The following is a 41,713-nucleotide window of genomic DNA, read 5'->3' as shown; positions in this document are numbered from 1 at the left end:
GGTGCGCCTCGCACTCCCCAGGTGTGATCCACGTTTGTCCGCGGGTCAGGCGGTGGGCACGGTGACGGATCGAGCACCGATGCGAGTGTCGTCGTGGGGTATCGGAAAATCGCGATACCTTTCCGTTATCGTGAGTTCGCGATACTCTGGGTCTATCGTGAAATCACGATAGAGGGAGCGTGTGAGATGAGCCGTGCGCGATTGCGGGCACCAGCCGACTTCGGGCTGGCGATTCAGCAGGCGAGGCTGGCCAACGGCATGACGCAGACGGAGCTGGCCGCTGCGGTCGGCGTGCCGCAGAGCACCGTCAGTGACGTCGAGTCGGGCAAGTCGACGATCTACGTGCGCCGCCTGCTCGACATGATGCGCACCACCGGAGTCGAGCTGACCGCCACCTGGGAGGACGAGCGCGATGCGTCTCGCGGTTGAGCTCTACGGGACCATCGTGGGTGGGCTGACCGGCCAGCCTGCGACGTACGACTTCGTCCCGAGTGCCGAAGGTATCGATCGCTTCGGCGCGAACAGCCTGATCCTGTCGGTCGTTGCACCGCTGGTCGGCGTCTCGCGCAAGCATCAGGCCGCTCGGCGCCGCAACTGGTTCGCTGAACTGCTCCCGGAGGGCGACCAGTACGACTACATGCTGCGGCAGGCCGGGTTGCGACGCGGGGACACGCTCGGATTCCTCGCCCGCTACGGCCGCGATGTCGCCGGTGCGCTGCAGGTCTGGGATCTCGACGACCCGACCGAGCCGAAGACGCCATCGCGTCGACCGGTCGATGACGCGGGGATCAGGCGTCTGCTCGAGGACCCCGTGGGGTCACCGCTCGCCAACGAGTCGTTGCTCGGCAAGTCCTCGTTGGCGGGTGTGCAGCCGAAGGTGGTTCTCGTGCGCGACGATGCTGGGTGGGCGCAATCGCTGGGTGGATACCCGACCACCCACATCATCAAGCCGATGCTGGAGCGGCGTCCGAGTGTCGTCTTCGATGAGGAGTACGGTGCCCGAGTCTCGCGGGCCCTGAGCCTCGCCGAGCACAATGCATGGATCGACGACTTCGACGGTCTGTCGGCACTCGTCATCGAACGCTTCGACCGTGCTGCGGGAGCACGGGTCCATCAGGAGGACTTCAGCCAGGCGCTCGGTGCCTCGGGTGACCAGAAGTATCAGGAGTACGGCGGCCTCGTGAGCCTGCGACGGATCGCCGACACCCTGCAGCGGACCACTCGATCCTCCGACCTGGTCCGCTTGGCGCGGATGGTCGTCCTCGCGGTCGCGATCGGCAACCTCGACATGCACGCCAAGAACCTCGGCATCCTGCACCCGCTTGATGACGAACCTCGGCTCGCACCGGCCTACGACGTCGTTCCGCAGTCTCACCTGTCGGGGATCGACGGGAAGATGGCGCTCGCCGTGAACGGAAGCTATCGGCACGCCGGCCTAGCGGCCTCGGACATCAAGGCCGAGATCGCGAAGTGGGGCGTACGTCGTGCCGACCGAATCGTCGATGACTGCCTTGCCGAGATCGCTGAGGTGGTCGCGAAGGAGACTCCGTTGCCCGGTGCCCACCCCGCCCTTCAGGAGGACATCGCAACCTTCACAGAGAACCTGCGGGAGGGAAGGCTGGCCGGGCGACCCGGGAGTTCTGAGGTCACTGGGTGACTCCACGGCTCCCACGTTGGGCGAGCGTGACAGAGTCGTCCCGTGAGCACTGAACCTTCTTCTTCGCGGATCGATCTGCCGCTGGCCGGGTTGGCCGCATTGTTCCTCGGGTCGGGGGCCCTGCACCTGGTGAGGCCGCAGGTCTTCGAGCCGATCGTCCCGCCGCAGCTGCCGGAGCCGCGCAAGATCGTGGAGATCTCCGGGGTCGCGGAGATCGTGTGCGGGCTGGGGCTGCTGCACCCGCGGACCCGCAGGATCGCGGGGCTCGCGAGCGCGGCGATCCTGGCGGGCGTGTTTCCCGCCAACGTGCAGATGAGCATCGACGCGGGGAAGCGGGCGAACCGCAAGCGCACCGCCAAGTCGGCGGGGTTCTTCGCCGGCACGGTCGCCCGGCTGCCGCTGCAGTGGCCGATGATCAAGGTGGCGCTGCGCGCAGGGAAAGGGACCGGCGCATGACGTACGTCCCTGCGGAGTCCCGCTACGACGCGATGGAGTATCGGCGGACCGGCCACAGCGGCCTGGACCTGCCGGCGGTCAGCCTCGGCCTGTGGCACAACTTCGGTGACGACCTGCCGTTCGAGCGGCAGCAGGCGATCCTGCGTACGGCCTTCGACGCCGGCATCACCCACTTCGACCTGGCCAACAACTACGGCCCGCCCTACGGCTCGGCGGAGGAGAATTTCGGCCGTCACCTGCGCGGCGACTTCGCCGGCCTGCGTGACGAGCTGGTGATCTCGACCAAGGCCGGCTGGGACATGTGGCCGGGGCCGTACGGCAAGATCGGCGGCTCGCGGAAATACCTGATCTCCAGCCTCGACCAGTCGCTGCAGCGGATGGGCCTCGACTACGTCGACATCTACTACCACCACCGCCCGGACCCCAGCACTCCGCTGGAGGAGACGATGGGTGCGCTCGACCAGATCGTGCGGTCCGGCAAGGCGCTCTACGTCGGGCTGAGCTCATACTCCGCGGCGCTGACGCGTGAGGCGGTGGCGATCCTGAACGAGCTGGGTACGCCGCTGCTGATCCACCAGCCGTCCTACTCCATCCTCAACCGCTGGCTGGAGACGGACTCGCTGCTGGACACCCTCGACGAGGTCGGCGCCGGTGCCATCTCGTTCTCGCCGCTCGCTCAGGGCATGCTGACCAACAAGTATCTCGGCGGCGTCCCCGACGGCTCCCGGGCGAGCCAGGAGAAGTCGCTGGCTGCCTCGACCATCACCCCCGAGGTGCTGAGTGCCATCGAGTCGCTCAACGATCTCGCCGCCGATCGTGGCCAGACCCTCGCCCAGATGGCGCTTGCCTGGGCGCTGCGGGACCCGCGGATGACCTCGGTCGTCATCGGTGCCTCTCGCCCGGAGCAGGTCACCGACTGTGTCGGCGCCCTCGCGGGACCGTCGTTCACCGACGAGGAGCTGACCAGGATCGACGAGTACGCCGCAGGCACCGGAGACGCGATCGACCTGTGGAAGCGCGCCCGGGTCGAGGGTGACCACCGCGACATCTTCAACTGATCCACGGGCAGCAACCTCGACCTGATGCAGGTCAGACGTACATCGCGACCCGCGGTTCGTCGACGGCAGCGTCCTCGGCCGGTCGACGGATCGCCTGAATCGCCCCGCTCGGGAGGGGCGGACTTGCTACCGTCGCGGGGCCTTCGTTGTTGCAGGCGACCCCACGCTCCGACTCGGTAGGAGAGCCGCATGTCCGCAACCACCGAACCGAACGCATCGACGCGAGGCGACCGGCTGCTCGCCTGGGTCGAGAGGACCGGCAACAGGCTGCCGGACCCGTTCATCCTGTTCCTGATCCTGTTCCTGGTCGTCGGGGTGATCTCGACGATCCTGGCCGCGATGCACGCCCAGGTGACCCTGCCCGGTGCCGACGAGCCGCTCGTGATCAACGGACTCTTCACCGCCGAGGGACTGACCTGGCTCACGGTCAACCTCGGCGCGAACTTCATCGGGTTCCCGCCGCTGCTGACCGTCGTGACGATCCTGCTCGCCGTGACGGTCGCGGAGCGCACGGGGCTGCTGGCGGCGGTGATCCGGCTTACCCTGGCCTCCGCGCCGCGCTGGCTGCTGCCGTACGCCCTCGGGGTCGTCGGCGTCACCGCGAGCGTGATGGCGGACGCGTCGATGATCGTCATCCCGCCGCTGGCGGCCGCGGTGTTCAAGGCCGCCGGGAGGCATCCGATGGCCGGGCTCGTCGGCGGGTTCGCGGCGACCGGCGCCGGCTACTCGACCAGTCTCGCGGTGACCAGCCTGGACGCGCTCTTCTCCGGGATCACCAACTCCGTGACCGCGACGCTCCCGAACCCGGGCGCGGCGGTGACGCCGGTCTCCAACTACTACTTCAACGCCGCCTCGGCGATCGTGCTCGCGCTGGTCGCGGGCTTCATCATCGACCGGATCCTCGAGCCGAGGATGGTCCGCCAGAACGTACCGACCGACGAGGTCGAAGCTGACCCGGACGACCGCTTCGAGAGCAACGACGAAGAGGTCGCCACGGCCCTGAGGAGCCACCGCCAGCCGCTGGACGCCGAGCTCACGCCAAAGGAGCGCAAGGCGCTGTGGGTGGCGATCGCGACAGGCACGGTCCTGGCGCTCGCGATGGTCCTGGCGGTGGTGCCGCCGGGCTCACCCTGGCGCAACGACGACGGCGGCTTCCTGCCCGAGTCCGCGCTGATGGACTCGATCGTCTTCATCACCTTCGTGCTCTTCCTCGCCCCGGGCATCGTCTACGGCTTCGTCGCCGGCACCCTCAAGACGGCCGCGGACGTGCCGAGAGTCATGGGGGAGGGGATCAAGGAGATGGCGCCGTTCCTGGTGCTCGCGTTCATGCTCGGGCAGTTCATCGCGCTGTTCAACTGGTCCAACGTCGGTCCCGCGCTCGCGAAGGTCGGCGCCGACGGGCTGCAGGGCACCGGACTGACCGGCTTCCCGGTGATCATCGGCTTCATCATCCTGTGCTCGGTCCTGAACCTGTTCATCATCAGCGGATCGTCGATGTACACGATCATGGGCGCCGTCTTCGTGCCGATGTTCGCGCTGATCGGCTTCGAGCCCGGCTTCACCCAGGCCGCCTTCCGCATCGGCGACAGCGCGACCCAGGTGATCACGCCGATGAACCCCTACATGTTCGTCGTGCTGATGATGATCAGGAAGTACGAGCCGGCAGCAGGCCTCGGCACCCTGATCTCCCGCACCCTCCCGTTCGTGATCCCGTTCTGGGTCGCCTGGCTCCTGGTCCTGGTGGTCTTCTACTTCGGCGGGCTAGACGTCGGTCCCGGGGTCAGCCCGCGGATGGACTGACGGGACTCACACCTGGGCGCTAGCCTGCGCCCATGCGGGTCGATGAGTATCTGACGTACGACGCCACCGGGCTGGCGCAGCTGGTCGCTGCCAAGGAGGTGACCGCCGCCGAGGTCCTGGCCGCGGCGCGGGAGCGGGCCGAGGCGGTGAACCCGCGGATCAACGCGATCGTCGCCGACATCCCGGAGGCCGACGAACAGGTCGCCGACGACGGTCTGAGCGGCCCGTACGCCGGGGTCCCGTTCCTGCTGAAGGACCTGGCGCAGGAGTATCGCGGGCACCCGACGACCTGCGGCTCGCGGGCGCTCGTCGACGACGTCGCCGAGGAGCACTCCTACTTCACCCAGAGCGCCCTGGACGCCGGTCTGGTGATCTTCGGGAAGACCAACACCCCGGAGCTCGGATCGAAGGGGATCACCGAGCCGGAGCTGTTCGGACCCTCGCGCAACCCGTGGAACACCGACCACACACCCGGCGGCTCCTCGGGTGGCTCCGGCGCCGCGGTGGCCGCCGGGATCGTCCCGGCCGCCGGGGCCAACGACGGCGGTGGATCCATCCGGATCCCGGCGGCCTGCAACGGCCTGGTGGGGCTGAAGACCACCCGCGGGCTGCTGCCGCTGGGCCCGCAGAGCCTGGACGCCTCCAACGGCTTCGTCGTCCAGGGCGTGTTGACCCGCACGGTCCGCGACGCCGCCGGCCTCTATGACGCGCTCGTCGACGACCAGCCGATGTCGATGTTCCAGGCCCCGCCGCCTCGGGTGGCGTTCTCCGCGGCCGTCGCGACCCCTCCGGGCAGGCTCCGCATCGGGTTCACCTCTGTCTCCTCGATCACCGCGCCCGACCCGGAGGCGATCGCGGCCGTCGAGGACGCGGCCAAGACGCTGGAGGCCCTCGGCCACCAGGTCGAGGAGGTCGAGGCGCCCTACGACGCCGCCGACCTCGGTCGCGACTTCCTGACCATCTGGTTCGCCTCGGCGGCCGCGAAGGTCGCCGAGGCCAAGCTCCGTCACGGTGCCAAGGACGCCGCCTTCGAGGCCGACACGCTGGCGGTTGCCGAGCTCGGCCGTGCCGGGGGAGTCATCGCTCTCGAGCTGGCGCACATCAACCGCCGCGACCACGTACGCCGCCTGAGCGAGTTCCACGCCACGTACGACCTGCTGCTCACCCCGACGCTGGCGAAGCCGCCGCTGAAGGTCGGGCAGCTGGCCACGCCCAAGGCTCTCCAGACCGCGGCACGGCTGCTCCACAAGGCGCACGGCGGGCGGGTGATGCGGGCGACCGGGATGATCGACCAGCTGGTCGCCGAGAACCTCGGCTGGGTGCCCTACACCCAGCTCGCCAACCTCACCGGCCGCCCGGCGGTCTCGGTGCCGACCCACCGGACCGCCGCCGGTCTGCCGCTGGGCGTGCAGCTCTCCGGCCGGCTCGGTGACGATGGTCTCCTGCTGCAGGTCGCTGCACAGCTCGAGCAGGCGGTGCCGTGGGCGGAGCACTGGCCGACGTTCTGAGAGAAGTTCTTCCTTTCCGTCGCGCGAGCGGCTCCGGAGGAGCAGTATCGGAGGTATGACGCCCCCACGGCCGGACCTGCTCACGTCCTCTCAGCTCATGTCCTCGCGGCGCAGCCTTCTCGGTGGCACCCTCGGCGGCATCACGATGGCGCTGTTCGGCGGCACCGCGGTCGCCTCGACGCCGGAGGACCCGACGAAGGCGGCCGCCAGGTCGCTCTCCTCGCTGGCCGGGCAGCCGCCGACGATCACGCCGGAGGAGCTCAGGTTCACGCCGCGCACCGTGCTCCGCCCCGGCCATCCCCGCCAGGTCGGTCTCGACCCGCAGCAGATCGCGACCATCCGCAGCGAGCTGACCCGCTTCCTCGAGCCGACCCCGGAGAACCCCGAACACCCCCTGTACGCAGGGGCCACCGCGATCGCGGTCAAGGACGGCGTCATCGTGGCCCACGAGAGTGTCGGCAAGGCGCTGCGATACGGCCTCGACGGCACCACCGTCGTCGAGCTGCCCGCGGACCAGCAGGTCGACGCCGGCCTGGACACGATGTGGGACATCGCCTCGATGTCGAAGCTCTTCACCACGACCGCGATTCTCCAGCTGATGGAGCAGGGCAGGCTCGGCCTCGAGGAGCCGGTGGTGACCTACCTGCCCGAGTTCGCGCCGCACGGCAAGGACGCGATCCTCGTGCGCCACCTCCTCACCCATGTCTCCGGACTGCTCGCGGGCCCGTCGCCTTCGCTGTGGGCGGGCTACGACACCTATGAGGAGCGGGTCGCGGCGATCATGGACACGAAGCCGACGCACGCGCCCGAGCAGATCTACCGCTACTCAGACATCAACCTGATCACCCTCGGGCTGATGGTCGAGCGGCTCGCGGGGAAGAAGCTCGACGTCTACGTCCGCGACCACATCACCGAGCCGCTCGGGATGGGCGACACCATGTACAACCCACCGGCCGACCGTCTCGACCGCGTCGCCGCCACCGAATATCAGCCCTGGGCCGGCCGCCCGATGATCCGCGGCGAGGTGCACGACGAGAACGCCTGGGCGCTCGGCGGCGTCGCCGGCCACGCGGGCGTCTTCTCGACCGCGGCCGACATGGCGAGGTTCGGCCAGATGTTCCTCAACGGCGGCGTCTACCGCGGCACGCGGATCCTGACCGAGGACACCGTCAGGCTGACCCTGCGCGACTACACCGGTGCCCAGTTCCCGGGCAGCAGCCGCGGCCTCGGCTGGGAGCTCGCCACCACCTGGTATCACGGTCCGATCTGGTCCCCGGTCTCCTTCGGGCACACCGGCTACACCGGCACCAGCATCGTGATGGACCCGATCGGCCATCAGCTCGTCGTGCTGATGACCAACCGCGTCCACCCCAGCCGCGACTGGGGCAGCAACAACCCCTCTCGTCGCGCCGTCTCCGACGCCTTGGGCATGGCCTCGGCGGTCCGGCCCGCGAGCGGACGTACGTCGTGGTTCTCGGGACGCGCCGACTCGAAGAAGGCGACGCTCGACGTGCCGCTGCGGCCCACCGGGGGAGCGAAGCTCACCTTCGACTACTACTTCGACACCGAGCCGCGCTACGACTACGGCCGGCTGCACTGCTCCACCGACGGCACGACCTTCAGCCCGCTGCCGTGGACGCTCGAAGGCGGCGACTGGCACTGGGAGACCAGCGAGGCGGTCGACGGCTACGGTGGCCGGCGCTGGCTGCGCGGCAGCGCCGAGCTGCCCGCGGGAACGACGACGATCAGGTGGGTCTACGAGACCGACTCGAGCTCCCAGGGCCGGGGGATCTACCTCGACGACATCGTGGTCCGCCAGGGCCGGCGTACGTTGTTCGACTCCTCCCGACGCGCCGACGCGGCCAAGATCCTGACCGACGGCTGGGCCCTCAGCGACCGCTGAAGCAAGCCCCGGATAGCCTCTGCGGAATGAGCGAGCCGCAGCGGACCAACCCCTTCCTGCTCAACCAGCTTCGCGACGAGGCTGACGCCAAGGCGCTCATCACCAGAGCGGTCGAGTCGAGCTCGGCGGGGGCACCGAAGGGGATCCTGGACGCGATCCGCGACAAGCTCAAAGACCTCGGGCCCGAGCTGGTCGCGGTCTCCCACGACCTCGCCGAGCACCCGGAGACCAGCTTCGAGGAGCATCGCAGCGCAGCCGGGCTGGCCGAGTTCGTCGAGGCTCACGGCATCGAGGTCGCGCGCGGTGCCTACGGCCTCCCGACGGCGCTCTCTGCCACGGCGGGCGGCGCGAAGGAGGGCCCGACGATCGCGGTGCTCTCCGAGTACGACGCGCTCCCCGGCATCGGGCACGGCTGCGGTCACAACCTGATCGCCACCGTCGGCGTGGGCGCGTTCCTAGCCATCGCGAGCGTGATCGACCGCATCGGCGGCCGCGTCATCTGGCTCGGCACCCCGGCCGAGGAAGGTGGCGGCGGCAAGGAGCTGATGGCGCAGCAGGGCGCCTTCGAGGGCGTCGACGCGGCGATCATGGTCCACCCGTTCACCTACGACAGCTCCGAGCCGGTCTTCCTGGGCCGGCGCCAGCTGAAGGTGACGTACGTCGGGGTGCCGGCGCACGCCTCGATCCAGCCGTTCATGGGGCGCAACGCCCTGGACGCGGCCAACCTGCTCTATACCGGCGTCGCGCTCAACCGGCAGCAGATGCCGCCGACCGACCGGGTGCACGCGATCATCACCGACGGCGGCCTGCGGCCCAACGTGATCCCGGAGCACGCCTCGATCGAGTTCTACGTACGCTCCGCCTACCCCGAGACGCTCAAGATCCTCTCCCAGCGGCTCGAGGAGATGGCGATGGGCGCGGCGCTGATGACGGGTTGTGGCGTCGAGTTCAGCTGGGACGAGTCGCCGGTCTACCTGCCGATCCGCAACAACAGCGGGCTCGCGCAGGCGTGGAACCGTCGCTACCAGGAGCGCAACCACACCGTCCTGGCGCCGGGCGTCGTGCCGGACCTGCTCGCCGGGTCCACCGACTTCGGCAACGTCTCCTTCCGCATCCCCGGACTGCACGCGATGGTCAAGATCGCCGAGCCCGACGTCTCTCTGCACAGCCGCGAGTTCGCCGCTGCCGCGGTGACGCCGTACGCCGACGAGGTGCTCGTCGACGCCGCCTACGGCCTGGCCGGGGTGGCCGCCGACTATCTCTCCGACCCGAAGCTGCGCGAGACGGTCCGCGACGAGTTCGAGGAGGCCGGCGGAACGGTCGACGTTACCGAATTTTTCGGGTGATTGACGGTTGATGACGATTCAGCAGCGGTAACGCGATTACCTCTTCCCAAGGGGAACCTGAAGGGGCATTGTTCCCTTCGTCGATCACTCAGATGGGGAGCACAGCAATGCCTCGTAACATCCGAAGACTCCGTCCCGCTGTGGCCGTTGCCGCCGTCGCCCTCGCGGCCGCCGCAGTCGCCACCCCGGTCGCGACCTCCGCCTCGGCCAAGGCCGGACCCGATCACGGGAAGCATCTGGTCGATGTCCAGCTGCTCTCGTTCAACGACTTCCACGGCAACCTCGAGGCGCCGTCGGGTTCGAGCGGGCGGCTGGTCACCGGCCACCACATCGACCCGGCCACCGGCGCGCCGGTCGACGAGACCGTCGACGTGGGCGGTGTGGAGTATCTCGCCTCCCACCTCGCCGACGCCCGCAAGGGAAACAAGCGTTCGCTGACCGTCGCCGCCGGCGACCTGATCGGCGCCTCGCCGCTGCTCTCGGCGGCGTTCCACGACGAGCCGTCCATCGAGGCGCTCAACAAGCTCGGCCTGGACGTGACCGCGGTCGGCAACCACGAGTTCGACGAGGGCTACAAGGAGCTGCAGCGCATCGACGCCGGCGGCTGCATCGACGATGGCGACGGCAAGGACAACCAGAACTCCTGCGCCGCCCACGAGTACGAGGGTGCGGACTTCGACATCCTCGCCTCCAACGTGGTCGAGGACGCGAGCGGCGAGACCATCCTGCCGTCGTACGCGATCAAGAAGGTCAAGGGCGTCAAGATCGGCTTCATCGGCATGACCTTGGAGGGCACCCCGGACATCGTCACCGCCGAGGGGGTCAAGGGCCTCACCTTCAAGGACGAGGTCGAGACCGCGAACGCGCTCGTGCCCGAGCTGAAGAAGAAGGGCGTCAAGGCGATCGTCACCCTGATCCACGAGGGTGCCAACCTGCCGAAGGAGAAGTGGACCGACCCCGCGACCGGGACCGTCCATGAGGTCAACGCCTCCTACGACTACACCTGCGAGGGCGGCGGCGAGCTGATCGCCGACTCACCCATCGTGCCGATCGCCGAGAACCTCGATCCCGAGATCGACATGGTCGTCACCGGCCACACCCACAACCCCTACGTCTGCGACGTACCCGACCCGAAGGGCAAGTCCCGCCTGGTCACCTCGGCGTCGTCCTTCGGGCGTCTCTACACCGAGACGAACCTGAAGTACGACCTCAAGAAGCGCGACATCGTCCGCTCCTCGGTCAAGGGGTCGAACCTCCTCGTCACCCGCGATGTCGCCAAGGCCGCGGACCAGACCGAGCTGATCAACACCTACAAGGAGCTGGTCACGCCGATCGCCTCCCGGGTCCTCGGGTCGATCTCCGGCGACGTCACCCGCACCGAGAGCCCGGCCGGTGAGAGCGCCCTCGGTGACCTGATCGCCGATGCCCAGCTCGCCGACCAGTCGACGGTCGTCAACGGGCAGGTGCCGGTGATCGCGTTCATGAACCCCGGCGGCATCCGTGCCGACCTGACCGCGGCCAACTCGCCCTACGGCGAGCCCGTCGGCGACGTCACCTATGACGAGGCGTTCACCGTCCAGCCGTTCAACAACTTCATGGTCTCGCTGACCATGACCGGCCAGGACATCTACGACCTGCTCACCCAGCAGGTCACCGGCGCCAACGCGGCAAGGCACAAGATCCTGCAGGTCTCGGAGGGCTTCTCCTACGAGATCAGCCCCTCGGGTCCCGTCGACGGCTCCGTCACGCTCGACGGCGAGCCGATCGACAAGGCCGCGTCCTACCGGGTCGTGACCAACAACTTCCTGCAGGGCGGCGGCGACGCCTTCGAGGCCTTCACCCGGGGCACCGACCCCTACTACGGCGGCCTCGACATCGACGCCTTCGCCAGCTACCTGGAGGCCAGCTCGCCCTACACCCCGGGCGCGCTCGACCGCATCACCGGAACTCACTGAACGAATCCCACTTAACGAAACAGCGTTCGTACGCAGCGGCCCGACCCAGCTCAGAGCTGGTCGGGCCGCTGTCACATCTGCGCGCTGACGAGTCAGTGCGATCCGACGAGCACCGCTTCGTCGGCGCTGTCGGTGGCCACGTCGCGCCCCGGACGAGGGATGAGGAGCGTGATCAGCGCACCGATGCCCGCCGCCGCGGCGCCGATGACGAAGCAGAGCTGGAACGCTCCGGCGGTCGGGATCTCGGGGGCGCCCGGCGCGAGGATCGTGGTGCGGCTGGTCAGCACGATGGCCATGACCGCGCCTGCGACCGTGGTGCCCATCGAGCGCATCAGGCTGTTCAGGCCGACGCTCGCAGCGGCTTCGGCGGCGGGGACGTTGCTGAGGATGAGCGTGGGCATGGCGGCGTACCCGATCCCGACCCCCGCGGAGGCGACGCACGAGGCGAGCATGAGCTGCCAGGGGGCGTCCATCAGGAAGACCGCGACCACGTAGCCCGCAGCCAGCACGACCGCGCCGATCGCCATCGTGCCGCGCCCGCCGAGACGGGTCAGCAGGCGTGAGGAGACCGGGGTGAAGAGCATCATCATCAGCCCTGCCGGCGCCATCCACATGCCGGCCTGGAAGATCGTCTGACCCAGGCCGTAGCCGGTGGCCTCGGGCATCTGCAACAGCTGAGGGACGACGATCGACTGGGCCATCATGCCGAAGCCGATGAGGACGGCGGCGATGTTGGTGAAGAGCACGGGCTTGCGGGCGGTGGTGCGCAGGTCGACGAGCGGGTCCTCGTGGCGCAGCTCGTACCAGCCCCAGAGCAGCAGGGCCGCGACGCCGCCGATGATCATGCCGAGCGTCTCCGGCCGGCCCCAGCCCCAGTCGTTGCCCTTGGAGACGCCGACCAGGACACCGACGAGGCCGGCGGCGAGCCCGAGCGCTCCGACGACGTCGAGGCGGCCGGGGTGGGCGTCGCGTACGTGCGGGACGATGATCGCGGTCGATGCCGTGACGATCGCGGCGAGAGCGGCGGAGACCCAGAAGAGCATGTGCCAGTCGAAGTCCTGGGCGATCCAGGCGGCCAGCGGCAGGCCGAGCGCGCCACCGACCCCGAGGGTGGCGCTGACGCCCGCGACGGCGGTGTTGCGCAGGTGCTCGGGAGCGACCTCACGGACGAGGCTGATCGCGACCGGGATGTAGCCCATCGCCATGCCCTGGAGGACGCGCCCGACGAGGACCGGGCCGACGGCGTCGGAGAGCGCGACGACGACTGAGCCGATCACCAGCACGATGCCGGAGATCACCAGCACCGGCTTCTTTCCGTACAGGTCCGCCAGGCGGCCGGTGACGGGCATGGTCACGCCCGCGCCGAGCAGGGTGGCGGTGACCACCCAGGAGGCGGTGCTGGCCGTGGTGGAGAGCAGGCCGGGGAGCTCGCTCTGGATCGGGATGACCAGCGACTGCATCAGGGCGGCGCAGAGGCTGCCGAAGCAGAGCACCACGATGACGGCCACGGCGCCACCGGTCGAGCGCGTTGCGGGCTCGCCGGCGGAGGTCGGGGAGGAACTCAAGGAACACCTCGGATGTGTAATCTACATATTGACGTATGTATGCTACACATCATGAGGTTCGAGCCACAATGCCTGGAGATGTGATGCCGTCCACAACGCCGTCGTCGACTGACCCGCTCTTTGCGCAGGTCAGTCCCGACCTGTCCGCGGACCGCCGCCTTGCCTCTCTGGTCGGGCGGCTCGAGGTGCACCGGCGCCTCGCGGAGGACCGCAGCGCGCTCAGCCACGCGGACGGGCGACTCCTCTGGTTCCTCTCCGACGGTCGGCCGCGCACCCTCCGCGAGATCGCGGACGGCCTCAACCTCGAGCAGTCGACCGTGAACCGCCAGGTGAACGCCGCGCTCTCGGCCGGTCGCCTGCGTCGGTTCGCCGAGCCGACGCAGGCGGCGCGGCTGATCGAGCCGACCGAGGAGGGGCTTGCCCTCTATGAGGCGGCCTCGGCGCGGGCGCTGGGTGCGTACGCCGACGGGCTCGCAGCCCTTGACGATGAGTCCGACAGGTTTCTCGAGCTGCTCGAGACGTTCGTGGCCGCCTATGGCGAGGCCGTCCGGGAGTAAGAGATCGCGCGATCTCTATGGCATGTCGGGCAGCCTCCCGACGAGCCTCGCCGCGGACGTGGCGGCAGTGGCGATCCGGTCGTCGGAGATTCCGCAGGCCCGCAGGCACGTCGAGGCGATGGCGTCGGCCGTTGCGTGGTCGATGGTGACGCCGATGCCGCGCAGGCTGGTCACGACCTCCACCAGGTGCATGAGCATCTCGCCGAGGTGTCTCGGCTCGGGCCCGTCGGCGATGCCGGGGCCGGCCACCTGCGCGGCGAGGCGCCCGTAGGCATCCGCGAGCTCGGCGCGGGTGCTTCGAAAGGCGTCGTACGCCCCGCTGCTGGTCACGTCGGGAAGGGTGGCGAGCACGCCGATGTTGTGTGGTGCCTCGGCCAAGGTGTGGACATCGACCGATGCCAGCACGTAGAGCGCGGTCTCGTGGGTCTCGGACGCCGCCAACCGTTCGATCTGCTCGACCTTGTCGACCGTGGGTCGCACCGACCGTTGGAGCAGCTCGGCGAGGATCTCGTCCTTGCCGGCGAAGTGGTAGTAGAGCGAAGCCTGGCGGATCCCGACCTTCTCCGCGATCTCCCGTGTCGAGGTCGCTGCGAAGCCCTTGGTCACGAACAGTCGCGCCGCGGCGTGAAGCACCTGGTCGTGGGGCGTGGCAGTCGTGGTCGCCGGCACGAGGCGCGGTCGTCCGGGGTGTGCTCGCTGGGTGTTCATCGAGGGCCCTACCTTCCTGTCGGCGTCGACCCCGAACCATTAGAGCATAATATTCTACTCACGCCAATCATGATGCGCATCTGGACGCGAGGCATGTGCATGAGCCACGATGGTGCTCCAGCCGGATCCCGACCAAGGAGGCCGCCTCGTGCCCCATCCGACTCGCCGTGCCGGTGCTGCGCTGACCGAGGCACTCCGGGAGGCGCGTCGCTCGGCCGGCCTCACCGGTGCCGGTCTCGCCGACGCGCTCGGCAGCGGCTGGGCGCAGCCGAAGATCTCCAAGATCGAGTCCGGGCGGCAGCCTCCGACGGGGTCCGAGATCCGCGCCTGGGCAGCCGCGACCGGTGCCGATGCCGAGAAGCTGATCGCGCTCCACGAACGTGCCCGCCATGAGTTCTCGGCGTTTCGAGACGCTCATCGGGCGGCGGGTGATGCCGCGCAGCACCAGGAGACGTACGCCGTCGCCGAGGCGGCCGCACGGGTCCTGGTCAGCTTCCAGCCGTCTTTCGTCCCCGGCCTCCTGCAGACGCCGGACTATGCCCGGGCCCTGCTGGCTCTGGCCGGCCCAGGGAACGATGGCGCCGGCCCCGAGGAGGTCTCCAGCGTGATCGCGGCACGCCTCCGCCGCTCGGCGATCCTCTTCGAGCCCGGACGGTCGATCACGGTCCTGGTCGGTGAGGCCGCTCTGCGTCACCTGGTCGGCTCGCCGGACATCATGCGCGCCCAGATCGAGCACATCGCCAGGCTGGCGACGACCACTCGCGCCACCATCGGGATCATTCCGTTCGAGAGCGTTCCCCTCCTGATCCAGCACGGGTGGGACCAGCGCGACCGGATCGTCACCGTCGAGACCACCGCCGGCGACCTCGAGGTCGCCGACCCCGTCGCGGTCGATCGATACGAGCAATGGACCCAGCTCCTGCTCGAGCATGCGCTGACCGGCCCGGCCGCTGCCGACCGATGCGCCCAGATCATCGGACGTCGCAAGGGCGGGCACGGGCCCAGGTGAACGGGACCAGGTGAACGGGATCAGGTGAACGGGATCAGGTGAACGCGCCCACATGAACGGCACAGCCGGACCGCTTTGGCGTCGGGGCCGCCACGTACGGCAGACTGTCCCCGGGCCGTTAGCTCAGTTGGTAGAGCAGTGGACTTTTAATCCATGGGTCGTCGGTTCGAGCCCGACACGGCCTACCGCTCGCACGGGCCGGAACCTCCACCCGAGGAACATCGGTTGGAGGTTCCGGGCCTCCCGCGAGAGATCATGGTCGTCACCTTCAGGCGATAGGTGCGGATGAGATGAACGACGAGCGCTACGTCCCCGCAGCCGGCATCGAGTCACTGACCAGGTTCTACGACCTCGGCGTGCGGCTCACGATGCGGGAGCGCCGATGGCGCCCGCGCCTGATCCAGCGGATCCTCGACGAAGAGCCACGCGTCGTCGTCGACGTGGGCTGCGGCACCGGCACGCTGACGATCCCGCTCGCCGAGGAGACCGGCGCGCGAGTTGTGGGCGTCGACGGTGACCGGAAGATCCTGGACCATGCCCAGCGAAAGTCCGGCGCTGCCCGGGTCGAGTGGCACGAGGGTCTCGCCGACGAGCTGCCCCTGGGCGACGCCGAGGCCGATGTCGTGGTGTCGAGTCTGGTGTTCCACCACCTTCCCCGACGCGTCAAGCGCGCGGCACTGGCGGAAGCGCACCGTGTGCTTCGCCCGGGCGGCCTGCTGCTCGTCGCCGACTGGGGGCCGCCGCACGGCCCCGGGATGCGTGCGGCCTTCTTCGCTCTGCAGTGTCTCGACGGTTTCGAGAACACCGAGGACAACAGGCGTGGGCTGCTTCCTCGGCTCATCGAGGAGGCCGGGTTCGAGCCGCCCGAACGTACGCAGCGGCTCCGCACCGTCGTCGGCACATTCGAGGTTCTGGCCAGCCGGCCGGCTCGGCAATAACCCGCTCGTCCTCGGCTCGCCGATGGGGCCCTGGGTTCGAGTGGCGGGGCGGTGGCCTCGGGCGTTCACTCGAGGTCGCGTCGTACGCAACTCGACGTAGAGAGATCGCGCCGCTCGCCGTATGCGTCTTCGTGCCGTACGGCGAAGGCTGGTGACCATGACCGCACGAAAGCTCCTCTGTGCCCTTTTCGCCGGCCTCGCGGTCGTCGCTGTCGTCCCTGCCGCCGTCGTCGGACTTCCGAGCCCACCCGCCACTGCCGACACCTCGAGCCTGGTGCGGGTGGACTCGGGCTGGGTCCGCGGACAGGTCGGCGATGACCACACGGCCTTCGCCGGGATCCCGTACGCAGCACCGCCGGTCGGCGATCGGCGCTGGCGTCCGCCCGCGGCGCCTGAGCGGTGGAGAGGTGTCCGCGACGCGACCGATCGGTCGACTCCGTGCCCGCAGCTCAGGTATGTCGGGAGCAGCGAGGAGGTGGTGGGCAGCGAGGACTGCCTCACCGTCGATGTCGTCCGTCCGCTGCGCATCCGCGATCAGCGCCCGCTTCCCGTCATCGTGTGGCTGCACGGCGGCGAGCTGACGAAGGGCGCCGCGTCGGAGTACGACGGGTCGAGACTCGCGGCGGACGGAGAGGCCGTCGTGGTGACGGTGAACTACCGGCTCGGTGCGCTCGGCTTTCTCTCCAGCACCGCACTCGACGCCGAGGGCACGGTCTCCGGCAACTACGGACTGCTCGACCAGGCCGCGGCGCTGCGCTGGGTGAGACGCAACATCTCCGGCTTCGGCGGCGACCCGCACAACGTGACGCTGGCCGGACAGTCCGCGGGCGCGCGCAGCGTCTGCACCCACCTCGCATCACCCGGTTCGCGTGGCCTGTTCCATCGTGCGATCACTCAGAGCGGCGCCTGCACGACCGAGGTCAAGACGAAGGCGAACGCCGACGCGAACGGCGCCCGGGCGACCGAGGAGCTCGGCTGCGCCGATGCCGGCACCCACCGCGAGATCAGGGCGTGCCTGCGTGAGGCTCCGGTCGAGGGGCTGCTCGCCGTCCTCGACGACGTGGGCCACCAGCTCGGCGACCGTCGTGACGCCGCCTGGGGGCCTGTTGCCGGGACCCCCTATCTACCGTGGCAGCCCGCCACGGCTCTCCGCCGCGGTCTCACGGCCGACGTCCCGCTGCTGCTCGGGAGCAACCGGCACGAGGCTCGCGGGCCGGTGCTCGGTGGGCTCGCCGACCTGACCGTGGAGGGTTACGCGTCCATGCTGGATTCGTTGCTCGGAGCGGACTCCGACGCGGTCCTGGCTGAATACCCCGCCGCTGCCTTCGACAGTCCGGCGCTCGCGCTGGCCGCGGTTCTCACCGATCGCAACTACGCGTGCCCGACCCTCGACACCGCCCGAGCGGCTCGTCGGCACAACCCCGTGTACGCCTACGAGTTCCGCGAGGAAGCATCGCCCATCGGCGGACGGCCATTCGGCGCCTTCCACGGTTGGGAGCTGCAGTTCCTGTTCGACACCTCGATCGCCAACAGTCAGTACCCTCCGCTGACCGAGGCACAGCAGCGGCTGAGCGAGACGATGGTCAGCTACTGGTCCGCCTTCGCCCATGCCGGCAGCCCGGACGGCCCCGGTCGCCCGGCATGGCCGGCCTTCGGGCCCCGTGGTCCGGTCATCGGTATCTCGGCAGATGACATCCGGCCCACGGCGTACGCCGCCGAGCATCGCTGCGGCTTCTGGGCCGCCCGGTGAGTCAGCCGGCCGACCAGCGGTCTCGATCGAGTCGGGACGTACGCCTGGCCGTAGATCTCGGCCCGAGGACCCTTTATCAGAGCGGAAGACGGAAAGCCAGCAATTCGCTCGTTTCACCCCTCCGTTGCTGAACCTTCACGGCGCCTCGTACAAAACCATCGCCCAAGGGGGTTCGCACAGGCTCACGAGTTGCTAATGTCACTCCCGCAACAGGTGCAAGTTCCAGAGGTCTGACGCCTGCGGAGTTTGTGATCCAACGGCGTTTCTGCTCTGTGCCCGCCGGGCCCCGGCCCGGGAACACAGGTCGGAGCGACGTGTCACCCGCATCTGATGTGGGGCCGCCGAACCTGGCGGTCTCTCGCCCCGACTAAGGAGTAACGAGCACATGGCTCAGGGCACCGTTAAGTGGTTCAACGCCGAGAAGGGCTTCGGCTTCATTGCGCAGGAGGACGGCGGCGACGACGTCTTCGTGCACTACTCTGCGATTCAGACCAACGGCTACAAGTCGCTGGACGAGAACCAGAAGGTCGAGTTCGACGTCACCCAGGGCCCGAAGGGTCCGCAGGCGGAGAACGTTCGCCCTCTCTGAAACACGGCTCTATGAGTAGCTAAGACGATCTCGGGTTCGACACCTGTCGACACTGATCATCTGCGACGAGGCCCCAGCCGAACGGCTGGGGCCTCGTTGTCTGATTGGGGCCCTCTCAGGCTTCTGTGTCACGCTTGATGTGACAACTTTTGATGGTTCTTCGCCGATCAGCGCGCGGATCCACCAAGACTGGGCGATGATGTGAAGACGACCTTTCAAGGTGACGTGAGGAGGCGACGAGCGTGGCTGACCAGTTCGATGTGACGCTGGAGGATCCAGAGCTGCTCCTCGAGGTGGAGCTCACCACCAACCTCATCGTCGCCGCCAGCGAGTCCGAGGATCATCTCTCCCAGGACGAGATCGACCGGATCCTCGGCATCGTCCCCTGAGCGGGACCCTCAGCCGGACGGAACGGGTCAGCAGGTCGCGAAGAGCAGCGGACCGTTCGCCAGGTCGGAGAGCACGGCCGAGTCGTTCTTCGGCTGCAGCTGCATGGTGACCACCTCGTCATCGGCCGCCACCTTGCCGAGCTTGAACCGTTCGTCGAACGTGCCGCCCTGTCCCGGAGCGGGGCCGACGGCGAGCTTGGCCCGGGTGTCGGCATTCGTACGTGCCTGGTCGTGGTCCTCGAACGACATCGCGACACGTACGCCACCACTCGGCTCGGCGGCGATGGCGAAACCCGCGACCGGGTTGATGTCGCCCGCGGCGTCCACGAGGCCGTCGGCCTGGTCCTGGTCGGCGCTCGAGGCGCCTCCGAGCCCGATCTCGCTGCACGTGAAGTCGCCGTCGTAGACGAACGCCGAGAGCGGGTCGTCGAGCCTGTCGGCCGCGGCAGTCATCGGCTCGTGCAGGTCGTCCTCGCCGAGGGCCTCGACCTGGTCGCTGAGGTAGCGCCGGCCGTCGGAGGCCAGGATCAGGTCGCGCTCGGGAAGGAACGCGATGTAGGTGATCTGCGGGGTGATCTGCGAGTCGACGCCGGAGTCGGTGAACGATCCGAACGGGACCAGGGTGCCGTCCCAGACGCCACCGTCGGCGGGGTCGTCCTCAGGAGCCGCGAAACCCATCGAGGTGAGCTGCTCGACGAGGTGGTCGGCGTCCATGTCCTCGAGGTGCGCCATCGTCAGGGCACCCTCGGTCGACTGGGTGTAGAGCTCCCAGTCCAAGGTCGCCGGTGACCAGCCGAAGTGCTGCTGCAGCAGCCCGGAGGCGTCGGGCAGCACCGAGGTGGCGGTGAGGTCGTTCGTGTAGGCCTCGTCGATCATCTCGTGGACCTCCTCCGGCGAGGAGTCGGCGTCGAGGTCGGCACCGACGCTCTCGCGGATGCCCTCCCAGTCGGTGAACGAGACCCTCGTCGCCTCGGCCGGAGCCAGCCGCAGCGCCTCGTCCAGGTCGCCGCCACGGGTCACCCATGCTCGGGCCAGGAGGACGACGAGCGTAACCACGACCACGCCCACCACCACTGTCACCAGGGGATGGGCGCGTACGACTCGGGATGTGCGACCGGCCCACGTTCTGGGGCGGTCGAGAAACTGAGGGGTGCGGAGCATCCCGACGAACCTTAGACGAAACCGCTCGCCGCCTGACATACCCGAGCCAGACCCTGGTGCCGTCCCGGTCGGCAGACACTTTCCATTCACCCGGTCCCCATACTCTGTCGTCATGCCCGAGATCCCGGCCGCCGGCGTAGTGGTCTTTCGCGAGCACCACGACCTGACCGAGGTGGCACTGGTCCACCGACCCAAGTACGACGACTGGTCCTTCCCCAAGGGCAAGGTCGACCCTGGTGAGCCCGTGCCGGTGGCCGCGATCCGCGAGGTGCGCGAGGAGACTGGCCTGCGGGTCGCTCTCGGGCGCCCGCTCGGTCCGCAGCGCTACCCGGTCGATGCCGGTCAGAAGGTGGTCCACTACTGGGTGGGCCGGACCGCGGCCGGTGCCGAGGACGATGTCGACGGCTACCCGGTCAACGACGAGATCGACGACGTCGAATGGCTGCCGCTGGACGAGGCGCGCCAGCGGCTCACCTACCCGCACGACCGTGCGACGCTGCGGGAGGCCGAGGACGTACGCCATCCCAGCACGCCGCTCGTCGTCCTCCGTCACGCGTCGGCCGTGGGCCGTTCGGCCTGGACCCGTGACGACCAGGAGAGGCCGCTCGACGACACCGGGCGCGCGCAGTCGGTCACCCTGGCCGGGCTGCTGATGGCGTACGACATCCGTCGGGTCGTCACCTCGACGAGCGTTCGCTGCACGCAGACGGTCGCCCCGTACGCGGGTCTCGCCGGCCTCGAGCCGGAGCAGGTGAGACGGCTGAGCGAGGACGGCGGAGAGGAAGGTAGCGTGTCCGCCCTGGCCGCGGAGACGCTGCGTGAGCTGACTGTTCCGACGGTCGTCTGCACTCACCGTCCGGTGCTGCCCAGGGTCTTCGCCGGCCTGGATGTGCGCGACCCGAAGCTGGACAAAGGTGAGCTGATGGTGCTGCATGTGCATGAAGGTGAAGTGCAAGCTGTTGAAGCATTTCAGGCCTGACAGAGGCTTGAGGACGACCTGTTCATCTCCTGTGCCCGGAACTGACACTGATCTGCCATCGACATTGTTTTCCTCGTTCAGCCTGTGTTCACCTACGCCGAGTTTCCCGTCCACTTCGGCTCCTTACCGTCGTCGCGACAACTCCGAATCGACTGCATCATCAGGAGACTTGCGTGAACACCACCTCGCTGCGCCGGGCATTCGTCCCGGCCATCACGGCTGCGACCCTTGCTCTCGCGATCAGCGCCTGCGGCGCTGCTAACGAGCCCACGGGCAGCGGCAGCGAAGGGGAAGGCCTCTCGGGCACCATCAAGGGTGGCGGCGCCTCCTCGCAGGAAAAGGGCCAGGCGGCATGGGTCGCCGGCATCCAGGACGCGAACCCCGACCTCAGCGTCGTCTACGAGCCGGTCGGCTCGGGCTCGGGCCGTGAGGGCTTCGTCACCGGCGGCTACCTCTTCGCCGGCACCGACTCCGCTCTCAACGACGACGAGGGCGAGCTGACCAAGGCCAAGGAGCAGTGCGGCGCCGACCCGATCCAGGTCCCCGGCTACGTCTCGCCGATCGCGGTCGTCTTCAACGTCGAGGGTGTTGACGAGCTCAACCTCGACGGCAAGACGCTCGCCGGCATCTTCTCGGGCAAGATCACCAAGTGGAACGACCCGGCGATCGTCGCGACCAACCCGGACGCGAAGCTTCCGGACACCGCGATCACCCCGGTCCACCGCTCCGACGACTCGGGCACCCAGGAGAACTTCACCGAGTACCTCGCCGCAGCCGGTGGCTGGGCCGAGGAGCCGTCCGGTGAGTGGCCCGCCTCGATCAAGGGCGGCGAGGGCGGCGACGGCACCTCCGGTGTCGTGACCGCCATGCAGGGAGCCGGCTACATCGGCTTCATGGACGAGTCCGCGGCGCGTGAGAACGACCTCACCACCGTCAAGGTCAAGGTCGGCGAGGACTTCGTCGCGCCGAGCGCCGAGGCCGCCTCGAAGATCCTGGCCGCCTCGAAGTCGGTGGGCACCAGCGACAACGACATGGCCGTCGAGGTCGCCCGTACGACCACCGAGGCCGGCGTCTACCCGGTCGTGCTGGTCTCCTACCTGCTGGCCTGCCCGACCTACGAGAACGCCGAGGACGCGGCCAACGTGAAGGGCTTCCTGGAGTACATCCTCTCCGAGGAGGGCCAGGAGGCCGCCTCGGAGGAGGCCGGCTCCGCGCCGCTCGACCGCAAGATCGCCGACAAGGCGCTCGAGCTCGTCGGCGGCATCAAGTAAGTGCCGGCACGTCTGATCTGATCGCCGTTCGGGCGGTGGCTGCGGCCGCCGCCCGTACGGCTGTCTTGAGAACCGAAACTAGAAAGTCGAGGAATGCCTTGTGACTGTCGCCGCTGACCCCGGCGCCGACCCTGGCGTTGACCCGAAGACGGACCTGACCGGCCGTGGCTCGGGGGGCGATGTCGCCTTCCGTGGGCTCGCCGTAACCGCCGCCTCCCTGATCCTGGTGGCACTGGCAGCCGTCTTCATCTTCCTGGGTATCGAGGGCATCCCGGGCTTCAACGTGGACGCGACGCACTACGCCGGCCAGGGCTCGTTCCTGGGCCTGGTCGTGCCGTTGCTGTACGCGACGATGTACGCCGCCATCCTGGCGCTGATCATCGCAGTGCCCTTCTCCGTGGCGATCGCGCTCTTCATCAGCCACTACGCTCCCCGCCGGATCGCGACCCCCGTGGCGTACGTCATCGACCTGCTCGCCGCGGTGCCGTCGGTCGTCTTCGGCCTGTGGGGCGCGGTGGCGCTCGGCCCGTACCTGGTGCCGGCGCACTCCTGGCTCGCGACCAACCTCGGCTGGCTGCCGTTCTTCAGCGGCCAGCCCTCCGGCAACGGCCGTACGCTCTTCACCGCCTCGATCGTGCTGGCCGTGATGATCCTGCCGATCATCACCTCGATCTGCCGTGAGGTCTTCGCACAGACTCCGCGGCTGCACGAGGAGGCGGCGTTGGCGCTGGGTGCGACCCGCTGGGAGATGATCCGCTACGCGGTCTTCCCGTACGCCCGCTCCGGCATGGTCTCCGCGGTCATGCTCGGCCTCGGTCGTGCTCTGGGCGAGACGATGGCGATCGCGATGATCGCCTCGCCGAAGGTCGTCATCTCGCTGTTCATCGTCGGCACCAACAACCCGCAGACCATCGCGGCGCACATCGCTCAGGGCTACAAGGAGAGCACGCCCGACCGGCTCGCCGTGCTGATCGCGACCGGCCTCGTGCTGTTCGCCTTCACCTTCGTGGTCAACGCGCTCGCCCGCTGGATCGTCGCCCGAGGGAGGGCCAAGTGAGCACCAACGACCCTGTCAAGGATCCGATCCAGCAGGAGAACAAGCTGTCCCACGCCACGCTTCCGCGCGGTGCGCAGTGGCTGGTCGGCGTCGCCGCCGTCGCCCTCGGCGGCCTGGCCCTGGTGCTCGGCGTGAGCCTCGTCGGAGCCGTCGTCATCGGCCTGCTCGGGTTCCTCATCGGCTATCCGCTGTGGGCGCTGCTCGTGGAGAACAAGCGATCGGCGACCGACAAGCTCGTCACCGGGCTGGTGTGGTCCGCCGTCGGGATCGCGGTCATCCCGCTGATCTGGCTGATCTACATGGTCATCGTCCGCGGCGCCGCGACCATCAGCCCGGAGTTCCTCACCTACTCGATGCGCTCGGTCGTCGGCGACGACCAGGGCGGTCTCTACCATGCGCTGATCGGCACCTTGATCGTCACCGGCATCGCCGCGGTGATCTCGATCCCGATCGGCATCATGACCGCGATCTACCTGATCGAGTACGGCAAGGGCAACCGCCTCGCCAAGTCGATCACGTTCCTGGTCGACGTCATGACCGGCATCCCGTCGATCGTGGCCGGCCTGTTCGCCTTCGCGCTGTTCACGCTGATCATCGGCCCGGGCACGCGCTTCGGCTTCGGCGGTGGTGTCGCGCTCTCGCTGCTGATGATCCCGACCGTCGTCCGCTCGACCGAGGAGATGCTGAAGCTGGTCCCCGACGACCTGCGGGAAGCGGCGTACGCCCTCGGGGTGCCGAAGTGGCGCACCATCACCCGGATGGTGCTCCCGACCGCCATCGGCGGCATCGTCACCGGCGTCGTGCTCGCGATCTCGCGAGTGATCGGCGAGACGGCGCCGCTGCTGGTCGCCTCGGGATTCAACCCGAACATGAACGGCAACGCCTTCGACGACAGCCCGATGATGACCGTGCCGGTCTTCATCTACACCCAGCTGTCCGAGGCCACCGCGAAGGGCGTCGAGTACGCCTGGGGTGGAGCACTGGTGCTCTTCATCCTCGTCATGGTCCTCAACCTCATCGCCCGTATCGTCGGCACGATCTTCGCCCCCAAGACCGGGCGCTAGGAGAAACACATGTCCATTCACGTCAAGGACGCCAGCATCTTCTACGGCGACTTCAAGGCCGTCGAGGACGTCACCATGTCCGTCAAGCCGAAGTCGGTGACCGCCTTCATCGGGCCCTCCGGCTGCGGCAAGTCGACCTTCCTGCGCACCCTCAACCGGATGCACGAGGTCATCCCCGGCGCCTACGTCGAGGGGAAGATCTCGATCGCCGGCCAGGACATCTACGGGCCGAACGTCGACCCCGTGGCCGTACGCCGCAAGGTCGGCATGGTCTTCCAGCGGCCCAACCCGTTCCCGACGATGTCGATCTACGACAACGTGCTCGCCGGCAACAAGCTCAACTCCAAGCGGATCAAGAAGTCCGAGGCCGACTCGATCGTGGAGGGCGCGCTGCGCGGCGCCAACCTGTGGAACGAGGTCAAGGACCGGCTCAGCAAGCCCGGCATGGGCCTCTCCGGTGGTCAGCAGCAGCGGCTCTGCATCGCCCGAGCGATCGCGGTCCAGCCCGAGGTGCTCCTCATGGACGAGCCGTGCTCGGCCCTGGACCCGATCTCCACGGCCGCGATCGAGGACCTCATCCACGAGCTGAAGTCCGACTACACGATCGTGATCGTCACCCACAACATGCAGCAGGCCGCCCGTGTCTCCGACGACACCGGCTTCTTCAACCTGAAGGCCGCCGGCCAGCCGGGTCACCTGGTGGAGTTCAACCCCACCAAGCAGATGTTCACCAAGCCCGACAACGCCGACACCGAGGCGTACATCTCCGGCCGCTTCGGCTAAATCTGGTGAAGCCGAGTCGGCGCATCTGACCCCGTGCCTCGCGAAGCGAGCGAGCGAGAGGGGTCGGATGCGCCGACTCGGCGTGTTGTCCTCTACGGCAGCTGGAAGACGAAGTGGCAGAGCAGGTAGGTCAGGGCTGCGACACCACCGGCCGCGGGGAAGGTGACAACCCAGGCCACGAGGATCGACTTCGCGACACCCCAGCGGACAGCGGAGAAACGCTTGGTCGCGCCGACGCCCATGATCGCCGAGGTGATCGTGTGGGTGGTGGAGATCGGGGCCTCCCAGATGTACGCCGTGGAGTAGAGCACCGAGGCGGCGACCGACTCGGCGGCGAAGCCGCGGGACGGGTCCAGGTGGATGATGCGGCGGCCGAGGGTGCGCATGATGCGCCAGCCGCCGGACATGGTGCCGAGGGAGATCGCGGTCGCGGCTGCGGCGATCACCCAGAACGGGAGATCGGCGTCGGCCGAGAGGAAACCACCGGTGACCAGGGCGAGGAAGATGACGCCCATCGTCTTCTGGGCGTCCTGCAGGCCGTGACCGAGAGCCATGGCGGCGGCCGAGATCGTCTGGGCGATCCGGAAGCCCCGCTGGGCCCGGTGCTGGTTGGTGCGGCGGAAGATCCACATGATCGCGAGCATCACGCCGAAGCCGAGGCCGAAGGCGACCAGCGGGGAGATGAACATCGGGATGACGACCTTCTCCAGCACCGTCCACCAGTTGACGAAGGCGCCGGCGGCGATGGCCGAGCCGGCCAGGCCGCCGATGAGGGCATGCGACGAGGACGACGGAAGGCCGAAGTACCAGGTGATCAGGTTCCAGGCGATCGCACCGAGCAGACCGGCCATCACGACCGTCAGACCATGTGCACCCGATGGTGGAGTGATGGTGTCGGAGACGGTGTGGGCGACTTTCTGGCCCAGGAAGGCGCCCACGAAGTTCATCACCGCTGCGAGCAGCAGGGCGATCCGCGGCGTGAGCGCGCGTGTGGACACGGAGGTCGCGATGGCGTTGGCGGCGTCGTGGAAGCCGTTGGTGTAGTCGAAGACGAGAGCGACAACGACCACCGCGATGACGATGGCTAGTTCCACGGTGTCAGGATTCCTTGACGGCGATCTGCTCGACGGTGTTCGCGACCTTCTCGAACCCGTCGATCGCATCCTCGAGGGACTCGACGACATCCTTCAGCTTGAGGACCTCCATCGCGTCGTACTCACCTGAGAAGAGCTTGGCGAGGATGCGCCGGTGGTTCTTGTCGCCCTGGTTCTCGAGACGGTTGATCTCGATCCAGTATTCGGAGAGCTCCTTCATGGAGCGCAGGTTGGGCATCGCCGCGGCGGTGAGCTCGGCACAGCGCTGGAGCACGGTGACCTGGTCGGAGAGCTCGGGGGGCAGCACGTTGACCCCGTAGACGAAGATCTGGTCGACGACCTCGTCCATCGAGTCCATCACGTCGTCGAGACCGGAGCCGAGGGCATAGATGTCCTCGCGGTCGAACGGCGTGACGAAGGTCGAGTTGACCTTCTTGACGATCTCGTGGGTCGACTCATCGGCGGCGTGCTCCGCGTCGCGCATCCGCCGCGCGACGTCCTCGCGATCAGCGGATTCACTCAGCATCTCGGCCAACAGCGAGACGCCGTTGACGAGGTGGTTGGCGGACTGGGCGAACAGGTCGTAGAACGACGTGTCGACCGGTCGGATACGGAAACGCACGGGGGCTCCTGGGCATCACTAGGCAGACTGCCGCCCTATGGTAGGCGAGTCTGCTTGACACGGCGAAAGTCAGGGGCGTGTTCAGTTCGTCGAGGCGCGCCTGCGCTGCCGCTGTCGGGCGATCAACGCGGACTGAAGGTGGTTGGGTGCGTGGTTGCGCGTCCAGGTCCCGTCGGGTCCGAGCACCCAGGCGTCGGTGGTCGGCTCGAACGCGAGGTCGAACAGCGCCCCGGCATCGGCCACCAGCTCGGGAGTGGGGAGACGTACGAGGGCCTCGACCCTCCGGTCCAGGTTGCGGTGCATCATGTCGGCCGACCCGATCCAGGCCGCCGGGCCGTCGCCGTCATCGGGTGCCCCGTTCTCGAACCAGAAGATCCGCGAGTGCTCGAGGAAACGGCCGAGGATCGAGCGCACCTCGATGGTCTCGCTGAGACCCGGTACGCCGGGCCGGAGCGCGCAGATGCCGCGGACCAGGAGCTGCACGGGCACGCCGGCCTGGGAGGCCAGGTAGAGCGCGTCGATGATCGCCTCGTCGACGACGGAGTTGGCCTTCAGCCGGATCCGGGCCGGACTTCCCGCCAGGTGGTGGGCGATCTCGGCGTGGATCTGTTCGATCAGCCCGCGGCGTACGTTGCCGGGGGCGACGAGCAGCTGTTCGTAGGTCGCCTCGCGGCTCCAGCCGGAGAGGTTGTTGAACAGGTGGGCGACGTCCTCGCCGATGCCCTCGTTGGTCGTGATCAGCCCCATGTCCTCGTACAGCCGGGAGGTCTTGGGGTTGTAGTTGCCGGTGCCGATGTGGGTGTAGCGGCGGATCGACCCGTCGGGCTCCTCGCGGACCACCATCGCCAGCTTGCAGTGGGTCTTGAGGCCGACCAGGCCGTAGACCACGTGGCAGCCGGCCTGCTCCAGCTTGCGGGCCCAGCGGATGTTGGCCTGCTCGTCGAAGCGCGCCTTGATCTCGACCAGCACCAGGACCTGCTTGCCCGCCTCGGCGGCGTCGATCAGGGCATCGATGATGGGGGAGTCGCCCGAGGTGCGGTAGAGGGTCTGCTTGATCGCCAGCACGCGCGGGTCGGCGGCAGCCTGCTCGATGAAGCGCTGCACGCTGGTCGCGAACGAGTCGTAGGGGTGCTGGAGGAGGATGTCGCCGCGCCGGGCGGCCTTGAAGACGTCGACGGGCGCGGCCGACTCGACCGGCGCGAGAGCCGGGTGGGTGCTCGGGACGAAGGCGGGGTACTTCAGCTGCTCGCGGTCGATGTCGGCGATGCCGTGCAGGCCGCGCAGGTCGAGCGGGCCGGGCAGCCGGAAGACCTCCTTGTCGGAGATGCCGAGCTCGGAGACCAGCAGGTCGAGCGTCGAGTCGGTCATCGACTCCTGCACCTCGAGGCGTACGGGCGGGCCGAACCGCCTCCTGAGGAGCTCCTTCTCCAGGGCGGTGAGGAGGTTCTCGGTGTCGTCCTCCTCGACCTCGAGGTCCTCGTTGCGGGTGACCCGGAAGGTGTGCACCTCGATGATCTCCATGCCCGGGAAGAGCTTGTGCAGCCGCTCGGCCATGACCTCCTCGAGCGGCAGGAAGCGGTCGTTGCCCAGCGGCACGAACCGGCTGAAGATCGGCGGGACCTTCACCCGGGCGAAGTGCTTCTTCTTGGTCTTCGGGTCTCTGAGGCGGACGGCGAGGTTGAGCGAGAGGCCGGAGATGTAGGGGAACGGGTGGGCCGGATCCACCGCGAGCGGGGTGAGCACCGGGTAGACCCGCTCCTTGAAGAGCTTCTTGCAGGCCTTGATCTCCTCGGGGGAGAGATCCTCCCAGTGCAGCAGCTGGATGCCCTGCTCGACGAGCGCCGGCTTGATCTGGTCGCGGAAGATCTGGGCGTGCCGCTCGGAGAGCTCGCGGGTCGTACGCCAGAGCACCTCGAGGACCTCGCGAGGCATCAGCCCCGACGCCGCTCGCACCGCAACGCCCGCCGCGATCCTCCGCTTCAGGCCGGCGACCCGAACCATGAAGAACTCGTCCAGGTTGGAGGTGAAGATCGCCAGGAAGCGTACGCGCTCCAGCAGGGGGAGCGTCTCGTCCTCGGCCAGCTCCAGCACCCGCTCGTTGAACCGCAGCCAGGACAGCTCGCGGTCCAGGAAGCGGTCCTCGTACTTCTCGACCTCGGCCAGCGCCTCGTGATCGGGGATGTACTCGGGCTCGACGTCGAAGGGCTGGTCGGGGACCGCGGTCAGGCTGACCGTGTCCTCCGTCGAGCGCGTGGGGGCCTGCGGGTCGAGACTCATGAGGCTAGTGTGACGCAACCATGTGTCCATGGGGGAGACCTGATCCGAACAGCGGAGTGCTCCTCGCCACGCTCGTCTGGTGAACTACCTGTTACACGATGTCTCTGGTAACGGGTAGTTTGAGCGCATGTCGATTCTCGCTCGCGCCTCGTCCCTGATCGATCCGATGCTGCTCCCGGTGAAGAGGACCGCGTTCACGACGGCGCTGAACCTCCCGGCCGCGGTGCAGCGGCGGATCGTCGGGAAGCCGGTGACGTACGACGGGCAGACGCTCGCGGTGGACACCCAGCTCATGCTCGCGCTGATGAAGGTGTCCGGCGAACCGGACCCGTCGACGCTGCCGATCCCGAAGGGGCGGGTGGCGTTGCTGCGGCAGTCGCAGCTCGGTGGCGGGCGCCAGGAGATCGGGTCGGTGCGCGAGCTCTGGGTCGCGGGTCTCAAGGCGCGGCTCTACAGCCCGGAGGGGTCCTCGGGCGACGCTCCGCTGCTGGTCTTCGTGCACGGCGGCGGCTTCATCTTCGGCGACCTGGACAGCCACGACGCTCCCTGCCGGCTGCTGGCCGGCGAGTCGGGGGTCAAGGTGCTCTCGATCGACTATCGGCTGGCTCCTGAGGCACCGTTCCCGGCGGCGTACGACGACTCGATCGCGGCGTTCCGGTGGGCGGTCGAGCACGCGGCCGAGCTCGGTGCGGACCCGTCCCGGATCGGCGTCGGCGGTGACTCGGCCGGCGGCAACCTGGCCGCCGAGGTCGCGCTCGCGGTCGGCGAGGCCTGCGCCTTTCAGCTGCTCATCTACCCCGTCACGCAGTCGGACGCATCGACCCGCAGCCGCGAAGATCTCAGCGAGGGCTTCTACCTGACCTCGAGCTTCATCGCCGCCGCCACCGACAACTACCTGCCCGCGGGCATCGACAGGCGCGACCCGCGCCACGCCCCGCTGCACGCCGAGATCCCGACGACCGGGATCGCGCCCGCGTACGTCGCGACCGCGGGGTTCGACCCGCTGCGCGATGAGGGCGAGGCGTACGCCGCCAAGCTCGAGGCGGCCGGGGTGAAGGTCACCCACAAGCGCTACGAGGACCAGATCCACGGGTTCCTGAACGTGGTCGGCGCGGGACGTACCGCCCGCGCCGCCGTCCTCGAGCTCGCTCAGGTGGTCAAAGAGAACCTATGAGGACCGAGCGCCGTCCTAGTGCGTAGCCGGCAAGGCCGAGGAGGGAGGCGGCCCGGTGTTGGCCGTCGACCGACGAGAACGCCGCCGGATGCGTGCTAGGACGGCGCTCAGCCGGTCATGTCGGGGCGCCAGCGGAAGAGCTCGCGCTGGAACGCCTCGGGGTCGACCATGGACTTGTCGACCTTGACCGCACCGGCCTCGTCGGTGTTGAACTCGACGACCCACTCGTCGGTGGCCGGCTCACCCTTGATGGTGATGTCGGTGTGGGTGTCGTAGAGGTCGTAGGTGTGGGTCTGCTCGTCCTTGCGGACGTCGAGCACACCCTCCTCGGTGACCGTGACGGTGCTCTCGGTCATGAGCGAGCCGTCCTCGGGCTTGAAGGTGCGGACGGTGAGCTTCTTCCCGCCCACCTTCTCGCCGCCGGGCTCGTCGGCCTCGGGCAGGGTGGTGCCGGCCGCGGGCGTATCGGCGCCGGGGATCTTGTTGTTCCCGGAGACCTTGGCGCCCGGGAACTTGCCGGACTCGGCCAGCTTGACCGCCGCCAGCCAGCCGCTCGAGCGGTGCGGGAGGGCATCGCTGGGGGTGTCGGGCATGTCGATCGGGTCCGAGAGCGGGTCCTTGGCTGCCGACTTCTTGGCTGCCGACTTCTTGTTTCCGGTCGGCCGCTCGGGCAGCGTCACCGGCGCGGTCGGAGGACCAGCGGTGGGCGCGGCCGATGAGGCGGCCGGCGCGGGTGCGTTGGTCTCGGCGGGTTCGGCCGACGCAACAGGCGCGACGGGCTTGACCGCCGTGACCGGCTTGATCGGAGAGACGGGCTTGATCGGGGAGACGGCCTCGACCATCGACTGGTCGGGAGCATCGGGCACCGGGAGCTTCGCCTCCGGCGGGTCCGGGGTCGCGGCGAGGGTGAGCTCGAGGGCCTGCATCGCGCGCTTGTTGGTGCTGCCGCCCTTGACCGCGAGCATGACGGCCTCGCGGAGGTCGGCGAGCTGCTTGGCGAGCTGGGCGCTGCGGCGCTCGGCGACCTGCCGGTCGACGATGGCCCGCTCGACGAGCTCGGTGTTGTGCAGGATCGATGCCTCGACGGCCTGACGGTCGATGGCCTTCTGGCCGGCGACCTCCTCGGCTTCGGTGCGTAGGCGTACGGCGTCGGCGGCCTGCTCCTGGACGTCGGTGAGACGGTTCATCATCTCCGTCATCCGGCGCTCGGCCTCTTCACGCTCGCGGGTCTGCTCGGTGACGACCTCGGTCATCGACTCGTGGGCCGTACGCAGCGCGCGCTCCGCCGCACGGCGGCCCTCGTTGGCGTCGGTAGCGGCGCGCTCGGCGGCGCGCCGGCCCTCCAGCGCCTGCACGGCGAGATCGGCGTGCTCGGAGGCGCGCTGGTCGGCAGCCAGCCTGGCCAGGTTGGCGGCCTCGGCTGCCTGCTCGGCCTGCGAAGCGAGCTCGGTGAGCTGGCGGTAGCGGTCCTCGTTCTCGTTGGCCTCGTGCGCGGCGGCGGCAGCGAACTCTGCGTACTGCTTCGCGCTCTTCTCGGCCTCCAGCCGGGCGTCGCTGGCGGCGTCGGCCGCCTTGAAGGCGCGCAGCGCGGCCTCCTCGGCCTCGGTGCGGGCAGCGAGCGCTTCGGCGGCTACGGCGTACTGATCGGCGGCGGCCGCCTCGGCCGCGGCCCGGGTCATCGCGTGGTCCTCGGCGTTGGCATCGGCCGCCTGACGCTCCTCGAACGCCTCCTTCGCGGCTTCCTCGGCCTCGGCGCGGGCGGTCTCGGCGGCCTCGGCGGTGGCGTACGCAGCCTCTGCGGCGGTCTCGGCCTCCTTGCGAGCCTGCTCGGCCTGCTCGGCCTGAGTGGCCATCGCGACCGCGGACTCCTCGGCCGTGATGCGTGCCGCGGCCGCCTTCTCCGCCTCGTTGGCGCGGTCGTCGGCTGCCTGCTCGGCCGCCTGGCGGGCCGTGAACGCGGCCAGTGCCTCGTCGGCCCGACCGGCGGCGGCCGTGTCGGCCTCGGTGCGCAACCGCGCGAGCTCGTCTGAGCGGGTATCGGCCTCGGTGCGGGCGGTGTACGCAGCCTCCGCAGCGCTCTCGGCCTCGCCGCGTGCCACGTGGGCCGCGCGTGCTTCGTCGGCGGCCTTGCGAGCCGCCTTCTCGGCTGCCGCGAGGGCGTCGCGGAGCTCGTCCATCTCCTCGAGACGCTCTTCGGCGGCGGCCTCGGCGAGGCTGCGCGCGGCGAACGCAGCCTGAGCCATCTCGGCGTGCTCGGCTGCCTTCGCGTGGGCCTCGTTGGCGGCCTCGGCGGAGGTGGCGGCCTCCTCCGCCCTGGTCCGGGCGATCTCCTCGGCCTCGGTGCGGGCCTTGGTCTGGGTCTCGGCGGCACGGGACGCCTCGAGGTGGCGCTGCTTGGCCTCCTCCAGCTCCTTCGTCTTCGCGACCGCGATCTCCTCGGCCTCGGCGCGCTCCTTGGCACGGGTGTCGGCGAGCTTCTCGGCCTCGACCCTGGCTCGGGCGTACTCCTCGGCCGCCTTCTCCGCGACCTCGCGCGCCTGGTGGGCGTCAGCGGCCAGCTCGGCGTGGAGCTTGGCGGTCTCGTCAGCCTGCGCTCGGGCGGTGGCGTGCTTGGCGGCGGCCTCCTCGGCCACCAGCCGCTCGGCCGCCTGCTCGGCGGCCGCGTGCTCTGCGGAGATGCGGAGCGACTCGGCGGCAGCTGCGGCGCGAGCGAGCTCTGCGGCGCGCGCGGTCAGGTCCTCCTCCTCGTCGTCGCCCGGCTGGGCGGCCGTATCCCGGCTCCACCACTTGCCACTGGGGGTCTGCGTGCTCACGAGGGTGAATGCTAACGGCGAAGTAGGTGGTTCGTGGAGTCTCCGAGAGGATTAACACGCCCGCTACCTGGAACTACATCAGTGGCATTCGGCTAATAGACGAGCGCCTGCACGCCATCGCGCAAAATCTCCTCCGCGAACACGAACGCACCCTTGATACTTACGCCGTCGATCAGATCGTCCTCGGTGAGCTCGCGCCGCGTGGCGCACTGGCTGCAGACGGTCACCTCACCGGACTCCATGACCAGTGCGATCAGCTCGTTCAGCGGCGTCGCCTTCTCCAGGGAGAACTCCTCGGCTCGCCCGGGCACCGCGAACCAGGTCGCCTCGCCGGTGAGCCAGAGCGACACCTTCGCGCCGGCCGTCGCGGCCGCCGAGGCGACCGTGAAGGCCTGGTTCGTACGCTCGGGCGCCTCTGCGCCCATGGTCACCTTCACCACGAGTTCTCGCATGGTGTGCACACTAGCGCCCTTCGGTCGCGACGATCCGTGCTCCCGCGCGGCCGGAACGGTTAGCGTTTCGGGTCGCGGGCGGCGTACGGCCTAAACTCGGTGTGTGGCTTTCGAACTTCCGGAGAACCTTCACCCCGACGCCGGACCCTGCGCGTGGATGCTCGGCACCTGGCAGGGCAACGGACACGGCGACTATCCGACGATCGACAAGTTCGAGTTCGGGCAGGAGCTGATCTTCACCCACGACGGGCGACCGTTCTTCCACTACTTCGCGCGCTCGTGGATCATCGACCCGGAGACGGGTGAGAAGGTTCGTGACGCGGCGCTGGAGACCGGCTTCGTCCGGTTCCGCCCCGAGGGCGAGGTCGAGTGGGTGATGACCCACAGCTCCGGCATCGTCGAGGTCTGGTACGGCAAGGCCGAGGCCGGCAAGCTCGACCTCGCCACCGACGCGGTCGCCCGGACCGAGACCGCGAAGGAGTACACCGCGGGCAAGCGGCTCTACGGCAACGTCGAGGGTGACCTGCTCTACGCCTTCGACATGGCGGCGATGGGGCAGGCACTGCAGCCGCACCTGTGGGCGCGGCTCAAGAGGGCCAAGAAATAGGCTCGGGGAAGTAGTCGCGATGACCGAGGCCGCCGAGGACTGGCGCGAGGCCCTACGGGCAAAGGGCTATCGGCTCACGCCCCAGCGCGAGCTGGTCCTTGGTGCCGTCGAGCGGCTGAGTCATGCCACGCCGGAGGAGGTCCTGGCGGTCGTACGCGAGTCGTCCTCGGCGATCAACCTCTCTACCGTCTATCGCAACCTCGAGGTCCTCGAGGAGCTTGGGCTGGTGCGCCATGCGCACCTGGGGGAGCGGGCATCGACCTACCACTCGGTCTCAGGTCGTCCGCATTTTCATGCCGTCTGCAGGAAGTGTCAGAAGGTCACCAGTGTTGAACCCTCTGTGGCCGACGGTTTCTGCGAGCGGCTGCGTGAGGAGTACGCCTTCGAGGCAGATGTCGCTCATCTGACCGTGTTCGGGGTGTGCGTCGACTGTTCTGAGGAGACATCTTGAATGAGCACGGTATGACCACCAGTCCACTTCTGTCGCTGCCGGGCGCTGTCGCCGGGGACGGTGTCGACGCCGCCGTCGCCGCGCACTACGGCTCGTTCAACCTCGAGCAGCGGACCCTGACCTCCGGGGAGGGCTTCGTCGACCTCTCCCACCGTGACGTGGTCCGGATCGCCGGACCCGACCGGCTGGCCTGGCTGCACTCGCTGACCTCGCAGGCCTTCGAGGGCCTCGGCGCGGGTGCCTGGACCTCGGCACTGGTCCTGTCACCGCAGGGGCACGTCGAGCACTTCTTCTCCGGTGTCGACGACGGCGAGGCCTTCACGGCGTGGACCGAGCCGGGTGCTGGTGATGCCTTGGCGACGTACCTCGAGCGGATGAAGTTCTGGTCCGACGTGACCGTGACGCTGGAGACGTCGCTGGCGTCGGTCTGGCGGGCCTCGACTAGCTCACCCACCGGTGGTGGGTACTCCTTCATCCCGCGCGAGTCGTTGGAGACGTACGCCGCTGCCGCCGGTCCCGCCTGCGGGTTCTGGGCCTTCGAGGCTCTCCGGATCGAGCGTGGTGAGCCTCGGTTCGGGGTGGACACCGATGCGCGCACGATCCCCAACGAGGTCGGCTGGGTGCCGGGTTCGGTGGATTCGACCGGCCCGGAGTATGCGGTTCACCTCGAGAAGGGCTGCTACCGCGGGCAGGAGACGGTCGCCCGCGTGCACACGCTGGGCCGCCCGCCGCGCCGCCTGGTGCTGCTCCACCTCGACGGCTCCGAGAACCGGCTGCCCGCTGCTGGATCGGAGCTGGTCCATGGCGAGAAGACCGTGGGGTTCGTGGGTTCGTCGGCTCGTCACCACGAGCTCGGGCCGATCGCGTTGGGGCTGGTCAAGCGCAATGTCCCCATCGACGCACAGCTCGTCGTGGACGGGATGCCGGTCACCCAGGAGGTCCTCGTCGACCCCGAGATCGGACTTCACGTTCGGCCGCTGCGCTGAGTTGGTCGGTGCGCTGAACTGGCTGACGTCCTCTCCCGTGACGTCCTCTCCCGTGACGTCCCTCCCGTAGAGCTCCTCGGACGTCGGTCAGAGCCGACCGTTCGAACGGACGGGGACGTCGTCGGCATGCTGGTTGAGGGAGTCGCGGTAGGCAGCCTGGGCCCTGGGCCGCGCCGGCCGGGCCGCAGGCCGATCCTCGATCTGTGACTCGGTCTTGGACGCTGTGATCCATGAGGACGGTTCTTGGTCGGTCCGGCTGCGGCTCGGTGGGGTGCCCCACAGGATCCAGCGGCGTCGTGGAGGGAGGGTCAGCCACGTGTCCTGGAAGACATCGAACCAGCTGCTGGGCGGTTCGAGGCGAAAGCTGTTGCCGGCGTACCCCGTGATCTCCGCACCCACAGCCACCCAGTCGGCGAGGACGCCGACCAATGGGTGGCGGATGCCGTCCGGCGGTTCCAAGGTGCTCATGTAGGCCAGGCGGAACGATGTCGGGAGCGGGAGGTGCCAAGGCCCGGCGACGGCGCGAGCGCTCTCGGTCCATGGTGCCTCGATGTCAAAGGCGTGCTTCCTGTTGATTCGGACGATGAACGGGCGCCGGCGATCGAGCTCCGCGGCCGGAAGCAGAGGGCGGCCGAGGAGAAGGTCGAGCCGCTCCTCGTCGTAGAGGAGTGCGCTCCCCTGTTTGGTCGCCCGCCCGGCAAGTCCAGCGGTCAGCACGCGCGCTGCGTCACGCAGACCGACGTTGTGGCTGACGGAGATCAGCTCGGCGGAGGCCCGTGCGGTCAGTTTCATGTCAGCGACGGTATGCGCGAGCACCGACAACGCACATGGCAACGCGTGGGTGGTCGATGGCAGCTACGCGAGTTGGCGGCACCTTGTGAACGAATCACAAGGTGCCGCCAACTGGCGTAGCGCTCGGCGACACCTTTCCCAGCCTGACCTGCGGTGACGTCACCGCAGGTCAGTAGGTGCCGGCGGCCGCCGTGGTGTCGAGGGCGAGAGTGGCAAGGAGGTCGGCGGTGATGCCGGGGTAGCCGTGGCTGAGCTTGCGCCACTCGGCGGGGATCGCGGAGGCTCCCCATCGGGCGCCGAGGAGGCCGCCGGCGATGGCGCCGACGGTGTCGGTGTCGTTGCCGATCCGGATGGCGGTGTTGAGCGCGTCGACATAGTGGTCACCCGGAACCGACGCGGGGACCGGGGTCTGTGCGATCGAGGCCCAGGCGGCCTGCAGCGCGGTCACCACCCAGCCGTTGGGGTTGAAAGTGGCCGGCGGTGCGGTCTCGGCCTCGTCGAGCTTCTCGGTCCAGAAGGTTGCCTCGGCGGGGGAGAGGAGCGAGAGGCCGGAACGTACGTCGAGCCCGCCGTGCATCACTGCGTGCTCGATCGCCAGCGACCACAGGGCGCACCCGGACTGCGCGTGCTCGTCCCAGTGGGTCAGAGCGCTGACCGCGGCGGCAGCCTCGACGACCGCCGGCCGGTCGCCGAGATATCGCAGCGGGACGGGGGCCGTACGCATCAGAGAGCCGTTCCCGCCCGTGTGGCGGGTCATCTCGTGCAGCTTCTCCGCGACGTAGCGCAGCTGGGTCGCGGTCGGTGCGGGCCCAGCAGTGTTGAGCACCCGAGCGGTCTGGTTGCCGATGTCCTTCGGCTCCGACTCCGACCACTCCCGGAAGTTGCGGCCTACCGCGGTCAGACCCTCCTCGCTGCGCAGGTCGGCGCCGCTGGCGGCGACGTCGAGGACGCACCAGGCCATCGTGGTGTCGTCGGTCCACTCCCCGGGTGCGAACGGGCCGAGCCCGCCCCCGAGCATCTGCGCCTTCTCGTCCGCGCCGAGCGGAGGCCGGTCGAACTCGTAGTGAGCCCCGAGCGCATCCGCCACCGCGGTCCCGACGACGGCCCCGACGGCCCGGTCATTCTGAGAATCGGTCAGCATCACGTCGGACAACCTACGGTGCCTGCGAGCAGATTCCCGCCATGGCGGGATTGTGCGGGCGTCATGCGCTGGGGCCCGGTGTATTTTCCCGCCATGGCGGGAAAATGCGCGCGGGCCGGCGTCGGCTCAGCGGCGGGTGTACTGCACGTGCGTGTCCGCCGCCGCCCGGGTGAAGCCGAGACCCTCGTAGAGGCGTACAGCCGGGGTGTTCTCGCCCTCGACATAGAGGTGGATCGCGTCGATCCCGGCGTCGGCCAGATGGTTCAACCCGAGGAGGGTGACCAGCTTGCCCAGGCCGCGGCCCTGCGCGGCGGGGTCGACGCCGACGACATAGACCTCGCCCTCGGACTCGCTGTGGCGTTTGGTCCAGTGGAACGCGAGCAGCCGCCCGCCGGCGGTCGAGCTCTCCCAAGCCATGATCAACCCCGAAGGATCGAACCAGGACTCCGCCATTCGCTCGGCGAGGTCCGCGGCGGTCATGCCGCCCTGCTCCGGATGGTGCGCGAAGGCGGCGGCGTTGACCCGGAGCAGCTCGGCCTCGTCGCCGGGCTCGAAGCCGCGTACGACGATTCCCTCCGGGATCGCCGGAGCCGGTGGCAGGTCGGCGACAGGACGCCGCATCACCCACAGCTCGCGGGTGCGCTCCCAGCCCTGGCCCGCGGCGAGCCGGGCCGCGGCCGGGTTGTCGCCGTGCGACCAGGCGGTCGTGCCGGCCGGCAGGTCAGGGGCGCGAAGCAGCAGCTGCCGGCCGAGGCCGGTGCCGCGGTGCTGGGTGAGGACCACGAGCGACAGCTCTCCACCGGTGGCCGAGTCTCCTCCGGTGGTCGAGTCTCCTCCGGTGGTCGAGTCTTCTCCGGTGGTCGAGCCTGTCGAGACCAACATCCCGAAGCCGCGTACGTCGCCCCAGATCGTGGCGTCCTGCGGACGGTTGCGCAGCGTCAGCAGGGCCGCTTCGTCGAGCGGTGCCACACCGTCGTACGCCTCGGTTGCCTTGGTGATCGCCAGGACCTGCTCGACGGTGAGTGCCATACCGAAGAGCGTAGTGGCGACACCAGGCGGAGGATCAGACCGCGTCGGCCTCGATGCGCGGGGTGGCCGAACGGCGCGCGTCGGAGGCGACGGCCTCCTTGTTCTTCGTGGGCAGCACGAAGCGGTAGCCGACGTTGCGGACGGTGCCGATGAGGGTCTCGTTCTCCGGGCCGAGCTTGGCGCGCAGGCGGCGCACGTGGACATCGACGGTGCGGGTGCCGCCGAAGTAGTCGTAGCCCCACACCTCCTGCAGCAGCTGCTGGCGGGAGAAGACGCGGCCGGGGTGCTGGGCGAGGTACTTCAGGAGCTCGAACTCCTTGAAGGTCAGGTCGAGCGCACGGCCGCCGATCTTGGCGGTGTAGGTGGCGTCATCGACGACGACCTCACCGGAGCGGATCACGTGCGCGTCGGGGTCGGAGGCGTCGCGAGCCGCAGAGATGCGACCGATCGCGAGCTTGATCCGAGCCTCGAGCTCGGCCGGACCGCAGGTGTGCAGCACGACATCGTCCATGCCCCAGTCATGGGCGACCACGGCGAGGCCACCTTCGGTGACGACGAGCAGGACGGGGACGTCGGTGCCGGTCGTACGAATGAGGCGACACAGGTCGCGAGCCTGGGCGAGGTCCTGCCGGCCGTCCACGAGAAGCAGGTCGGAGTCGGGGGCCTCGAGGAGCGCGCTACCTTCAGCAGGAAGGATCTTCACCTGGTGGCCGAGGAGCGAGAGTCCTGGAAGGACCTCGACCGAGGGTTGCAGCGAGCTGGTCAACAACAGGAGGGAACTCATGTTGGGGGTGCCTCTCGGTCAGAGAAAGAGGAGCACCGAAACGCAACATTGAGCCTCGGTGAGGTGATCGTTGGACCATATTATCGAAACTTCGCGGTGACATAGGAAGGTTGTCCACGAGAAAGTGACGAAGGTTATAGAGGTCCGCTACTGGGCCGCGGCCAAGTCCGCGGCCGGAACTGCGTCGGACCTGATCGAGGTCGACGGCCCGTTGACGCTGGCAGATGTCGTACGTCGTGCGGCCGATCTGCACGCGGGAACCCGCCTGCCCGAGGTGCTGGCGGTCTGCTCGACGATGATCGGCGACCGTCCGGTGGGCTCCCAGGATCCGGCTGCCGTCGAGGTCCAGCCGGGCTCCACGGTCGAGTTCCTCCCGCCCTTCGCCGGGGGATAGGAATGAGCTGGGCGGAATTATCTGGTGCGGGTTCGGGGTTGTGCCTCTCGTGAACACCGGAGCTTGGGTCGCTGTCGCCGCCATCGCCGTCGCGTTGGCGTTCGGCCTGTTCCGGCTGCTCACCGACGGTCGTTTCCGAGGTACGAAGGAGCTCCCGGTGTCTGCTGAGTCGACCCACGCGCCGGAGCCGCGCGCCTGGGATGCGGTGACCGACGCGCTGAACGGCCACAAGCGTGGCGAGCGCGCCACCCTGGTCCAGTTCTCCAGCGCCTTCTGCGCTCCCTGCCGCGTGACCCGCCGGATCCTGGGCGATGTCGCCGACGTCGTCCCGGGAGTCGTCCACATCGAGGTCGACGCCGAGCACCACCTCGAGCTGGTCCGCCGGCTCGACATCCTGCGTACGCCCACGACGTTGGTGCTCGACGGTGCCGGCAACGAGGTTGCCAGGGCAACCGGGGCGCCTCGCAAGGAGCAGGTGCTGAGCGCGATTCCGGCCTACGGTCTCGAATAATGACACTCGTGTCCAGATGGCAAGACATTCGTTTCGCGTCCGTTTCCGCTCGCGCTACTGTCATCGCATGTTCTCGACCATGCTGACCAAGCGCCGCGCAGTGGATCACTGCCGCGTGCGCTCGGCGCTGTGTCGTTCCTGCCGCTGATCCCGAGATTTGTCGACTGAGTCGGCCCTGGGGATCGCTTCGCCTGTCAGGCTCGTCCTGACGACTTCCCCTTCTCTCTCGCAGGAGCAGACCCATGTCCGAGACCTCAAGCCAGACGGCGCCCCAGACCGGCATCGACCCGCGCGGCCCGCAGTTCGCTGCGGCGCTGACCGTTGTCGTGCTCATCCTGGCGCTGGTGCTCCCACAGCCGCTGGCCCTGGTGGTGACAGCCGTACAGACGGTGCTCTTCGCGATCGGCGCGGGGCTCGGGGTGCAGCGGACGCCGCACGCCTGGCTGTTCAAGAGGCTCGTACGTCCGCGGCTGACCGCTCCGAGTGAGCTCGAGGATCCGGCGCCGCCGCGTTTCGCCCAGGGCGTCGGCCTGGCCTTCACGGTGGTCGCGCTCGTCGCGTACATCCTCGGCGCCACGCTCGTGGCGCAGATCGCCCTGGGCTTCGCGCTCCTGGCGGCTGTGCTCAACGCCGTGTTCCGGTTCTGCCTCGGCTGCGAGGTCTACCTCCTGATCAAGCGCTTCGCCTGATCCCGCGCATCCCAACCCACGCATCCCAACAAGCATCAACTCACAGTGAAAGCGCGCCGTTCGCGGCGCAGACGAAAGGTACCCAGATGACCCGCGAGAACTCCCTCGTCTCCGCCCAGTGGGTGGAGGAGCACCTCGAGGACCCGAAGGTGGTGCTGATCGAGGTCGACGAAGACACCACCGCCTACGACAAGGGCCACATCAAGGGTGCGATCAAGCTCGACTGGACCACTGACCTTCAGGACCAGGTCCGCCGCGACTTCGTCAACAAGGCCCAGTTCTCCGCGCTGCTCTCCGAGCGCGGCGTCGCCAACGACGACACCGTGGTGCTCTACGGCGGCAACAACAACTGGTTCGCGGCGTACGCGTTCTGGTACTTCAAGCTCTACGGCCA

Annotated in this window: 40 protein-coding genes and 1 tRNA gene; 29 read left to right on the top strand and 12 right to left on the bottom strand. The window is 68.7% G+C overall.

The window, feature by feature from the left end:
* Positions 1-186 precede the first annotated feature (186 nt).
* The 9 genes from ACRDPS_RS01765 (at position 187) to ACRDPS_RS01725 (ending at position 11,683) form a co-directional block, all read left to right on the top strand.
* Positions 187-429, top strand: coding sequence for a helix-turn-helix domain-containing protein (locus ACRDPS_RS01765; protein WP_431499894.1), 243 nt, complete (start codon positions 187-189; stop codon positions 427-429).
* Entirely contained in the window at positions 413-1,657 is a 1,245-nt protein-coding gene (locus ACRDPS_RS01760) for a type II toxin-antitoxin system HipA family toxin (RefSeq protein WP_431499893.1), read from the top strand. Before ACRDPS_RS01765 ends, ACRDPS_RS01760 begins: the two co-directional genes overlap by 17 nt.
* A gap of 42 nt (positions 1,658-1,699) precedes the next feature.
* Positions 1,700-2,113 carry a DoxX family protein gene (locus tag ACRDPS_RS01755; RefSeq protein WP_431499892.1) on the top strand — a complete coding sequence of 138 codons (414 nt, stop codon included), beginning with the start codon at positions 1,700-1,702 and terminating at the stop codon, positions 2,111-2,113.
* Entirely contained in the window at positions 2,110-3,171 is a 1,062-nt protein-coding gene (gene mgrA, locus ACRDPS_RS01750) for an L-glyceraldehyde 3-phosphate reductase (protein ID WP_431499891.1), read from the top strand. The genes ACRDPS_RS01755 and mgrA overlap by 4 nt, the downstream gene beginning before the upstream one ends.
* A 189-nt stretch (positions 3,172-3,360) precedes the next feature.
* The gene (locus ACRDPS_RS01745; protein ID WP_431499890.1) at positions 3,361-4,971 is read left to right on the top strand and encodes an AbgT family transporter; all 1,611 of its coding nucleotides are present in this window, start codon (positions 3,361-3,363) and stop codon (positions 4,969-4,971) included.
* Between the two features lie 32 nt (positions 4,972-5,003).
* Entirely contained in the window at positions 5,004-6,479 is a 1,476-nt protein-coding gene (locus ACRDPS_RS01740) for an amidase (protein WP_431499889.1), read from the top strand.
* A 55-nt stretch (positions 6,480-6,534) separates the two neighbouring features.
* Positions 6,535-8,382, top strand: a complete 1,848-nt coding sequence (locus ACRDPS_RS01735; RefSeq protein WP_431499888.1) for a serine hydrolase — start codon at positions 6,535-6,537, stop codon at positions 8,380-8,382.
* 26 nt (positions 8,383-8,408) lie between these two features.
* Positions 8,409-9,728, top strand: coding sequence for a M20 family metallopeptidase (locus ACRDPS_RS01730; protein ID WP_431499887.1), 1,320 nt, complete (start codon positions 8,409-8,411; stop codon positions 9,726-9,728).
* Between the two features lie 107 nt (positions 9,729-9,835).
* The gene (locus ACRDPS_RS01725) at positions 9,836-11,683 is read left to right on the top strand and encodes a bifunctional metallophosphatase/5'-nucleotidase (protein ID WP_431499886.1); all 1,848 of its coding nucleotides are present in this window, start codon (positions 9,836-9,838) and stop codon (positions 11,681-11,683) included.
* A gap of 92 nt (positions 11,684-11,775) precedes the next feature.
* Here the strand turns inward: ACRDPS_RS01725 and ACRDPS_RS01720 are convergent, their stop codons facing one another.
* Positions 11,776-13,248 carry an MFS transporter gene (locus tag ACRDPS_RS01720; RefSeq protein WP_431499885.1) on the bottom strand — a complete coding sequence of 491 codons (1,473 nt, stop codon included), beginning with the start codon at positions 13,246-13,248 and terminating at the stop codon, positions 11,776-11,778.
* A gap of 83 nt (positions 13,249-13,331) precedes the next feature.
* Between ACRDPS_RS01720 and ACRDPS_RS01715 the strand changes: the two genes are divergently transcribed.
* The gene (locus ACRDPS_RS01715) at positions 13,332-13,805 is read left to right on the top strand and encodes a MarR family winged helix-turn-helix transcriptional regulator (protein WP_431499884.1); all 474 of its coding nucleotides are present in this window, start codon (positions 13,332-13,334) and stop codon (positions 13,803-13,805) included.
* Between the two features lie 15 nt (positions 13,806-13,820).
* Here the strand turns inward: ACRDPS_RS01715 and ACRDPS_RS01710 are convergent, their stop codons facing one another.
* Complete coding sequence (locus ACRDPS_RS01710; protein ID WP_431499883.1) at positions 13,821-14,513, bottom strand: TetR/AcrR family transcriptional regulator; 693 nt, start codon at positions 14,511-14,513, stop codon at positions 13,821-13,823.
* A 148-nt stretch (positions 14,514-14,661) separates the two neighbouring features.
* Between ACRDPS_RS01710 and ACRDPS_RS01705 the strand changes: the two genes are divergently transcribed.
* The 6 genes from ACRDPS_RS01705 (at position 14,662) to ACRDPS_RS01680 (ending at position 19,188) form a co-directional block, all read left to right on the top strand.
* Positions 14,662-15,522, top strand: coding sequence for a helix-turn-helix domain-containing protein (locus tag ACRDPS_RS01705; protein ID WP_431499882.1), 861 nt, complete (start codon positions 14,662-14,664; stop codon positions 15,520-15,522).
* A gap of 112 nt (positions 15,523-15,634) precedes the next feature.
* A tRNA-Lys gene (locus tag ACRDPS_RS01700) sits at positions 15,635-15,707 on the top strand.
* A gap of 105 nt (positions 15,708-15,812) precedes the next feature.
* Positions 15,813-16,460, top strand: a complete 648-nt coding sequence (locus tag ACRDPS_RS01695) for a class I SAM-dependent methyltransferase (RefSeq protein WP_431499881.1) — start codon at positions 15,813-15,815, stop codon at positions 16,458-16,460.
* Between the two features lie 157 nt (positions 16,461-16,617).
* The gene (locus tag ACRDPS_RS01690) at positions 16,618-18,210 is read left to right on the top strand and encodes a carboxylesterase/lipase family protein (protein WP_431499880.1); all 1,593 of its coding nucleotides are present in this window, start codon (positions 16,618-16,620) and stop codon (positions 18,208-18,210) included.
* 385 nt (positions 18,211-18,595) lie between these two features.
* A complete protein-coding gene (locus tag ACRDPS_RS01685; RefSeq protein WP_045548871.1) occupies positions 18,596-18,799 on the top strand; it encodes a cold-shock protein in 204 nt (67 codons plus the stop codon).
* Positions 18,800-19,041: 242 nt separating this feature from the next.
* Complete coding sequence (locus ACRDPS_RS01680; protein ID WP_431499879.1) at positions 19,042-19,188, top strand: hypothetical protein; 147 nt, start codon at positions 19,042-19,044, stop codon at positions 19,186-19,188.
* Between the two features lie 27 nt (positions 19,189-19,215).
* Here ACRDPS_RS01680 and ACRDPS_RS01675 read toward each other — a convergent pair whose 3' ends face one another.
* The gene (locus ACRDPS_RS01675) at positions 19,216-20,349 is read right to left on the bottom strand and encodes a hypothetical protein (protein ID WP_431499878.1); all 1,134 of its coding nucleotides are present in this window, start codon (positions 20,347-20,349) and stop codon (positions 19,216-19,218) included.
* A gap of 112 nt (positions 20,350-20,461) precedes the next feature.
* Between ACRDPS_RS01675 and ACRDPS_RS01670 the strand changes: the two genes are divergently transcribed.
* From ACRDPS_RS01670 to pstB, 5 genes are all read left to right on the top strand, one after another.
* Complete coding sequence (locus ACRDPS_RS01670) at positions 20,462-21,328, top strand: NUDIX hydrolase (RefSeq protein WP_431499877.1); 867 nt, start codon at positions 20,462-20,464, stop codon at positions 21,326-21,328.
* A 173-nt stretch (positions 21,329-21,501) separates the two neighbouring features.
* Positions 21,502-22,599: a phosphate ABC transporter substrate-binding protein PstS gene (gene pstS / locus ACRDPS_RS01665; RefSeq protein WP_431499876.1), complete on the top strand. Its 1,098-nt coding sequence runs from the start codon at positions 21,502-21,504 to the stop codon at positions 22,597-22,599.
* A 100-nt stretch (positions 22,600-22,699) separates the two neighbouring features.
* Positions 22,700-23,656, top strand: a complete 957-nt coding sequence (gene pstC, locus ACRDPS_RS01660; protein WP_431499875.1) for a phosphate ABC transporter permease subunit PstC — start codon at positions 22,700-22,702, stop codon at positions 23,654-23,656.
* Positions 23,653-24,720 (top strand): phosphate ABC transporter permease PstA, encoded by a 1,068-nt coding sequence (gene pstA / locus ACRDPS_RS01655; protein ID WP_431499874.1) that lies wholly within the window; start codon positions 23,653-23,655, stop codon positions 24,718-24,720. Before pstC ends, pstA begins: the two co-directional genes overlap by 4 nt.
* Before the next feature lie 9 nt (positions 24,721-24,729).
* Positions 24,730-25,503 carry a phosphate ABC transporter ATP-binding protein PstB gene (pstB, locus tag ACRDPS_RS01650; RefSeq protein ID WP_431499873.1) on the top strand — a complete coding sequence of 258 codons (774 nt, stop codon included), beginning with the start codon at positions 24,730-24,732 and terminating at the stop codon, positions 25,501-25,503.
* 92 nt (positions 25,504-25,595) lie between these two features.
* Here pstB and ACRDPS_RS01645 read toward each other — a convergent pair whose 3' ends face one another.
* The 3 genes from ACRDPS_RS01645 to ACRDPS_RS01635 all read right to left on the bottom strand — a co-directional run bounded on the left by ACRDPS_RS01645 (position 25,596) and on the right by ACRDPS_RS01635 (position 29,496).
* Positions 25,596-26,597 (bottom strand): inorganic phosphate transporter, encoded by a 1,002-nt coding sequence (locus ACRDPS_RS01645; RefSeq protein ID WP_431499872.1) that lies wholly within the window; start codon positions 26,595-26,597, stop codon positions 25,596-25,598.
* Positions 26,598-26,601: 4 nt separating this feature from the next.
* Complete coding sequence (locus ACRDPS_RS01640) at positions 26,602-27,219, bottom strand: DUF47 domain-containing protein (RefSeq protein ID WP_431499871.1); 618 nt, start codon at positions 27,217-27,219, stop codon at positions 26,602-26,604.
* Positions 27,220-27,300: 81 nt separating this feature from the next.
* Entirely contained in the window at positions 27,301-29,496 is a 2,196-nt protein-coding gene (locus ACRDPS_RS01635; RefSeq protein WP_431499870.1) for an RNA degradosome polyphosphate kinase, read from the bottom strand.
* 127 nt (positions 29,497-29,623) lie between these two features.
* Here ACRDPS_RS01635 and ACRDPS_RS01630 point away from each other — a divergent pair, with 127 nt between their 5' ends.
* Positions 29,624-30,670 (top strand): alpha/beta hydrolase, encoded by a 1,047-nt coding sequence (locus ACRDPS_RS01630; protein WP_431499869.1) that lies wholly within the window; start codon positions 29,624-29,626, stop codon positions 30,668-30,670.
* A 107-nt stretch (positions 30,671-30,777) separates the two neighbouring features.
* Here ACRDPS_RS01630 and ACRDPS_RS01625 read toward each other — a convergent pair whose 3' ends face one another.
* Complete coding sequence (locus ACRDPS_RS01625) at positions 30,778-33,483, bottom strand: hypothetical protein (RefSeq protein WP_431499868.1); 2,706 nt, start codon at positions 33,481-33,483, stop codon at positions 30,778-30,780.
* Positions 33,484-33,575: 92 nt separating this feature from the next.
* Positions 33,576-33,935, bottom strand: a complete 360-nt coding sequence (locus ACRDPS_RS01620; protein WP_431499867.1) for a DsrE family protein — start codon at positions 33,933-33,935, stop codon at positions 33,576-33,578.
* A gap of 103 nt (positions 33,936-34,038) precedes the next feature.
* Between ACRDPS_RS01620 and ACRDPS_RS01615 the strand changes: the two genes are divergently transcribed.
* The 3 genes from ACRDPS_RS01615 to ACRDPS_RS01605 are packed head-to-tail and all read left to right on the top strand — an operon-like array spanning position 34,039 to position 35,979.
* Positions 34,039-34,542 carry an FABP family protein gene (locus tag ACRDPS_RS01615; RefSeq protein WP_431499866.1) on the top strand — a complete coding sequence of 168 codons (504 nt, stop codon included), beginning with the start codon at positions 34,039-34,041 and terminating at the stop codon, positions 34,540-34,542.
* A gap of 19 nt (positions 34,543-34,561) precedes the next feature.
* Entirely contained in the window at positions 34,562-34,993 is a 432-nt protein-coding gene (locus tag ACRDPS_RS01610; RefSeq protein ID WP_431499865.1) for a Fur family transcriptional regulator, read from the top strand.
* Between the two features lie 11 nt (positions 34,994-35,004).
* On the top strand, positions 35,005-35,979 hold the full coding sequence (locus tag ACRDPS_RS01605; protein WP_431499864.1) for a YgfZ/GcvT domain-containing protein: 975 nt from the start codon (positions 35,005-35,007) through the stop codon (positions 35,977-35,979).
* 87 nt (positions 35,980-36,066) lie between these two features.
* On the opposite strand, the gene ACRDPS_RS01600 is transcribed toward ACRDPS_RS01605, so the two are convergent.
* From ACRDPS_RS01600 to ACRDPS_RS01585, 4 genes are all read right to left on the bottom strand, one after another.
* Positions 36,067-36,771 (bottom strand): hypothetical protein, encoded by a 705-nt coding sequence (locus tag ACRDPS_RS01600; RefSeq protein WP_431499863.1) that lies wholly within the window; start codon positions 36,769-36,771, stop codon positions 36,067-36,069.
* A 169-nt stretch (positions 36,772-36,940) separates the two neighbouring features.
* Complete coding sequence (locus tag ACRDPS_RS01595) at positions 36,941-37,912, bottom strand: ADP-ribosylglycohydrolase family protein (protein WP_431499895.1); 972 nt, start codon at positions 37,910-37,912, stop codon at positions 36,941-36,943.
* Positions 37,913-38,038: 126 nt separating this feature from the next.
* A complete protein-coding gene (gene mshD / locus ACRDPS_RS01590; protein WP_431499862.1) occupies positions 38,039-38,941 on the bottom strand; it encodes a mycothiol synthase in 903 nt (300 codons plus the stop codon).
* A 34-nt stretch (positions 38,942-38,975) separates the two neighbouring features.
* Entirely contained in the window at positions 38,976-39,725 is a 750-nt protein-coding gene (locus tag ACRDPS_RS01585; protein WP_431499861.1) for a response regulator transcription factor, read from the bottom strand.
* Positions 39,726-39,849: 124 nt separating this feature from the next.
* Here ACRDPS_RS01585 and ACRDPS_RS01580 point away from each other — a divergent pair, with 124 nt between their 5' ends.
* The 4 genes from ACRDPS_RS01580 to ACRDPS_RS01565 all read left to right on the top strand — a co-directional run.
* The gene (locus ACRDPS_RS01580) at positions 39,850-40,119 is read left to right on the top strand and encodes a MoaD/ThiS family protein (protein WP_431499860.1); all 270 of its coding nucleotides are present in this window, start codon (positions 39,850-39,852) and stop codon (positions 40,117-40,119) included.
* Positions 40,120-40,168: 49 nt separating this feature from the next.
* Positions 40,169-40,630: a thioredoxin family protein gene (locus ACRDPS_RS01575; protein WP_431499859.1), complete on the top strand. Its 462-nt coding sequence runs from the start codon at positions 40,169-40,171 to the stop codon at positions 40,628-40,630.
* Between the two features lie 242 nt (positions 40,631-40,872).
* Positions 40,873-41,319 (top strand): DUF4395 domain-containing protein, encoded by a 447-nt coding sequence (locus ACRDPS_RS01570; protein WP_431499858.1) that lies wholly within the window; start codon positions 40,873-40,875, stop codon positions 41,317-41,319.
* An 86-nt stretch (positions 41,320-41,405) separates the two neighbouring features.
* Positions 41,406-41,713 (top strand): rhodanese-like domain-containing protein (locus ACRDPS_RS01565; protein WP_431499857.1); only part of this gene is annotated, 308 nt, incomplete at its 3' end.

Origin of the sequence: Nocardioides sp. (genome assembly GCF_050699375.1) — a bacterium.
Taxonomy (GTDB): domain Bacteria; phylum Actinomycetota; class Actinomycetes; order Propionibacteriales; family Nocardioidaceae; genus Nocardioides.
This window is presented reverse-complemented; position numbering and strand designations above follow the sequence as displayed.

Excerpts from the sequence above, each read along its gene's own strand:
- ACRDPS_RS01670 (WP_431499877.1), top strand. The coding sequence starts at position 20,462 with ATGCCCGAGATCCCGGCCGCCGGCGTAGTGGTCTTTCGCGAGCACCAC.
- ACRDPS_RS01585 (WP_431499861.1), bottom strand. The coding sequence starts at position 39,725 with ATGAGTTCCCTCCTGTTGTTGACCAGCTCGCTGCAACCCTCGGTCGAG.
- ACRDPS_RS01685 (WP_045548871.1), top strand. The coding sequence starts at position 18,596 with ATGGCTCAGGGCACCGTTAAGTGGTTCAACGCCGAGAAGGGCTTCGGC.
- ACRDPS_RS01675 (WP_431499878.1), bottom strand. The coding sequence starts at position 20,349 with ATGCTCCGCACCCCTCAGTTTCTCGACCGCCCCAGAACGTGGGCCGGT.
- ACRDPS_RS01760 (WP_431499893.1), top strand. The coding sequence starts at position 413 with ATGCGTCTCGCGGTTGAGCTCTACGGGACCATCGTGGGTGGGCTGACC.
- mshD (WP_431499862.1), bottom strand. The coding sequence starts at position 38,941 with ATGGCACTCACCGTCGAGCAGGTCCTGGCGATCACCAAGGCAACCGAG.
- ACRDPS_RS01745 (WP_431499890.1), top strand. The coding sequence starts at position 3,361 with ATGTCCGCAACCACCGAACCGAACGCATCGACGCGAGGCGACCGGCTG.
- ACRDPS_RS01635 (WP_431499870.1), bottom strand. The coding sequence starts at position 29,496 with ATGAGTCTCGACCCGCAGGCCCCCACGCGCTCGACGGAGGACACGGTC.
- ACRDPS_RS01725 (WP_431499886.1), top strand. The coding sequence starts at position 9,836 with ATGCCTCGTAACATCCGAAGACTCCGTCCCGCTGTGGCCGTTGCCGCC.
- ACRDPS_RS01765 (WP_431499894.1), top strand. The coding sequence starts at position 187 with ATGAGCCGTGCGCGATTGCGGGCACCAGCCGACTTCGGGCTGGCGATT.
- ACRDPS_RS01715 (WP_431499884.1), top strand. The coding sequence starts at position 13,332 with ATGCCGTCCACAACGCCGTCGTCGACTGACCCGCTCTTTGCGCAGGTC.
- ACRDPS_RS01710 (WP_431499883.1), bottom strand. The coding sequence starts at position 14,513 with ATGAACACCCAGCGAGCACACCCCGGACGACCGCGCCTCGTGCCGGCG.
- mgrA (WP_431499891.1), top strand. The coding sequence starts at position 2,110 with ATGACGTACGTCCCTGCGGAGTCCCGCTACGACGCGATGGAGTATCGG.
- pstB (WP_431499873.1), top strand. The coding sequence starts at position 24,730 with ATGTCCATTCACGTCAAGGACGCCAGCATCTTCTACGGCGACTTCAAG.
- ACRDPS_RS01735 (WP_431499888.1), top strand. The coding sequence starts at position 6,535 with ATGACGCCCCCACGGCCGGACCTGCTCACGTCCTCTCAGCTCATGTCC.
- ACRDPS_RS01605 (WP_431499864.1), top strand. The coding sequence starts at position 35,005 with ATGACCACCAGTCCACTTCTGTCGCTGCCGGGCGCTGTCGCCGGGGAC.
- ACRDPS_RS01630 (WP_431499869.1), top strand. The coding sequence starts at position 29,624 with ATGTCGATTCTCGCTCGCGCCTCGTCCCTGATCGATCCGATGCTGCTC.
- ACRDPS_RS01595 (WP_431499895.1), bottom strand. The coding sequence starts at position 37,912 with ATGCTGACCGATTCTCAGAATGACCGGGCCGTCGGGGCCGTCGTCGGG.
- ACRDPS_RS01600 (WP_431499863.1), bottom strand. The coding sequence starts at position 36,771 with ATGAAACTGACCGCACGGGCCTCCGCCGAGCTGATCTCCGTCAGCCAC.
- ACRDPS_RS01740 (WP_431499889.1), top strand. The coding sequence starts at position 5,004 with ATGCGGGTCGATGAGTATCTGACGTACGACGCCACCGGGCTGGCGCAG.
- ACRDPS_RS01620 (WP_431499867.1), bottom strand. The coding sequence starts at position 33,935 with ATGCGAGAACTCGTGGTGAAGGTGACCATGGGCGCAGAGGCGCCCGAG.
- ACRDPS_RS01730 (WP_431499887.1), top strand. The coding sequence starts at position 8,409 with ATGAGCGAGCCGCAGCGGACCAACCCCTTCCTGCTCAACCAGCTTCGC.
- ACRDPS_RS01690 (WP_431499880.1), top strand. The coding sequence starts at position 16,618 with ATGACCGCACGAAAGCTCCTCTGTGCCCTTTTCGCCGGCCTCGCGGTC.
- ACRDPS_RS01570 (WP_431499858.1), top strand. The coding sequence starts at position 40,873 with ATGTCCGAGACCTCAAGCCAGACGGCGCCCCAGACCGGCATCGACCCG.
- ACRDPS_RS01610 (WP_431499865.1), top strand. The coding sequence starts at position 34,562 with ATGACCGAGGCCGCCGAGGACTGGCGCGAGGCCCTACGGGCAAAGGGC.
- ACRDPS_RS01695 (WP_431499881.1), top strand. The coding sequence starts at position 15,813 with ATGAACGACGAGCGCTACGTCCCCGCAGCCGGCATCGAGTCACTGACC.